The organism is Saccharopolyspora sp. NPDC000995, assembly GCF_053599315.1.
This window is the reverse complement of the sequence record NZ_JBSFLZ010000016.1, coordinates 1-55970: the sequence shown is the minus strand read 5'-3', so window position 1 is coordinate 55970 and position 55970 is coordinate 1. Positions and strand designations below refer to the sequence as shown.

Here is a 55970-nt window from a genome sequence, read left to right as displayed (position 1 = left end):
GGCCTTGCCAGCGTGGTCACCGGGCTACTGTTCTGCGGGACGCTGCTGTTCACGCCGCTGGCGGCGGTGGTGCCCGCGCAGGCCGCCGCGCCGGCGCTGGTGATCGTGGGTGCGCTGATGATGGCCCAGGTCCGGCACGTCCCCTGGGACGACCCCGACTTCGTCATCCCGGCGTTCCTGACCATCGCGGTGATCCCGTTCACCTACATGATCACCAACGGCATCGGAGCGGGCCTGGTCGCGTTCGCGGTCATCAAGGTGGCGCGCGGCAAGGCCCGCGAAATCGGCTGGCTGGTCGGCATCCTGGTGATCGTCTTCGGGCTCTACTTTGGAGTGGAAGGCATCGAAGCCCTGGTCGAGTAACCGCGCGAGGAGCTCCTCGGGTGCTCGGCTCCCCGAACAGCGCCACTCGATCGAGTGGGAGGTGAGGGGCACCCTTGAGCGGCCGCACCGCCCGCGGGTGCCCCTCACCTCGTCAAGATCTCGGATCGGTGAAGTGTGGAGTGGGTACCTTGCGGTGGTGGTAATTGCGGGAGTCGTGTTGGCCGCCGGTGCCGGTCGTCGGTTCGGGATGCCGAAGGCGCTGGTGGAATACCGAGGGACGTTGCTGGTCGACCGGGCCGCGCGGGTACTCGCCGCAGGCGGCTGCGCGCCGATCGTGGTGGTCATCGGCGCCGCCGCGGACGAGGTCCGCGAACGCGCTGAGCTGACGGGCGCGACGGTGGTGTTCAACCCGGACTGGGCCACCGGCATGGGCTCGTCGCTGCGCACCGCGCTCGACGCGCTCGCGCCGACCAATGCCGACGCCGCCCTCGTGCTACCGGTGGACATGCCCGGCATAGGCCCGGAAGCCGTGCGGCGCGTCGCGGCGCTCGCGAACCCGAGCGCCCTCGCCGCCGCCGCTCACGACGGCGTCCGCAGCCACCCAGTGCTGCTGGGGCGCGACCACTGGGCCGGGGCCAGCGCGGCGGCCACCGGGGACGCCGGTGCCCGCGGCTACCTCAAAGGCCGCGAAGTCGCGCTGGTGGCCTGCGACGACGTGTCGGAAGGGTTCGACATCGACCGTCCCGAAGACCTGGGCCAGGGCAACCCGTAGAGTCGACGGCCACGCGTGACCGGCCCGGAACGGCTGCGCAGCACCGACACCAATCGACGCCGCGTCACGCGAACGCCCGAGCACACCGGAGGCGGAGGCATTCATGGCGAGGGGACACATCACCGCCAACTACGTGCCGGACGGCGACGACTGGCTGGTCCCCGTCACGGCCGGAACCGATCGCAGCATGGCCGACCAGCTCATCGAGAAGTTAACGCCCGGCGCCGCAGGATGTGTCGTGATCCACCTTCTCGACGGCGACGGATTCGCATTCACCACCGCATACCTACAGGCCAGGCACGGCCTGTCCGACGAGGCGACCCGCAAGGCCGTGGCCGCCGCCGCGGGCCACGCCCGCAGCGGCCGGTGACCGCGCGCAATTCCGGGACTGCGTGCACAGTGGACGAATCCGACCAGCACCTTAGGATGTCGGTCGTGAAAGCGGCGAGCAGTGCACGCGAGGAGGAAGCAGCGTTGGCCAGCGTCGAATCGAATCAATCGGCCACCGGCCGGGGCCGCCCGCGGGATGCCACCCGCGACGCCGCGCTGCGCCAAGCCGCGATGGAGGTACTCGCCCAGGTCGGCTACCGGGCGTTGACCATGGACGCCGTCGCCACCCACGCGCGGGCGGGCAAGGCCACCATCTACCGCCGCTGGGACTCCAAGCTCGACCTGGTCATCGACACCTGCACCCAGCTGGTGCAACGCAGCGTTCCGGAATCCGACCAGGGCAGCATCGAGGCCGACCTCGGCGAGTTCCTCCGCGGGTTCGCCTCGTTCCTCACCGGCCCGGTCGGCAAGGCGGCCCAGGCGCTGGTCGGCGAACTCCCGCACGAACCCGAACTGGCCGCGGCGTTCCGCGAATCATTCCTGCTGCCGCAGCGGGACATGCTGCGCCGCATCATCGAACGCGGCGTGCAGCGAGGAGAGATCCGCGCCGACGCGCCGATCGACACGGTCGTCGAACTCGCCGGCGCCAGCTTGATCTACCGCCTGATGCTCACGGACGAGCCACTCGACACCGGTTTCGTCGACCGGCTCCTCCGCGAAGGCCTGCTGCCACTGCTGCACACCGCCACACCGTCGGCGTAGTCCGTCCGGAAAACCAGGCGCTAGGGTGGTGCCACGCCGTGGATGGAGGTCTGCGTGGCGCAGGGATCGGTGACGGAGCTAAGCCGCTGGCCGGTGAAGTCGCTGCGCGGTCAGCGCGTCGACGCGGCCCGCTTCGACGGCCGCGGAATGGCCGGTGACCGCTCATACGCGCTGCTCGACGAGCGCGCCACCCGAACCGGTAACGTGCTGACCGTCCGGCAGAACCCGATGATGCTCAGCTGGGCGGCGAGTTACGGCGACGTCGCCGACCCGACCGAACCGCCGGCGCTTCGCGGCCCGGACGGCGTGGACTGGGCCTGGACAGACCCGAAGCTCGCCGACGTCCTCGCCGACTCGCTTGACATCCCGCTCAGCCTGCGCGCTGCCGACGGGCAGCAAGACCGCGGCCCCACCGTGCTCGTCACCTTCGAAGCCTCCCGGGCCGGCCTGTCCGACGAGCTGGGCGCCGACGTCGACCTGCGCCGCTTCCGCACGAACCTGCACGTGACCGCCGACCTGCCGGCCTTCGCCGAGGAGCACTGGGAACCCGGCACCACGCTCACGGCGGGCGAAGTGGAGCTGGCGGTCACCGGGGACAACGCGGGGCCGTGCATCCGCTGCGCGGTACCAAGCTGGGACGCCGACGGCCGCGAGCGCTGGCGGGATCTGCAAACCCACCTGATCGGGCGCCACGACAACAAGTTCGGCGTGATCATGCGCGTGACCAAGCCCGGCGAAATCGTCCTCGGGGACGCGGTGCTGCAGCAGCCGTGAGCCTTTTGGGCTGCCGGGGCGACCCAAAAGACCCACGGGCATTCACCGGAAGAGCTTGCGCACCACCGCAACGGTGACGAGAGCACCGACACCGATGAGCACGTAGCGCACCCTCGGGTCGTTGAGCTTTTCCTGCAGGCTGGACTTGCCGTACTCGACGAAACGCTTCGGGTCCGCCTTGACGCTCAGTTGGTCCAGCGTGGCGGCCAGCGCTTCACGCGCCTGCTCGATGTCGCGCTCGATGGTGTCTGGATCACGGGCCACGTGTCCTCCTCACGTTCACCTGGCTGCTGACACCGTAGAGCACCGCCGGGCCCGCCACGCACCAGCGGTTCGCGTGTCGCGCCCGAACCCGGTCCGGGAACTCCCCTCCCGCCAAGATCACCTCACGCGCTAGGCTGTGCCAAGCGGGGCCGTAGCCCAATTGGCAGAGGCACTAGGTTTAGGTCCTAGCCAGTGAGAGTTCGAGTCTCTCCGGCCCCACCACGCTTTCCCCGACCCCCGACCCCCGACCCCCGACCCCCGACCCCCGACCCCCGACCCCCGACCCCCGACCCCCGACCCCGGACGGCGGTCGGGGTCCGTCCGCATCGCAGTGCAGGATCAGCGGACCTGCTCCCGGGTGACGGCTTCGATGCGGTGTCCCTCGCCCACTCTCCGAGCGTCGTCATCGCCGTGTTGCGCGGGTGGCGGCCTTCATCAGGTGCGCGAGAACGGTCCGGACTCGTCTCGAATTGGCGCGGATCAGCGTGGTGGCGTCAGGAATCCGTCGATGACGCGGCGGATTTTTCCCCCGGCTTCCCCATCGCCGAGGCGGAAGGCGGTGTTCGCCGCGATCAGCACCGCGTCGATCTGGAAAGCAGCGAGTTCCGCGTCGAGGTCGGTGATCTGGCCGGGGCCGGTGGCCTGCCGCAGTTCGGCGGCGATGACATCGCGCCAGTCCTGCTAGTGGCGGGACAGCACGTCACGCACGGGACCGGGCCGGCTGTCGAAATCGGGCAGGTTCGCCCAGAAGCAGCCACCCGGGAACAGCGGTTCCTCGGCGTACGCGATCCAACGCTCGGTCAGCGCCCCGCAGTCGAACGCGCGAACTCATGGCCTAGCAGGCATCCGGCTGAACGGAACCCGCCGATTCACTCCTGCGCGAGTGCCGCTTCGTAGGCGGCGCGCGGCGGCCGAAGACCGATTCGGAGCCTGCTGGTCGCGGAATGCCCAGGTGCTGCTCCCGCAGCTCGTCCTTGAATTCGTGCCACAGCTCGGAGGCACCTCGTTCGAGCAGTTCCGCGCGGATAGCCAGCTCGCGCGTCACCGGCAGGTGGCGGCGTCCCCAGGCACCGAGGTGGGTCAACCAATACCTCCGCGCCGGACTCGTCGACGAATTGCGCACCCACATCGCCCCGGTCACGCTCGGTGCCGGAGAGCGGCTGTTCGACGGCGTGCCCGCGCTGGGCCTGGGATTGGTCTCCGCGCGTCCCGCCTCCCTCGTCACCCACGTCACCGGGTCCGCCGCTGAACCGGCGGCCGGGAGCACGGAGCACGAATCCGCTCCACCGGGCAACCGCATCCGGTGACCGCGCGTCTACGCCGCAGAACGGGTTTCGGCTGTGATCGGAGGCGTGATGACTTGGAGAAGCGCGGTTTTCGTGGCGGCGAGCGCGCTAGCGCTGCTGGGGACGACGATGCCGGCGGCTGCCCAACCGGCGGCCGGGACCGTGCAAGGAATGCACTTCTTCGACCGCAACGTTGACGGTGCTTGGCAGCCCGGCGAACCTGACGGCGGCACCGCGGTCGGGCTGTACCACCTGGACGGCAGCTGGGTGGCGACGGTTGGGACGAATCCCGATGCCACGTACGAAATTCCCGACGTGCCGCCCGGCCAGTACCGGGTCGGCATCAACCCAATCGGCTACCAGATGACCACTCCCAGCGAGGTCGTCGTCGACGTGTACCCCGGAGGCACGGCCCGCGCCGACTTCGGCAAGCTCGGTAGCGACATCACCGGCGTCACCTGGCACGACGTGAACACCGACGGGCAACGCCAGGCGGACGAGCCGCTGCTGCCAAATATCCCCTTCTGGATCGGCAGGTGGGGCAGCGGTACCGACGGCACCGGGCACTACTCGATGCCGAACCAGGGAACCAGCACCTACGTCCTGCGCTTCGTCCCGCCCGAGGGCATGGGATTTTCGCCGCAGCACGTCGGCGCGCCGGAGACCGACTCCGACGCCGACCCGGTCGATGGGACGGCGACCGCCGTCGTCACGCTGACCGAAGACAGGATCAACCAGATCCCGAACCTCGACATCGGCCTGGTCACGAAGTAGGCCGACGACGGCGGTTGCCGTGCATGCTTGGCCGATCGCGTCCAATTAGGACTCCCGCGCGGGAAACCCCGAGCAAGCACCCGAATGGTTCCGGGCAGGTCCGCGTGAACCGATCCGCCTCGGCATCACATGAACCGATGCCAGCATGCTCATCTCGTCCGAGAAGGGCGTCGTGTTCATCGGCGCCGAAGGGCACGAAGACGCCGGAGGGAATCGGTGTCGGGTCGACCTTCGCCGAGTTCGAGGCCGCACACCCCGGCCTCGTCGACGGCAGCAACGGCAACCAGGCGGCTGCCGTACCCGGCAACTCCGACGCGGACAGGTTCGTAGCGACGAGCGGCTGCCCGCACAGCTGTTCGACCTGCTTGGAGAGGATTCTCGAAGCATTATGCGCACCACCACCGCTGCGTCCTGACCGGGCGCGGCGTCGGACAAGGTCTGTTCCCGCAGCGCGTGGGCCGGCGCTGTGGAGCGCATCGCCGTGCAACGGCAGCGTCGCACGGCGGTCGACACGGCTACCGGCTCCCCCCGGCAAGCGCTCGGCGCGGGAACGGACCACGGCCACCCGGCAGCCCCACCCGGCCAGCCGGGTCGGTGCCACCGCGGACGCCGGTCCAGGTGACGGCGCCACCGCGGATCCCTGGACTTCATCCCCCATTCTGTTCGGCGACCTGGCGACGGCGTTGGGCTACGGCCCGCAGCTGCTGAACATCACGGGCTTCATCGGCCTGCCGACCGCGATCATCGCGGTCGTGCTGTGCTGGCTGCCGGCGAACAACCACTACGCGAGGGCCCGCAAGCTGGCCGCCTGATCTGGAATCGGCAGCGTCGCACTGCGGGACGGCGCAGCGGAATTCCACAACGGCGGAGGCCCGACACCGAAGGGATTCGGTGCCGGGCCTCCGTCTTCTCGCGGACCCGGGAACGGGTGCTTCCTCAGGCCGACTTGAGTTGTTGGCGTTGGCGGCCGAGGCCGTCGATCTCCAGCTCAATCACGTCGTCGGCCGCGAGGTACGGGAACCGCCCGGACATCGCCACACCCTCCGGCGTCCCGGTATTGACCAGGTCGCCCGGCTCCAGCGTCAGGTACTGCGACAGGTGCCGGACGATCTCCGCGACGCCGGAGATCATGTCCGCGGTGTTGGAGTCCTGCCGCGCCTCGCCGTTGACGAAGGTGCGCAGCCGCAGCGCCTGCGGGTCGGCGATCTCGTCGGCCGGAACCAGCCACGGGCCGACCGGGTTGAACGTCTCGCAGCACTTGCCTTTGGACCACTGCCCGCCGGAGTGCTCCTTCTGGAACGCGCGCTCGGACACGTCGTTGGAAACCACGAATCCGGCGATGCAGCCCAGGGCCTGCTCGGCGCTTTCGAGGTAACGGGCCCGGCGGCCGATCACGACACCGAGCTCCACCTCCCAGTCGGTCCGCTCGGCGCCGCGCGGGATCAGCACCTCGTCGTACGGCCCGACGACCGTGTTCGGGTGCTTGAAGAACAGGATCGGCACCTCCGGCGGGGTCGAACCGGATTCGGCGGCGTGCGCGGCGTAGTTCTGGCCGATGCACAGCACCGCCATCGGCCGCGCGATCGGCGCGCCAACCCGCAGGCCGGTGCCGTCGCCGGCGTCGTCGACCGCGGGCAGCTCACCGGCGCCCAGCGCCGCGCGTGTCTGCCGGATGCCATCACCGGCGAGGAACTCGCCGTCGATGTCGTTGGTGATCGGGCTCAGATCGAAAACCCGGCCCTGGTCGTCTGCCACGTGCGGACGCTCAGCACCCACCGGACCCAACCTAAGAAACTTCATCTCGCTCCTTCTCGAACGTGCGTGGTCGGCTTGCCTAGCGGTGCGGGTAGCGGAACCTCGGACGCCAATGCGCCACGCTGGGTAGGTCCTGTCTGAGAACCCCGGCGGGGCGGGCACAGCCTGAGAGCCCGCGGCGGCGCAAGCTGCGCACGTGGCAGAAAGCGGCTGACGCCGCGTGCCTGATCGTCCCGTTTGCGCCGAACAACCCGCTCCTCCCGGCCCACAGACTTTCTTCGGCACTGCCGTCACGGCTGGTCGGCCGGGTGGGGTGCGGGTACACCCCGAGACCAGGTCGCAACGGCAACCCTGCGACCTTCCACGGAACCGGTCCGGAAGGCAATACCTCACGGCTGGGCCGGCCGGATGAGGATCTTGCTGGCCCGCACGGTCCCGGCGGCGAGGTCGCGGAACGCGTCGGGCCAGCCGACCCGGTGGTCGATCCGCGGGTCCAACCGACTCCCGGCCTCGGCGACCCAGGCCGCGGTGTCGGCGAATTCCGCGCGGTTGTAGCAGAAAGCGCCGATCAGTTCGCGTTCAGCGGTGTTGATCGCGAAGCGGGCAGCGGCACGCCGTGTTCGTTCATGCCGACCGGCACGATCCGGGCAGCACGCGCAGCCACCGCCAACGCCGACGTCAGGGTGGCCGAGCTACCGACGGCGTCGAGCACCAAGTCGGCTTGGCTCCGAGGAGCTTCTCGGTCTCGGTGGCAACCGCGCTCGGCGTGACCACCCGGGCACCGAGGGCGGCGGTCAGCGCCGCGCGCCCGGCATCGGGCTGGCTGACCACGATCAGCTCCGCCACCAGCCGCTGGGCGGCCAGCACGCAGGACTGCCCGATCGGCCCGCCGCCGAGCACCAGCACTGCATCGGCGGTGCTGCACCGGCCGCGCCGGGCCGCGTGGTAGCCGACCGCGAGCGGCTCCACGAGCGCACCGTGCTCCTCCTGAACCCAGGCTGGCAGCGACACGATGTTGCGGGTCGGGACGACCATGAGGTCGGCGAACGCCGAGCTGATCGTCGGGCCCACCCCGATCACCCGGCGGTCCGGGCAAGCCTGCGCCTTTCCTGCCGCGCAGGGCGGGCAGCGCTCGCAGCGGATAAAGGGGTTCACCGTGACGAGGTCGCCGACCGAAGCCCTGACCGCCGAGTCTCCGCCGCGCACCCGCGCGACGGTGCCGGGACCCGGCGAGAGGCTGCTGGAGATCGTCGCCACCGTATCCTGCGACTCCGATCTGCACGGCTACACCGGCGAGAACGGCTGGCGCCACCCGAGATCGGGGCGTTCCTCGACCGCGATCGACCCCGGACTGCGGAACACCAGTGCGCGCATCGGCTCCGATCTTTCACTTACATGAAGCAGGTTCGATCTCGCGCATTTGGATCAGGAGGCGCCCCGTCAAGCCCGGAGCGCGCGGGTCACCGCGCCGAGCCCTTCCGCGATGGCGCGCAACTGGTCGCGGTCGAGCACGTCGATAAGGTTCTCGCGGACCAGTTCCACGTGCCCGGGCGCGGTCGCGCGCAGCTTCTCCCGGCCCGCCCCGGTAAGCCCGGCGACAACGCCCCTGTCGTCGGTGTCGCAGGTCCGGCGGCGCACCAGCCCCGCCTTCTCCAGCTGGGTGACCTGGTAGGTGAGGCCGCTCTTCGAGGTCACCACCCGCTGGGCGAGTTCGGTCATGCGCATCTCGCCGTCTGGTTCGGCGGCGAGCCGGACCAGGATCTCGTACTGCGGGTGGGACAGCCCCGCCTGCTCGCGCAGCTGCTGCTCGATCCGCCGGGCGATCAGGTTGCTCGCCTCCACGAAGGCGTTCCAGGCGGCCATCTCCTCGGTGTCCAGCCAGCGCGGTTGCGTCATGCCACCACTCTAGCTTGTTCTAATTCGAACGACAGCGTAGCTTGTGCTTGTGGTTCGAATTCGAACTAGGAGGATCGCCATGACCGCACCGGCGGCAGACCGGATGCCCGCTGTCTACCTCAGCCACGGCGCGCCGCCGCTGGCCGACGACCCACAGTGGCCCGACCAGCTCGCGGCCTGGTCCCGCGACCTGCGAAAGCCGAAGGCAATCCTGATCATCTCGGCGCACTGGGAGGAGGCGCCGCTGGCGATCGGAGCCACCACCTCCGTGCCGCTGGTGTACGACTTCTGGGGTTTCCCCGAGCACTACTACTCGGTCCAGTACGCCGCGCCCGGCGCGCCGGAACTCGCCGCCCGGGTGCGCTCGCTGCTGCACAGCCCGGACACGCCGGTGCAGGACTTCCCGGAACGCGGCCTCGACCACGGCGCGTACGTGCCGTTGAAGGAGATGTACCCGGACGCCGACGTGCCGGTGCTGCAGATCTCCATGCCGACGCTGGAGCCGGAGCGGCTGATGCGCATAGGTCAGGCGCTGGAACCGCTGCGCGACGAAGGCGTGCTGATCGTCGGCAGCGGCTTCTTCACGCACAACCTCGCCGCACTACGCGCCGAGACCACGCCGAGCTGGTCGACGGAGTTCGACGACTGGGGCGCGCGGACCCTCGAAGCGCGCGACGTGGACGCGCTGCTCGACTTCCAGCACAAGGCCCCAGCGGGCCGCCTGGCACACCCCCGCACCGAGCACTTCGCACCGCTGTTCGTGGCGCTGGGCGCGGCGGGCAAGGACCTCGACCAGCAGAAGATCGCCATCGACGGCTTCTGGTGGGGCCTGGCCAAGCGTTCCATCCAGTTCGGTTCGTGAGTGCGAAAACCGGTTCTTCCCGGCTTTCGCGCTCACGAAGCTGATCAGCGGCGGAGCCGACGCTCGACGGAGGCGACCACATCGGACAGTGGGGCGCGGGTTTCATCGGTCCAGTTCGGCCCGCAGCGCGGCGTCGGCGCGGAGACCGACATCGCCGCCACGACCTCGCCCGAGTGGTCGCGGATCGGAATCGCGACGCAGCGGCAGCCGATGATGTATTCCTCGTCATCTACGGCGAAACCGCGTACCCGAGCCTGCTCGACCTCGGCGAGCAGCTCGGTCGGATCGGTCACCGTGTTCTCGGTGAAGCGCGCCAGCACCACGTCGCGGTAACGGCGCTCCAGTTCGTCGTCGGACAGGCCCGCCAGCAGCGCCTTGCCCAGCCCTACGGCGTGCGCGGGAAGCCGCATGCCGACCGCGGACACCAGCTTCATCGGCTGCGGCGACTCGGCGATGGCGATGTAGACGTTCTCGGTGCCGTCCAGCCGGGACAGCTGCACGGTCTCGCCGGTCTCCTGCGCGAGCCGCTCCATCAGCGGCAGCGCCAGGCCGACGATGTCGCGGTGCCCGGTGTAACCCTGTCCGACGGTCCAGGCCTTCAGCCCCAGCCCGTAGGTGCGGGTGGTCTGGTCGAACTCGGCGAAGCCGCGGTGCACCAGGGTGCCGAGCAGGCCGTGCACGCTGGACAGCGGCAGCCGGAGGGTTTCGGCGATGTCGCTGAGCCGGTGCCGGCCGCGGGAGAGCAGCTCGAGGATGACCAGCGCGCGGTCGGCGGATTTGACCACGTTCTGCCCGCTGCCCGCCTGCTCAGCGGTGGCCGGTTCCGCCTTCACGCCGAATTTCCTCCTGCCCCGTTTGCAGCCGCGCTCCCCCCGAACGACCTACTGAACAGTACAGCGGGCGAGCCTCGCCCGCGCAGCTCGTCCAGGAGACGCAGGCGGCGCTGCCAACAAGCCCGTCAGCACCCTTGCGGCCCGTAGAGGCTGTTTCCAGATTCGTCCCGCGTTGGCGGTGCGGGTAGCGGAATTCCAGCCGCCACCTGGAACCCGGGATCCCCGACTTGTGCACCGACCAATACGCGGGCATCGGGCCTGTCCTCCCCGGGTGACACCCGAGAACCCGCGGCGGTGCGAGCTGCGAGCGCGGGCCAAGCGGTTGCGCCGCTTCAAAAACGAAGAACAAGCCCGCGAGTACTGCCGGGGCGTACCCAATCTCACTCACGGGACCTTGACCTGCGAAAACTAACACCTAGTCGGCACGCTGCGATCGTCGCGAGCCAATCCGCTCGGACTCTACCCAGCCAGGGCGGTGGCTATTTCGGTGGCCAGGGCGATGTTGTTGCGGTACACCGCGATGTTGACCGCCAGGCTTCGGCCGCCCGTGGCGGTGCGGATCCGGTCGAGCAGGAACGGCGTGATGTCGTGGCCGCTGACGCCCTGGTCGCGGGCCTGCTCCCACGCCTCGGCCAGCGCCCGGTCGTGCAGCGTCGGGTCCAGCTGCTCGTCCGCAGGAACCGGATTGGCCACCAGCACCGCCGAACGCAGGCCCAGCTCGTCGCGGGCCGTCACCACCGCCGCGACGTCGGCCGGTGCGTCGGCGGAATGCTCGATCGCATGGCCGGAATCGGCGACGTAGAAACCCGGGAAGCACAGCGTCCGGTAGCCGAGCACCGGGATGTTCAGCGTCTCCAACCGCTCCAGCGTCGCGGCGACATCCAAAATGGATTTCGCCCCGGCGCTGACGACCACCAGGGGCGTCGCGGCCAGGGTCACCAGGTCGGCGGATTCGTCGAAGCTGGTCGCCGCACCGTGGTGCACCCCGCCGAGCCCGCCGGTGGCGAAGACCCGGATTCCCGCACGGTGCGCCAGAAACGACGTCGCCGCGACGGTGGTCCCGGCATTGCGCCCCTTGGCGGCGGCGATCGGCAGGTCCCGGACGCTCGCCTTCACCGCGGCGCCGTCGTCGGCCAGCCGGTCGAGCTGCGCGCCGGTCAGGCCGACCGTCGCGACCCCGTCGATGACGCCGATCGTCGCGGGCACCGCCCCGGCAGCCCGGACCTGCTGCTCGGCGGCCCGGGCGACCTCGCCGTTGTCCGGGCGCGGCAGCCCGTGGGTGATGATCGTCGACTCCAGGGCCACGACCGGGCGCCGCTGGGCGACGGCCTGCCGGACTTCCCCGGACACCACCGGCAACGACATTCGCACCTCCACCGCGGCGGCGCCGGACACAGCGTCGCGAAAAAATTCCTTCGGTCCGAACGCCCCGAAGGTGTGAGCATATAGGGATGAACCAGCCGGGTACGCCGTTTCGGCCAGTCGCACCCGCGATCGAACTGCCCGCGGTGGAGCGGCAGATCATCGAGTGGTGGCGCGCCCGCGAGGTGTTCGAGCGCAGCCTCGCCCAGTCGGCAGGCGGTCCGCGCTGGGTGTTCTACGAGGGCCCGCCGACGGCCAACGGGACCCCCGGCACGCACCACGTCGAGGCGCGGGCGTTCAAGGACGTCTTCCCGCGGTTCAAGACGATGAAGGGCTTCTCCGTCCCACGCCGCGCGGGCTGGGACTGCCACGGGCTGCCGGTGGAACTCGCCGTGGAAAAAGAACTCGGCATCAACGGCAAGCCGGACATCGAGCGCATCGGCGTCGCCGAGTTCAACGCCCGCTGCCGGGAGTCGGTGCAGCGCTATGTCGGCGAGTTCGAGGCCGTGACGAGGCGGATGGGTTACTGGATCGACCTGTCCGAGGCGTACTGGACGATGTCGCCGGGCTACGTGGACAGCGTGTGGTGGGCGCTGAAGCAGATCGTCACCGCCGGCCTGCTGGTCGAGGACTACCGGGTGGCCCCGTACTGCCCGCGGGACGAGACGACGCTGTCCGACCACGAGGTCGCGCAGGGCTACGAGAACGTGCACGACCCGTCGGCGTACGTGCGGTTCCCTGTCGACGGTCCGGTCGCCGGGCACCACAACGTCGAACTGCTGATCTGGACGACCACACCGTGGACGCTGGTGTCCAACACCGCGGTCGCGGTCCACCCGGCGGTCGACTACCAGGTGGTGCGCACCGTGCGCGGCACCTTCGTGGTGGCCGAACCGCTGGTCGAGGCGGTGCTGGGCGAGGACGGCGAGGTGCTCGCGACGCTGCCCGGCACCGAGCTGGCCGGGTTGCGGTACCGGCGGCCGTTCGATCTGATCGACATCCCGGACGCGCACCGCGTCGTGCTCGCCGAGTACGTGTCCACAGAGGACGGCACCGGTCTGGTCCACCAGGCACCAGCCTTCGGCGCCGACGACCTCGCCGTCTGCCGCGAGAACGACCTGCCGGTGATAAACCCGATCGGCGACAACGGCCGGTTCTCCGATGACGTCCCGCTGGTCGGCGGCATGTTCTTCAAGGACGCCGACGCGGTCCTGATCGAAGATCTCCAGCATCGCGATTTGCTGTTGCGCTACAGCACTTTCGAGCACCCCTACCCGCACTGCTGGCGCTGCCACACGCCGCTGATGTACTACGCGCAGCTGTCCTGGTACATCCGGACCACGGCTATTCGGGAAGCGCTGCAACGCGAGAACGAGCGCACGAACTGGTTCCCGGAGAACGTCAAGCACGGCCGCTACGGCAACTGGCTGGACAACAACGTCGACTGGGCGCTGTCGCGCAGCCGCTACTGGGGCACGCCGCTGCCGCTGTGGCGGTGCGCGGAGGGACACGTCACCGCGGTCGGTTCCCGCGCCGAGCTCGGCGAGCTGACCGGCCAGGACTTCACCGACTTGGACCCGCACCGGCCCTACCTCGACGAGATCACGTTCCCCTGCCCGACCTGCCGGCGTTCCGCCGCGCGGGTGCCCGAGGTCATCGACGCGTGGTTCGACTCGGGCTCGATGCCCTTCGCCCAGCTCGGCTACCCGCACGCCCCCGGCAGCACCGCGGAGCTGGCGAAGAGCTACCCGGCGCAGTACATCTGCGAGGCGATCGACCAGACCCGCGGCTGGTTCTACACGTTGATGGCGGTCGGGACGCTGCTGTTCGACCGCTCGGCGTACGAGAACGTGGTGTGCTTGGGGCACATCATGGCCGAGGACGGCCGGAAGATGAGCAAGCACCTCGGCAACGTGCTGGAGCCGCTGCCGCTGATGGAGGCCCACGGCGCCGATGCCCTGCGGTGGTTCATGCTCTGCACCGGTTCGCCCTGGTCGGCACGGCGGGTGGGGCACGGGCCGCTGCAGGAGATCGTCCGCAAGGTGCTCATGACGTACTGGAACACCGCGTCGTTCTTCACCCGTTACGCCTCGCTCGTCGACTGGATCCCGGTGGATGCCGATCCTCCCGCCAAGCGCCCGATCCTCGACCGCTGGGTGCTCGCCAAGGTCAACCGGCTCGCCGAGCAGGTCGACGTGCGGTTGGAGGCCTACGACACCGCGGGCGCCGGTAGGGCACTGGCGGAGTTCGTCGACGACCTGTCGAACTGGTACGTCCGCCGCTCGCGGCAGCGGTTCTGGGACGGCGACCTCAACGCCCTGAGCACGCTGTACGACTGCCTGGACGTGCTCACGAGGCTGCTCGCGCCGTTCGTGCCCTTCATCACCGAGCAGGTGTGGCAGGACGTCGTCCGCCCCGGGGCACCCGAAGCGCCGGAGTCGGTGCACCTGGCGGCCTGGCCGCTCCCGGACCTCGCGCTGGTCGACAGCGCTTTGCTGTCCCAAGTGGACACCGAGCGCCAGCTCGCCGAAGCCGGCCGCGCGGCGCGCAAGAGCAGCGGCATCAAGGTGCGCCAGCCGCTGGGCCGCGCGCTGGTCAGCGCCGCGTTGCCGCCGGAACTGCTCGCCGACCTCGCCGAGGAGCTGAACGTGCGGCGCATCGAGCCGCTCGACGCAGCGGGCGAAGTGCTGGATGTGTCGGTGAAGCCGAACTTCCGGGCCTTGGGAAAACGATTCGGCAACCGCACCCAGCAGGCCGCAGCGGCGGTCAACGCCGCGGATCCGCCCGCGCTGGCCCGGGAACTGCGCTCGACGGGGCGCGCCGCGATCGAAGTCGACGGCAAGACCGAGCCGCTCACCAGCGATGACGTGATCATCAGCGAGGTTCCGCGCACCGGTTGGGTGGTGGAGTCGCAGCGCGGGATGATCATCGCGCTGGACACCTCGATCAGCCCGGAACTAAAGCGCGCGGGGCTGGCCCGCGAAGCGATCCGCTTCTTGCAGGACTGCCGCAAGCAGGACGGGCTCGACATCGCGGACCGGATCGCGCTGCGGTGGCGGGCGACCGGCGGACTGCGCGAGGCGCTGCTGGCGCACGCCGAAGAGATCGCCGCCGCCGTCCTGGCCGTCGATGTTGCCGAGACCGGCAGTGCCCCAGAGGATTTCGTCGAGCACGCCGAACCAGAGCTGGCTCTGGTGGCCTGGTTGCGCAAAGCGCAGTGAAGGCTGTCAGCGGCGAACGGCCCACAGCCTTCAGCCGGTGCAAGTGGGTCAGGAACCGATCTGCGCCTGGATGTCCTCGTAGTACGCGCCGACGCGGGCGTACACACCGGGCTTGCCGGGGCGGGCGCAGCCTTCACCCCACGAGGTGACGCCGATCAGCTTGTTCTCCACGACCATCGGGCCGCCCGAGTCGCCCTGGCAGGTGTCCACGCCGCCTTCCGGCACCCCGGCGCACACCATGGCGTTAGGGTCGTATTCGCCGTACGCGCCCTTGCAGGTGTCGTCGGAGGTCACCGGCACGGTAGCCTTCTGCAGGTTGCCGGCCTGCTGGCCGCCCTCGGAGGTGTTGCCCCAGCCGAGGATGGTCGCCTGGCTGGCCGGCGCGTAGCCCAGGTCATCAGCCTTGGCCAGCTCGATCGGGGCCTGCTGCACCGGCGCTTCGAGGGTGAGTACCGAGACGTCGAAGCCCTGCGAGGCGTCCTGGTATTCGGGGTGCACCCAGACGTCGGTCACCTTCGAAACGGTGCCCTCTTCCGAGCTGATCACGGTGCGACCGCTGACCACGTTGATGTCAGCCGGCTGCGAGCCGACGGTGCAGTGCGCGGCGGTGAGCACTTTGTTCTGGGCCACCAACGAGCCACCGCAGAACTGCTGACCGCTCGGGGTCATCAATGCGACGGTGAACGGGTGGTCGGCGATGTTGGCGTCTTCGCCGCCGACGATGTACGGGATGACCTCCGACGGCTGCGCTTGCGCGACGGAGGCCGTGGTCAGCGCGGCGACGGCGATCGCGGTGACCCCGGCGAGCCGGGCCAGGCGACGTGGGGCATCGACCATCGTTGCTTCTCCTTGTCCCAAGGTCGCTGCGCATCAGGCCGGCGGCCTGCCTTCCCCCGAGTCCGTTACGCACAGCGAAGAGCTCGATCGAACGATATCGGCGCACGGACCTGCCGGGATAGCCTCCGATTTTGCCGTTTAACCAGTCCGCACAACCACTTTCCACAATTCGAAGTTCCGCGACGACCGCTTCTCGTTGCCCACGAGCAAATCCCGCACTGACAAGGCACACCCCGAAGTCCGATCGTCGCGCACGGCCCAGAGTTCGAAAACCGGCGAATACCCAGCGCACCCGACTCGGACCAAGCAATGCAGCCGCTTACCCTTTTGCCGCAAGAGAAAAAAGCCACCGCGACACGCGACAACCGCACGTAGTAGAAAGCCCCCGCAAGCACCGAAGACGCTTACGCTAAGCCCACCCTCGCCGCTTGCACCGCAGGTTCTCAGACCGTGCCCGCCGCGCCTGGGCTCTTGGCGAGGCCAGTTCCCCGGCGTGGCACATCGGACATGCATGAGCCGGGGATCCCGGACTCGAGAAGGTGCCTGAGGTTCCGCCACCTGCACCGCCTAGGGACGAGGCGGAATCACCGAGAACTTGTAGATGTCCCCGGTGCACCCCGATCTGCACCGGGGACACCTCAACCTCGGCCGGACCCCTCCGACCGTTGTTCGCCATCGATCCCCGAACCGATGGCTAGCACACTCCAAGGCCCCGACCGCCTTGATCGGAACGTGCTACGTCATGGTTTACACAATCTTCGGCGGAATATTCCAGAGCCAATCGGCGCAGCCCGCTCGGTTGAACGTTGAACCTCTCGGCCTAACCGCTGCCGGGACCAGGCGGACTACCTCGGCACCAGGCCCGCGTCGTAGGCGAGCAGCCCGGCCTGGAGCCGGTTCGCGCAGGACAGCTTCACCAGGATCCGCGACACGTAACTCTTCACCGTCGCCTCCGACAGGTAGAGGCGTTCGGCGATCTGCGCGTTGGACAGCCCCTGCCCCAGGCAGGTGAGCACCTCGATCTCGCGATCGGTGAGATCCCGCACCAGTTCCACCGCCCGCTGACGGGTGTTCTGCTCGTCGGCGGACGCCGCGAGCAGCCGCTTCTTCGCCTCCTGGGAGAGCACCGTGTGCCCGTCGGCGGCGACCCGCACCAGCCCGATCAGGTCCTCCGGTGGCGTCGACTTGACCAGGAATCCGGCAGCCCCGGCCCGCAGCGCGCGCAGCACGTACTTGTCGGCGTCGAAGGTCGTCAGCACGACCACGGCCGGCGGGTCCGGCAGCTTGCAGATGCGTTCGATACCGGTCAGCCCGTCCACGCCAGGCATCCGCAGGTCCATCAGCACCACGTTCGGCCGGTGCCGCACCACGCATTCGACGGCCGCCGCGCCGTCCTGCGCGTCGTCGACCACCTCGATGTCGTCCGCGGAGCCGAGGATGGTGCGCAGGTGCGCGCAGACCATCGGCTCGTCGTCCACTACGACGACCCGGATCGGATCACTCAACGCCGACCGCCTCCCCAGTGGGCACGTACGCGGGAAGCACCACGTCCAGCTCGAAGCCGCCGTCGTCACCGCGCCCGGCGTGGAACGTACCGCCGACCAGTTCCACCCGCTGGTGCAGCCCCAGCAGTCCGGACCCCGATCCGCTGCCCGCCAGATCCGCGGCGACGCAGCCCGGCGGCGCGGTGTTGCGGATGACCAACCGCAACCGGTCGTCGCTGTAGATCACGTGCACGCTCACCCTGGCCCCGAACGCGTGCTTGTGGACGTTCGTCAGCGCCTCCTGCACGACGCGGTAGGCGGTCCGCCCGACCGCCGCCGAGACCATCGCCGGATCACCGTCCACAGTGAACTCCACTGGCACGCCGACGGCCTCGGACTGACCGATCAGCTCCGTCAGGTCGGGCACCTCGGTCGGCGGGGTCACGTCCGGCAGGCCGTCCTCGTCCGCCGCGCCACGCCGCAGCACGCCGACGAGGTCCCGCAACTCCTCCAACGCCGCGCAGCCGCTGGTGCGCAGCTCCTCCGCCGCCCGCCTGGTCTCCGGGTCGTTCGCCGCGATCCCCAGCGCCCCCGCCTGCAGCACCATGAGGCTGACCCGGTGCGTGACGACGTCGTGCATCTCGGTCGCCAGCCGGGTCCGCTCGTCTGCCCGGGCCTGCTCGGTGAGCAGTTCCTGTTCGTACTCGGCCCGCTCGACGCGTTCCCGCAACGCCTGAACCAGGCGGCGCCGCGCGCCGCTGTAGAGCCCCAGGACGGCCGGGAGGATCGTCCAGACGACCCCTACGACGATGACGTCGCCGTTCAACTGCTCCCAGGGCCGGACCGCGAGCACGGTGGTGATGGCCACCATGCCCCAGGCGCAGAACTGCCTGAAGGGCCCCCGCGCGTAGGCCGCGACGGCGTAGATGACCCACGGCGTGAGGCCCGGGATCCACGGATCGCTGTTCTGGTTGATCGCGAGCAGCGGCCCCGGCCCGAGCTCGATCAGCAGCACCTGCGCGATCGACAGCGCCGTGTTGAATGCCATGATCGACACCGGGAAGCGCCGCCTGACCAGCAACGCCAGCACCAACCCTGTCATCAGCAAGTCGTTGAGCCAAAGCCCGCCAACCCAGTCGTACGCCTCGAGCGGAGTGTCCGAGGGGAAGAGGGCTTCGAGGACGCGGCCGAGCAGGTGCAATCCGATCACGAGGCCGACGTCGAACGCGGCCTCCCGCTTGGAGTTCCACAGCAGCCGCCACAACGGGCGCTTCACTTGGACCACCGTAGTCAACCGCGTGTAGGGAATCGGCGAACAACCCACTTGCGGCCACGGGGCCTATACGAAAGTTGCGCCTGCCGCCGGGCGGAACAACTTTCGGCCCGTGGCACCGGTACCAAGCGCGGTGTCGCCGAGATGATCAACCCGGTTTCAATGGATGCACACTCCAAACCGAGACCTGGGGGAACGATGCGCGCCGAGCTGCTAAGCCCGCAGCCAGCACCGCCTGCCGAACCCGCACTGCCGCCGCTCGCGAAGTGGCCGGTGTTCACCATCGCCGGCCTCGTCGCGGCCGCCCAGCTGGCGTTCAGCCCGTTCGGCGGCTTCTGGATCGACGAGGCGTACATGCTTGCGGCCGGGAAGCACCACCTGGACTGGGGCTACGTCGACCAGCCGCCGCTGGCACCGCTGATCGCCGCGTCGATGGACTGGATCGCACCGGGGTCGATGCTCGTGCTCCGGCTACCCGCAGTGCTCGCGACCGCCGCGTTGGTCATGCTGACTGCGTTGCTCGCCCGCGAATTCGGCGGCGACCGGCGGGCCCAGTCGCTGGCCGCCGGGGCCGGCGCCACCGGCCTTTGGACCGCGCTGGTCGGGCACTGGATCACGCCCTACACGTTCGAGCCGCTGCTGTGGCTACTACTCACGTGGACGCTGGTGCGCTGGATTCGGCTGCGCGATCGGGGCCAAACCGATGATCGACTCCTGCTGCTGTTCGGAGTGCTGCTCGGCATCAACATGCAGTTGAAGTTCCAGGTAGCGATCCTGTGCGTAGCGCTGCTGAGCAGCGTTGTCCTGGTCGGCCCGCGGGAGGTCCTGCGCCGGCCGAAGTTCTGGGGCGGCGTCGGCATCGCGGCGTTGATCGCCGTACCGACGGTGCTCTGGCAGGCGCTGCACGGTTGGCCGCAGCTGCAGATGGGCGCGGTCGTCGCGCAAGAGTCGCCGATGCTATCCGGGGGCCGCAGCGGAACCGCCGTGACCATGGTGCTCTACGCCGGAGTCGCAGGTGCAGCGCTGTTCCTCTTCGGGCTGTGGCGGCTCGTGCGCAACCCCGAGCTGCGCTCGTACCGGTTTCTCGCCATCACGACCTTGCTGCTGTATGCCTTCTTCGTCGCGACCGCCGCGCGGCCGTACTACCTGATCGGCCTCTACGGCGTGTCGATCGCCGCCGGGGCTGTGGGGTTCCAGCGGCGCCGGGAGTCGCGGCGAACCCGGTTCGGCTGGACGGCTTGGCCGGTGTACGCGCTTTCGGCGGCGGCAGCCGGATACATGCTGTCGGTGTCCGCGATGATGACGTCGATGTTCGGGGTGCCGACGGCCGATTCGCTGGCCCGCGACGCCTCAGCCGCCTACGCTGCGCTGCCACCGCAACAGCGGTCGCACACCGCGGTCATGGGCGAGGGCTACGTCATCGCCTCGATGCTCGAAGTCGGTGGGGCGCAACACGAGTTGCCGGAGGTCTTCAGCCCGCACCGCGGTTACGGCTACTTCCCGCCGCCGACCGAGCGGATCGAGTCCGTGCTCGTCGTCGGCGACTCGACGGCGCTGCGGCAGCAGTTCGCCGAGGTCCGGCAGGTGGGCAACGGCGAGGTCCCGATCTGGTTCTGCACCGGAAAACGCGGAACCTGGGCGGAGATATGGCCACAGCTCAAGTCCCTTTGAGCCGCGCCTGCAGATTCGCGGGGGCGGTTGCATCAGGTGCGCGAGTCGCCCAAGCCGGCCCCGGGATCGGGACGCGCGCTGCGACAATGGCTTGGGCAATGCGAAACAGGAAGGGGCCGACAGTGGCCACCCCGACGAATCCGAACTTCCCCGGGCTGCGGCTGCGTCCACCGCGCAACCGGGTTGAGCGCCGTGCCATCGGCTGGTGGACGGTGCAAGCCCTGGTCCTCGTCGTCCCGCTGCTGGGCGCGCTGGCGGTCACAGCGGTGTTCATCCCACCCGCGCGGTTATGGCTCGTGCTCGCGCTGGTCGTGGTCGCCGCGCTGGGGGTGCCCTACACGCTGCTGATGCCGCAGTGGCGGTACCGCGTGCACCGCTGGGAAACCACCGAGGACGCCGTCTACACCGCAGCGGGCTGGCTGCGCCAGGAATGGCGCATCGCGCCGATGTCGCGGATCCAGACGGTGGACACCGTGCGGGGCCCGCTCCAGCAGCTGTTCAACCTGTCCAGCGTCACGGTCACCACCGCGTCCGCCGCCGGCCCGCTGACGATCGACGGCCTGGACCGGGAGGTCGCGGCGGCGCTCGTCGAGCAGTTGACGGCCACCACGCAGTCGACCCCGGGAGATGCCACATGAGCAGCGTCATCGACGGACAGTGGCGGCGCCTGGACCCGAAGACCATCGCGGCGGCCGCAACCCTGGTGCTGGCGCCGCTGGTGCCGACCGCGGCGGTCATGCTCCTCTCCGACGCCAAACCCGCGACCTTGCTGATCACCGCGCTGATCTGGGTCGGCATCGCGGTGCTGATCGCCGGGTACACCGCCGCCGAGTGGTGGGTCACCTGGTACCGGATCACCGAGGTCCGCTTCGAGCTGCGCCACGGCGTGCTGACCCGCAACCACCGCTGGATCCCGCGCGAGCGGATCCGCAGCGTGGACCTCACGGCGGATCCGGGCCACCGGCTGTTCCGGGTCACCACCGTCAAGATCGGCACCGGCGGGCAGGCGAGCGAGGGCAACGATCTCAAGCTCGACGCGATCTCCCACCACCACGCCGAATCCCTGCGCCAGGAACTGCTGTTCGGCAGATCGTCCACTTCGGACATCGCGCCGCACGGCGATCCGGTCGCCGTGCGATACGTCACGGCGGGCACCGCTGCGGCGAGCGCCGAGCCGGGCGAGGCCGTGCTCGCCCGCCTGCACCCCTCGTGGTTCCGCTACTCCGCGCTGACCTTTTCGTTCGTGCTGATCGTCTGGGGTGCGATCGGCTCGGCCGTGGGATCGTTCAGCGAACTGCTGAAGGCCTTCGGTTTCTTCGACTCCATCGCGCACGCCGTGCTGGTGTCGTCGCTGTGGCTGGTCATCGCGGCCGGGCTGGTCATCGTCTTGGTGGTGGGCGTGCTCGGCGCCATCGCGTTGTCCGTGGAGATGTGGTGGGGTTTCCGGCTGACCCGGGAGCGGGGCGACACGCTGCGGGTGAAGCGCGGCCTGCTCACCACCCGGTCGGTCTCGCTGGAGGAACGCCGCCTACGCGGCGTCGAGCTCGCGGAACCGCTGTTGCTGCGGTGGGCCCGCGGGGCGCGGCTGCACGCCGTGGCCACCGGGCTGAACCAGAAGCAGGAAGAGCACCAGCCGGACAACAAGACGCTGCTACCGCCGGCTCCCTGCGCTGAAGCTCAACGGGTGGCTGCCGAGGTCCTGCGAGAGGGAAGGCCGCCCACCGAAGGCGAATTGCGAAGGCATCCGCGGGCCGCGCTGCGGCGGCGCATCGCCTGGGCTCTCGTGGCGGCGATGCCGTTCATCGCGGCGGCAGTGGTGGCCGCGATGACCGGATGGGTGCCGGCAGCCGTGCCCGCGGCAGTGGGGGTGGTCGCGGTCGCGGCGGCGCTCGGTTTCGCGGTGGACGCCTACCGGAACCTCGGCCACCGGGTCGACGATCGCTACCTGATCGCGCGGTCCGGCACCGGAATCCGCCGCACGGTCGCCCTGCAGCGCGACGGGATCATCGGCTGGCGCATCACCCGGACCGTTTTCCAACGGCGCTCGAACCTGATGAGCATCGGGGCGACGACGGCCGCCGGGAACAGCATCTACGAGGTGCACGACGTCAGCACCGGAGCGGGCCTGGCGATGGCGGAGGAGGCAGTGCCGGGACTGCTGGCGCCGTTCCTCCAGCGGGGCTGACCCGTCAGCGGTTCCGGCTTTTGGTGGCTCCGCTCCGGCAGTGAGCGGAGCCACTGCCGGTCAGGAGTCGAAGCTACCGTGCTTCAGGTCGCGGACGAACTCGTACCAGCGTTGCACTGCAACGGTTATCTGGCCGGCGGCTCGGTTCTTGGTGTCGCGAACCCCGACGCAGTCAGCCCCGAAGCCGACCTCGACGCACTGGCCCTGGCCCTGGGTCCGGGTGCTGGTGCGCCAGTCGGTGATTTTTGCCATCTACAGTTCTCCTATGCGTTGTTGGATGAGTTGAACGGAACCTTCCGGATCTACCGCATGCGCCCGCAAATGGTCCATCATGATGACGTAGTTCGACAGCTCGATCTCCCTTTCAAGGTAAAGCCCGCCCACATGGGTTTCCAGATAAACCACATCGGGATCGATGTGATTCGAGTAGCGGAGTATGACGAACGGTCCGGCCTGAGCCGGATGGGCGCCCGCGTCCAGCGGCATCACCTGCACCGTCACGTGCGGCATTTCTACCAGCTTGAGCACGTGCTCCAGCTGCCGGCGCAGCACCCCGTCGCCCCCAACGCAGCGCCGCAAGGCCGATTCCCCCACGACCGCCCACAACTCCAGCGGGTTCGGGCCGACGACCCGCTGCTGGCGCTGAATCCGCAGATCGACCCTCCGGGTAATTTCGGAATCGTCCGCTCGAATGAGCGTCGCCTTGGTCAACGCATACGCATATTCGCGTGTTTGCAACAATCCCGGAATGGCCTCGGACTCGTACGTATGAATTGAAGACGCTTCGGCTTCCAACCCGACGTAGGTCTCGTACCACTCCGGCAGGACGTCGCTGTAGGAATGCCACCAGCCCCGCTTCCTGGCGTCCCGCACCAGGTTGATCAGCTGGTCCCGCTCGGCACCGTCCACCCCGTAAAAATCCAGCAAAGCGGAGACGTCGCCGACCGATGGGGACCGCTTCGCGGTTTCGAATCGTCCGATTTTCGCTTGCGTGCAGCCGAGGTGGGTGGCGGCCTGCTGCTGGGTGACCTCGGCCTGCGCCCGCAGGCGGCGCAACTCGGCGGCAAGGCGACGACGACGCACCGTGGGACTGACTGTCATGATCTCCATCCTCCACGGCTCTCCACGTTGCGTCACCACCCCATCACCCGTACAGAAATCGACCACCCAACTATTCCGGTGAATACGGCGAATGGCTGAACGCACACCGCAGAACGCGGTAACCGGCTGAACGGGTTGCCGCGAGCTCGTTGCGCGCCGCAGTGGACGGTGCTCGCGTTGTGTTGGCGGGCAGGCGAAACCTCGCGCGACGACGGCGTTTCACGGGCATTGGCCAGTCGGCGCACCCCGTCGAGGCGCCGTCCGGCCGCGAACGTCGGCTTACGGCCGCGGGACGTTGCGCAGGTTGCTGCGCGCGAGCTGCACCATCTTGCCCACGCCGCCGGAGAGCACCGTGCGGCTGACCGCGAGCGCGAAGCCCTTAACCTGGTCACCTGTGATCCGCGGCGGGATCGACAGCGCATTGGGGTCGGTCACCACGTCCACGAGTGCCGGTCCCGGGCTGTCCAACGCGTCGGCCAGGGCATCGCGCACCTCGCCGGGCTTGTCCACCCGCACCGAGTGCATCCCGGCGGCGGCCGCGAGCGCGGCGAAGTCGACGTGGTCGTGGTCGGTGCCGAAGTCGGGCAGCCCGTCGACCAGCATCTCCAGCTTCACCATGCCCAGCGACGAGTTGTTGAACACCACGACCTTCACCGGCAGCCGATGGGTGCGCAGCGTCAGCAGGTCACCGAGCAGCATCGACAGCCCGCCGTCCCCGGACATCGAGATCACCTGGCGCCCCGGCTCGGCGATCTGCGCCCCGATGGCCTGCGGCATCGCGTTGGCCATCGAACCGTGCACGAAGGAGCCGAGCACCCGCCGCCGCCCGTTCGGCGTGATGTAGCGGGCCGCCCACACGTTGCACATCCCGGTGTCCACTGTGAACACCGCGTCGTCCGCGGCGATGTCGTCGAGCACGTCCGCGACGTACTCCGGGTGGATCGGCACCTGCGTCTCGACGTTGCGCGTGTAGGCGTCCACGACGCGCTCCAACGCTCCGGCGTGCTCGCGCAGCATCCGGTCCAGGAAGGACCGGTCCGACTTCTGCGGAACGCGCGGCAGGACGGCACGGATGGTCTCCCGGACATCACCGTGCACGGCCAGGTCCAGCACCGTGCGCCGCCCGAGATGGGCGGGCTCGATGTCGACCTGCACGGTGTTGGCCTGCGGCAGGAAGTTGTCGTAGGGGAAGTCGGTGCCCAGCAGCACGACCAGGTCCGCGCGGTGCATCGCGTCGTAGCAGGCGCCGTAGCCGAGCAGGCCGCTCATCCCGACGTCGAAGGGGTTGTCGTACTGGATCCACTCCTTTCCGCGCAGCGCGTGCCCGACCGGAGCGTTCAACCGCCCGGCGAGTTCCATGACTTCCCGGTGCGCCCCGCGGGTTCCCGCGCCGCAGAAAAACATCGGCCGCTGCGCCCCGTTCAGCTTGTTGGCGAACGCGGCCACCTGGTCCTGGGAGGGCACCACCACCGGTGGTTCGCACTCGACGATCCCGTGGCCGGTGGGACGGACCGCGGACTTCTGCGCGACGTCACCGGGCAGCACCAGCACGGAAACGCCGCGCCGACCGGCGGCGGTCTGGATCGCGGTGCGCAGCAGGCGCGGCATCTGCTCGGGCTGCGACAGCAGCTCGCAAAAGTGACTGCATTCGTTGAACAGCTCCTCGGGGTGGGTTTCCTGGAAAAACCCGGTCCCGATCTGCTCGGACGGGATGTGCGAAGCGAGCGCCAGCACTCCAGCCCCGCTGCGGTGCGCGTCGAACAAGCCGTTGATCAGGTGCAGGTTGCCCGGTCCGCAACTGCCCGCGCACACCCCGAGCCGCCCGGTGATCTGCGCTTCCGCTCCGGCGGCGAACGCCGCGGCCTCCTCGTGGCGCACGTGGACCCACTCGATGCCCTCGCTGCGGCGGACCGCATCGACGACCGGGTTGAGGCTGTCCCCGACGATGCCGTAGATCCGCCGGACCCCGGCTTGCACGAGCACTTCGATGAACTGGTCGGCGACGGTGGGCATGGTGATCCTCCGGCGGTCGGTGGGGGCACGGCCACTCCTCGTCTACGCGGGGTGGTCACGGCCCGCAACTCGAACCCAAGATCACCCTTTCGGGGGACTCTGGTAACGAACCGGGTGAAAAAGTCGATCATGTCCATGTCAGCTTCGAATCGCCGGAATTCTAGCCACCTGAAGGGAATCGCGGTGTCCATCCGCCTATACACCACCTGCGCGCTGGCAGTGACCGCCTCGGCGGTCGCCGGACTGCTCGTCGGCGGATTCATCGCGACTGCGGATCAAGCTCCCGTCCAACCGCGGATCACCCAAGTCTCCCAGCTGATCCCCGCCAGCGGCGAGCTCCAGTCGGAGTGATCGTCGCTCACCCCCAACGAACGGGTCGGGAGCATCGGCTAGCGTCGGGAGAATGAGCGAAACGAACCGACTCTCGGCAGGCGATAAGGCACCCGAGTTCTCCCTGCAGGACGCCGACGGCAACACGGTGTCGCTGAGCGACTACCGTGGCCGGTCCGTGGTGGTCTACTTCTACCCGGCGGCGAGCACGCCCGGCTGCACCAAGCAGGCCTGCGACTTCCGCGACAGCCTGGCGGTGCTGGGCGACGCGGGCTTCGACGTCCTCGGCATCTCCCCGGACAAGCCGGCCAAGCTGGCGAGCTTCCGCGACGCTGAGGGCCTGACGTTCCCGCTGCTGGCCGACGAGGACAAGTCCGCCATGACGGCGTGGGGCGCGTTCGGCGAGAAGCAGAACTACGGCAAGACCGTGCAGGGCGTGATCCGGTCCACCTTCGTGGTGGACCCGGAAGGAAAGATCGCCAAGGCGCTGTACAACGTCAAGGCCACCGGCCACGTGGACCGGCTCCGCAAGGACCTCGGAGTCTGACCGAACGGGCACCGACCCGGCCGGTGCCCTTCCAAAACCGGACTTCCGCTGCGCTAGTCGAGCGCCATGTAGATCGCCACCCCGGCGGCGATCACGACGACCAGGTAGCGCAGCAGATTCGACGGCAGCTTCTGGGCGAGCTTGCCGCCGACGAAACCACCCAGCACCGTGGTCGGCACCAGCATCAGGACGGCAATCCAGTCGACCGGCGCGATCAGCGCGTAGACGACCAGCGTGACGGCGCTGCCGATCATGCCCAGCCAGCTCTTCAGCGCGTTCAACCGGCGCATGCTGTCGGTGGCGGCGAGCACCAGGATCGCGATCAGGATGACGCTGCGCGCGCCGCCGAAGTAGCCGCCGTAGATCGAGGCGAGGAAGATCCCGACGGTCAGCAGCACGGTACGGTCCGGGGCGTCCTCGCCCGGCGTGCCCAGCCATTTGCGGATGGTGTTCTGGAACGCCATCAGCACGGCGGACAACCCCACCAGCACGGGCACGACGGCGTCGAAGACCTTGCCCGGCAGGACCATCAGCAGCACGCAGCCCAGCGCCGATCCGACAGCCGCGGCCACCGTGGTCAACCACACCCGCCGCGGCGCTGCGGTGAGGTCCTTGCGCTGGCTGATCGCGGCCCCGACGAATCCGGGACCCTGCGCCACCGAGTTGGTCACGTTGGCTACCAGCGGCGACATCCCGGTCGCCAGCAGCGCGGGGAAGACCAGCAGCGAGCCGCCCCCGGCCACGGCGTTGATCGCACCGGACAGGAAGCCGACGACGACTAGCAGCGCCAGTTCGAGCCAATCTGTGAACACGAACTCTGAAGCTAGCTTCTGAAACTACTCAAGTTCACTCCGGGGCGAGCGGCATCACACCGCGCTAGTGCGGCGATGAGATCCGAAAGGACGATTGCCCTCGTTCAGTAACGTCGTTATCTTTCTATAACGCCGTTATCAAACCTCGCAGGAGGGTGTTCGCCATGAGCAACCCGTTCACGCAGGGCAATTACGCGCCGGTCCGGCAGGAGCACACCTGCACGGATCTCGTCGTCGTCGGCGAGATCCCCGACCACCTAGACGGCCGGTACCTGCGCAACGGCCCCAACCCGATCTCCGAGATCGACCCGGACACCTACAACTGGTTCATGGGCGACGGGATGGTGCACGGCATCCGCCTTCGCAACGGGAAGGCCGAGTGGTACCGGAACCGCTGGGTGCGCTCCCCCGGCGCCGCGACGGCGCTCGGCGAGCCGCCGCGCCCGCGAAACCCCCGTGCCGGCCTCGACGCCCTCGGCGCGAACACCAACGTCATCGGCCACGCCGGCCGCACCCTCGCCCTGGTCGAGGGCGGCGCGACGAACTACGAGCTGACCGACGAGCTGGACACGGTCGGCCCATGCGACTTCAACGGCACGCTCCCCGGCGGCTACACCGCACATCCCAAGCGCGATCCCGAAACCGGCGAACTGCACGCGGTGTCCTACTTCTTCGGCCGCGGCAACACGGTGCAGTACTCGGTGATCGGGGTGGACGGGCGCGCCCGGCGCACCGTCGACGTGACCGTGACTGGCAGCCCGATGATGCACGACTTCTCGCTGACCGAGAACCACGTGGTGTTCTACGACCTGCCGGTGACCTTCGACGCGCGCCAAGCGGTCCAGGGCACCGTTGCGGCGTGGCTGCGCCGCCCAGCCCAGCTGGTGATGTCCGCGCTGATCGGCCGCATCCGGGTTCCAGACCCGATCACCGCGCGGATGAACGGCCTGATCCCGGCGAACCGGGGGCTCCCGTACCGGTGGAACCCGCGCTATCCGGCGCGGATCGGGGTGATGCCGCGCAACGGCGGCTCGCGCGACGTCCGCTGGTTCGAGGTCGGGGCGTGCTACGTCTTCCACCCGCTGAACGCCTACGAGACCGAGGACGGCATCGTGCTGGAAGTCATCCGGCACCCGAAGGTCTTCGACGCCGACCTGCACGGCCCCACCGAAGGAAGCCCGACGCTGGATCGCTGGACGGTGGACATGAAGCGCGGCCGGGTGCGTGAAGAACGCCTCGACGACCGCCCGCAGGAGTTCCCCCGAGTGGACGAGCGACTGGTCGGCAAGCGCCACCGCTACGGCTACTCGGTCGGCGGCGACACCCTGTTCAAGCACGACATGACGACCGGCAAGGCGGAAACCCGGAGCTTCGGAGAAGGAAACCAGGTCGGCGAGTTCGTCTTCGAACCGCGAACTCCGGACGCCCGGGAAGACGACGGAATCCTGATGGGCCTGCGCTTCACGGCGGCGGAACAGCGCAGCGACCTGCTCCTGCTCGACGCGGAAACCCTCGAAACGGTGGCGGAAGTCCAACTCCCGGACCGAGTCCCCAACGGCTTCCACGGCAACTGGGTCCCTGCGGAGAACTGACTGCGGTTCCCCGGCAGTTCGCCGACCGCCTGGGGCTCCAGGATTCGCTTCGCAGCCCAATAGGAGGGCGCTAGTGGAGGGCGCTAGTGGAGGGCGCTAGTGGAGGGCACTACCGGCCTTCCACTTGTCCCAGGGCAGCGACCAGTCGCCGTAGGTGTCCCACACCGGCAACGCCGGACCACCGGAGTTGGTGACCTCGACGACGTCGCCGAGTCCGAAGTGGTCGAAGAACCACTGCGCGTTGGCCTGGTCGAGGTTGATGCAACCGTGCGAGACGTTGGAACTGCCCTGCTGGGCAACGCTGGCCGGGTTCTCGTGGACGAACTCACCGTCGTTGGAGATGCGTTCGGCGAAGAACTCGTCGGACCGGTACGCGTTCGGATCGGGCGGGCACACCCCGTAGGTGCAGGAGTCCATCGTGTACTTCTGCTGCTTGTCCGAGATCACGTGCGCACCGACGTGCGTCGGAGTGACGTCCTTGCCCATGCTGATGGGCATCGTCTTGACGAGCTGACCGTTGTGGAAGATCTGCATCTGCTCGGTGTTGCCGTCGGCCTTCGCGATCCAGGATTCGTGCACCGCGAAGTCGATGCTGCGGTCGGTCTGCCCGTACACCCCGCCGCCCAGGTCGACGCCGTAGAGGTTGATCTTCAGTGAGACCTTCGTGCCCGGCTGCCAATAGTTCTGCGGCCGGTAGTGCACTTCCTTGTCGGAAAGCCAGTACCAGCCCCCGGGTTGGTTGGGGGTGCTGCTGATCTGCAGCGCCTTCTCGGCGGCGGCGCGATCCTTGATGGAGTGGTCGAACCGGACGACGATGGGTTGACCGACACCCACGTCGTGGGTCGACGGCGCCGGGATCACGCTCGGGTACGCCTGCGCCGCTGGGGCGAGCGTGTGGATTGTCTTGTGCTCCGTGCTGGTCTTCCCGTCGCCGTCGACGACAGTCGCGGTCACGTCGTAGACCTTGTCGTAGGCGAGCACCTCGGTGTTGCGCCAGCTCGCCTGACCGTCCGCCATCTGCCCGGCGACCTGCTTGCCGTCGGGATTGGTCACGGTCACGGACGTGAGCTTGCCGTTGTGGACCGACACGTCGATCGGCGTAGTCGGGTTCACCTGGTCGCCCCCGGCAGCCGTGATGTCGACGACCGGCGCGGGCTTGGGAGGCGACTCGGCGCCCTGCCCGCCGCCTCCGGTCGGAGAGCACCCGGCCACCCCGATCAACGTCCCGAGAACAACACCTGCAACACAAACACGAAAACGGACGAATTGCCGCATATTGACTCGTCTCATTTGCTCACCCCGCCTACAAGCGTAGTTTCACCCGCCACGAACGGATTACGGGGTGCGACAAGACAAGAACGGTGGGATAGCGCATGGGTGCGATAAATCCGAATTGAATGGAATTGCCCCGTATTGGATTACGGAGAGTTTTTCGATCACGACAGTTCGTAACGTCCCGCGCTCAACGCAACGACGGCCACGCCCTACATCCGGGTCCGCAGCCCAGCTCCGAAGGGCCGCTTCGGAGATGGGGGACTTCGCTTCCAGCGGCTGGCGATACGGATTAACCGATGCCGCCAACGTCCGCAGTCAGGTGCGAACGGTGGCGCGGATGGTGGACGCACCTGAGCACAACATCTACCGGCCTGGCCCGGTCGTTTGGCACTACTGGGGCGGCATCGTCGACGCGCTGACCGCGCTGCGACACCTCCCGCAGGCGGGCCATCCAGGCACTCCAGCCGGCTGTACGAACCGCCCTGTGAGCTGCGCGGCGGTTGGGGAGGAGCAAGGGCGCGGCGTTGTGGATCGCTGCCGATGAAGCCGAGACCGTCCGCATCCGCCTGGCTCGTCACAAGTTCTGACCCGATCGGTCAGGAAAACCTCACGTAGAAAGAGGGAATGCCGGTGGAAACTGTGGTGCGCGCGGAACAAGCGCGGAACATCTTGCCCTCCCCCAGCGGAGAAGTTCCGTCGCGTGCACCTAAAAATGAAGGGTGTCGTTGACTGACTACGGGCTATGCCGGTCAACGACAGCCTTCATTCGTAACAGTCCGAGTTCTGGTCAGCCCGCGAGTTCGCGGAGGGCTGGGAGCAGCAGCCGCAGCGCTCGGCCCCGGTGGGAGTCGGCGTCCTTCTCCTCCGGGGAGAGCTCTGCGCTGGTTCGGGTTTCGCCTTCCGGGACGAAGATCGGGTCGTAGCCGAAGCCGTTGGCTCCGCGCTCCTCCCGGATCACCGTTCCTCGCCATTCGCCGCGCACCACGGTTTCCGTGCCGTCCGGCAGCACCAGCGCCGACGCCGAAACGAATGCCGCGCCGCGGCGCTCGTCGGGGACATCCGCGAGCTGGCCCAGCAAGAGGTCCAGGTTCGCCTGGTCGTCGCCGTGCTTGCCGGACCAGCGGGCGGACAGGACGCCCGGCATGCCGTTTAGCGCGTCTACCGCGATGCCCGAGTCGTCGGCGACCGCGGGCAAGCCGGTGGCCTTCGCCGCGTCGGCGGCTTTCGCCACCGCGTTATCCTCGAACGTCACGCCCGTTTCCGGAGCTTCGGGGAACTCTGGGACGTCGGCCAGGCCGACGACCTCCACGCCCGTCACGCCCTCGGCTTCCAGGATTCGGCGGAGTTCCACCAGCTTCTTCTGGTTGCGGGTGGCCAGCAGGACGCGGGTCATGCTGCGCTCCCCGGGAGCTCGCCCGGGTAGGGCTCGGCCAGCGCCGCGGCCTGGAGCTGGGCGAGCTTGGCGCAGCCGTCAAGCGCGAAGTCGATCATCTTGTCCATCGTGGACCGTGTGTAGGTGGCGCCCTCGCCGGTGCCCTGCACTTCCACCAGGGTGCCGTGGTCGGTGGCCACCACGTTCATGTCCACCTCCGCGCGGGAGTCCTCCTCGTAGGGCAGGTCCAGCCGCACCCGGCCGTCCACCACTCCTACGCTGACCGCGGCGACCGAGCAGGACAGCGGCTTCGGATCGGTCAGCCGACCGGCCGCGCCCAGCCACGTCACCGCGTCCGCAAGCGCTACGTAGGCGCCGGTGATCGCGGCGGTGCGGGTGCCGCCGTCGGCCTGGATCACGTCGCAGTCCAGCGTGATGGTGTTCTCCCCCAGCGCCGCCATGTCGATGCAGGCCCGCAGCGAACGGCCGATGAGCCGGCTGATCTCGTGGGTGCGACCGCCGATGCGGCCCTTCACCGACTCGCGGGCGCTGCGGGTGTTCGTCGAGGACGGCAGCATCGCGTACTCGGCGGTCACCCAGCCCAGCCCGGAACCGGTCCGCCAGCGCGGGACGCCGTCCTGGACGCTGGCCGCGCACAACACCCGGGTCTTGCCGAATTCCACCAGCACCGACCCGGCAGGCCAGTCCTGGTATCCGCGCGTGATCCGCACCTCTCGGAGCTCGTCGTCGCTCCGTCCGTCAGTTCGTGCCACACCTCAACCCTAAGCCCGCCCGGCCCCCGCCCCGCCGACCACCCCTGGCACCCGGCCGGACGATCCGGGCACGCCGCGTCGGCGCGGGACGGCGATTTCGCGCATTCGGCATTCGCCCCAGGTCGGAACGCTATTCCGCGGCCAGCTTTACTGTCGCCAGGCGCACCGGATGTCCGGCTCGCGTTCCTCGTTTCGCCGCCCGTCGGTCCTTCGACCTCGACGAAGCCGTGCCGCTCGTAGAACCGCTGCGCCGAGGCGTTGACCTGAACGCACAGGCCCAGTCCCCCGGGTCGGCGCCGCTGCGGCACGACTACCTGCGTGAACCCGCTCCGCACCTCGTCATCGCCGTGCGCGCGGCGCACGGTCGGCAGCGCTGCGGCGAAGGAAGGCAGCAGCACGTCGGCCATGTCGAGCGCATCGGTGTGACCGGCACGCCGGAGCCGAGGGGACCGTCCACGACGGCCGACTTCGCAGGGCAGGCGCCGCGACGAAGCCGAATATCCTTCAGATGTCGTACGTTCCGTCGGCGACGACGAGCTCGGCGGGGCCTTCGAAGGCGGCCTTCGTCTCGGCGAGGATCGCGTCGCGATCCGCCCACGGCACGATGTGCGTGAGCAGCAGGCGGCGGGCCCGGGCCGTCTTCGCCACCTCCGCCGCTTGACGCCCGGACAGGTGAACGCCGTCCGGCGCATCCGGGAAGTCCGCCCAGGACGCCTCCGACAGCAGCGCGTCGGCGTCCGCGGCGAGTTCGGTCAGCTGCGGGCACGGCCCGGTATCCCCGGTGTAGGCCAGCACCTTGCCCCCGGCCGCCACGCGGAAACCCCACGCCGGGCACAGGTGCGCCATCGGCACCGCCTGCACCTCGAAAGACCCGATACGCACCGACTCCGCGGAAATCGGGATGAACTCGAACACATCCGACAGATCGGTCTCGGCGAGTTCGGCGGCGTTCGGCGCGTAGAGGGCGGCGAGCCGCTCCGGCGCGTTCTCGGGAGCGATCACCGGCAACGGGCGCTCAGTCGCGTCGTACGGGGGCTTCGGGTGGTAACGGCGCAGCACCGCAAGCGCACCGAAGTCCGCGCAGTGATCGGGGTGCAGGTGGCTGAGGAAAACCGCATCGAGCTGGAAGGGGTCGATGAACCGCTGCATCGCACCGAGCGTGCCGTTGCCGAGATCGAGCGCGATTCGCGTGCCGCCGGACTCCAGCAGGTACCCGGACGACGGCGAATCAGGGCCGGGAAAGCTGCCGGAACAACCGAGGATCGTCAGCTTCATGCGATCGAGCTTGACACGGTCAGCGGCCCAACGGCATCGGCCACCAGTGCCGGGCCGAGGAACCGGGCCGCCATCCGGGCAAACCCCTCCGGTGCTCCGGTAGCGCGGAACTCGTGCTCGGGCACCGCTTCCGGGGCTGCGAGCAGGTCGTTCTCGGTGAGCACCCGCAGCACGTCCTTGGCCGTCTCCTCCGCGCTGGAGACAAGCGTCACCTGATCACCCATCGCGAGCTGCAGCACCCCGGTGAGCATCGGGTAGTGCGTGCAGCCGAGAACCAGGGTGTCGACGTCTGCCTGCTGCAGCGGGTCCAGGTAGCTCTGAGCCAGGCCCAGGATCTGGCGTCCGCTGGTGATGCCGCGCTCGACGAAGTCCACGAAGCGCGGGCATGCCACCGTGGTGACCGTGATGCCCAGGGCGACGTTGAAAGCGTCGTCGTAGGCGCGGGACATGATGGTGGCCTTGGTGCCGATCACGCCGATCCGCCCGTTGCGGGTGGTCGCCACCGCTCGCCGCGCCGCGGGCAGGACCACTTCGACCACCGGGATCTGGTAGCGCTCCCGGGCGTCGCGCAGGCACGCCGCCGACGCGGTGTTGCAGGCGAGCACCAGCATCTTCACGCCCTCGCCCACCAGCGAGTCGGTGATCGCGAGGGTTCGGGCGCGGATCTCCGCCAGCGGCATCGGACCGTAGGGCGCGTTGGCCGTGTCGCCGACGTAGTGCAGCGTTTCAGCAGGCAGTTGGTCCATGATCGCGCGGGTCACGGTCAGCCCGCCGACGCCGGAGTCGAAGATCCCGATCGGTGCGTCAGTCACCCGGCCAGTTTGCCAGGCTCGGATCCCGCGGCCTGCCCGCGCGTGCCGCGCGCCACCAGCCAGGCCGCGAGCACCCCGCCCAGCGCACCGAACAGGTGCCCCTCCCAGGAGATCCCGACCTGGCCTGGCAGCACTCCCCACAACATGCCGCCCCAGTAGAAGAACAGCGCGACCGCGACCAGGATCTGCGCGAAGCTGCGCTGGAAGAAGCCGCGCAGCAGCAGGAAAACCATCCAGCCGAAGATCACCCCGGACGCGCCGACGTGCACGCCGGGCGCCCCGATCAGCCAGGTGCCGACGCCGCCAACGATCCAGACCGTTGCGGTCACCGCGATGAACTGCCGCAGCCCACCGGCTAACACCAACCAGCCGAGCACCAGCAGCGGCAGCGTGTTGGCCCACAAGTGCCCCCAGCCGGCGTGCAGCAGCGGTGCCCACAGGATGCCGTCCAGGCCGCTGACTTCGCGTGGCACGATGCCGTTGGCGTCGAGATCCGCTGCGGGGTCGGCGACGTCGAAGAACTCGATGCCATAGAGCACCGCGACGGCGATGAGCATGCCCACCGCGGCGCGCAGCGGGTTCTGGGGCAGCACTCGCGCCTGGCGGCGGTCAGGCAGTCGGTTCACACCAATGAGGCTACGCGGCGGAGACCTCCCTGGTCTCCGGGATGACCCTGACCTTCGCCTCCTACCGCACCTCACCCCGACAGATCAAGATCAACAGGGCGTACCCCGGTAAGGTTCCCGATCGTTGTGCTTCTTACCCGGAAAGGTGACTTGTGCAGGTCGACATCGCGGTACCGGCGGAGGCACGGTCCGGACAGGCACCGACCTGGGACGCCGGCACGGACACGCTGCTCTGGGCCGATGCGCCCGCCCATACCGCGCACCGCTACGTCCCCGGGCACACCGATCACGTGATGGGGCTGCCGCAGCAGGTCGGCGCCGCCAAACCGCGCAGCCGCGGCGGGCTGGTGCTGCACCTGGCCGAAGGCATTGCCCTGTTCGACGCCGGAGGTGAGCAGCGCACCTGGCTGGTCTACTGGGCCCGCGACGGCGTCCGGGCCGGAGCGACCATGATCGACCGCAAGGGCCGGTTGTGGGCGACGACGGTGGGCGAAGGCGGCTGGCTAGCCCGCGTGACGGCGGACGGGGCGGCGAACATCGCGGTGCCGGGCCTGGTCGCCGGGTACGGCATCGGTTGGAGCCCGGACGACACCCGGATGTACCTGTCGGACGGCGCGGCGCGGCGCATCGACGTGCTGGACTTCGACCTCGTCGCCGGTGCGGCCAGCAACCTCCGGGCGCTCGTCGACGTCGACGGCGAACCGGGCGGCCTGTGCCTCGACGACGCGGGCCGGATCTGGGTCGCGGTGCGCGACCGGGGCGAAATCCGCTGCTACACCGCGGAAGGCGAGCTGGCGCAGACGATCCCACTGCCGGCCCGGCGCCCGACGGACTGCTGCTTCGGCGGCCCGGACCTGACGGACCTGTACGTCACCACGGCCCGCGACGGCCTCCTGGACCCGACCGAAGCGGACGGAGCCCTGCTGGTCGCCCCGAACATCGGCACCGGAAACCGCCCCTACTCCTTCACCGGCTGACGCTCCCGCCGACCTCGTTCGCCGCAATTTCAATTGGAAATCGAAGGTCTGATTTCCATTGAAATTGCGGACCGGGAGACGGGTCAGGCCCAGAGTTGGCCTTCGAGGCGTTGGGCCGCTTCGTCGATGGTGCCGCTGTAGGCACCCGTCGACAGGTACTTCCAACCCGCGTCCGCCACGATGAACGCGATGTCGGCCGACTCACGGTCCGCCGCCGCCTTCTCCGCGATGTTCAGCGCCGCGTGCAGCACACCGCCGGTGGAGATGCCAGCGAAGATGCCTTCGCTCTCCAGCAGCTGGCGGGTCCGGCGCAACGCATCGTAGGAGCCGACGGAGAACCGGCGGGTCAGCACGTCGGGGTCGTAAAGCTCCGGCACGAACCCCTCGTCGAGGTTGCGCAGGCCGTAGACCAGCTCGCCATAGCGCGGTTCGGCCGCCACCACCTGCACGTCCGGCTTCTGCTGGCGCAGATAGCGGCCCACCCCGACCAGGGTGCCGGTGGTGCCCAGCCCGGCCACGAAGTGCGTGACGGTCGGCAGGTCCCGCAGGATCTCCGGGCCGGTCGTGCGGAAGTGCGCGTCGGCGTTGGCCGGGTTGCCGTACTGGTAGAGCATCACCCAATCCGGGTTCTGCTGGGCCAGTTCCTTGGCCACCACGACCGCCTGGTTGGACCCGCCGGCCGCGGGTGAGGAGATGATCCGCGCCCCGTAGGCCTGCAGCAGCTGCCGGCGCTCCTCCGAGGTGTTCTCCGGCATCACGCAGACCAGGCCGTAGCCCTTGAGCTTGGCGGCCATGGCCAGCGAGATCCCGGTGTTGCCGGAGGTCGGCTCCAGGATCGTGCAGCCGTGGGTGAGCCGGCCTTCCTTCTCGGCCGCCTCGATCATGGCCAGCGCAGCCCGGTCCTTGATCGAACCGGTCGGGTTGCGGTCCTCCAGCTTGGCCCACAGCCGGACGTCCGGTGCCGGTGACAGGTGCGGCAACCCCACCAGCGGGGTGTCACCGAGCGCGTCCAGCAACGAGTCGTAACGAGCCACGGTGCGCCTCCTCCTTGCCCTCTACCTGCAGAGGATGTCTCGCTCTACCTGCAGAGGATGTCTTCTGCTTTCAAGCGGCGCAGCCGCTTGGCCTGCCCACCTCGCGATCGGCACCGCCGCGCGTTCCCAGACGTCTCCTTGCGAGGGCAGACCCAGCGCCGCGTATTCGCATGCACGAGTCGGGGGTCCCGGAATCGAGAAGGAGTCTGGGTTCGGCTTCCGGACCCTCTTCGCGAAGCGGGTCCGAGGAAGGCGCTTAGCGCATGCCGCCGGCGACGGCGGGCAGGATGGTGACGCTGTCGCCGTCGGCGACCTTGGCTTCCAGACCGCCGGCGAAGCGGACGTCCTCGTCGTTGACGTAGACGTTGACGAAGCGGTGCAGGTTGCCTTCCTTGACCAGGCGGTCCTTCAGGCCGTTGAAGTTGCTGTCGAGGTCGTTGATCACCTCGGCCACGGTGTTGCCCGAGGCCTCGACGGACTTCTGGCCGCCGGTGTGGGTGCGCAGGATGGTCGGGATCGAAACGTTGACTGCCATGGGGAATCTCCTGTCCACGAAGGACTTTCGTTGGGAACGGGACGCGAACACGGGTGGGCGAGCCGCGGCTCAGTCGAGGTCTGGAACCTCGTCGACACCGGTGTGGGCGAACATGTACGACTCCACGACCTCCACCGGCTCTTCGGTCACCTCGCCGTCGAGGATCCGGTAGGAACGCAGCTCATGGGTCTTCGGGTCCCGGGTGGACACGAGCACGTAGTGCGCGTTGGGCTCCGAGGCGTAGGAGACGTCGGTGCGCGATGGGTAGGCCTCGGTCGAGGTGTGCGAGTGGTAGATGACCACCGGCTCCTCGCCGCCTGCGTCCATCTCGCGCCACACCTTCAGCTGTTCACCGGAGTCGAACCGGTAGAAGGTGGGCGAGCGCTCGGCGTTGATCATCTCGATCAGGCGCGTTGGGCGGTCCGACCCTTCCGGGCCGGCAATCACGCCGCACGCCTCGTCCGGGTGGTCCCGTCGGGCATGCGCGACCATCGCATCGACCAGGTCGCGTCGGATCACCAGCACAGCAACCATCCTAGTAGGTGAAGCACCGGCCTCCCACGATGTGGAAAATCCTTGCACCGGTGCGGCTTCGTCGGGCGAAACGCAGGTACACGATGATTCATTCCCGCGCCGAGGGGTAGAGCCGCGTGTAGGAAGTCACCTCATCGACCGGTTCCGCGGCCAGCACTCCGCGCACGATCGCCCGCGCCACGACGTCCGCGGCGACCGCGCACACCGCGTCCAGCCGCGCCGCCCAGTCATGCTCCCCCGGCGCGGGCAGGGCAGCTCCGGTGCCGGTGGCCAGCGCGAACATCGTGTCGCCGTCGACCAGCAGGTGCGCGGGCCGGACCGCGCGGGCCAGCCCGTCCTGCGCGGCGACCGCCAACCGCCGGCACTCGGCCTTGGACAGCTCCAGGTCGGTGGCGACCACGCCGATCGTGGTGTTGAGCGGCCGGTCGATCGGGCCGTGCCGGCCCGGGCGCTTGCCCAACAGCTGTCGAGCCGCCTCGACCTCGGCGGGATCGGGCGCGCGGAGCCCGGCCGTCGGGATCCACGGCAGCCCGGTGTCCGGGTCGATCGCTGACCCCGCGGCGTTGACCGCCACCAGGGCGCCGACGGTGGTGCCGTCGTCAAGCACTGCGCTGGCGGTGCCGATGCCGCCCTTGACGGTCCCGACCACGGCGCCGGTGCCCGCGCCGATGTTTCCCTCCCGGGTCTCGGTGCGGCTCGCGTTCTCACAAGCCCGGTGGCCGAAGCCGGGGTCGGGCCGGTTGCCCCAGTCGCCCATCGGAACGTCGAAGATCACCGCTGCCGGCACCACCGGGACCACGTGCTTCGGGTCGGGACCGACCCGCACGCCGTGCCCCTGATCGCCGAGCCAGCGCATCACCCCGTCGGCCGCAGCGAGGCCGTAGGCGCTGCCGCCGGTGAGGACGATGCCGTGCACCTTCTGCACCAGGTGGCTCGGTTCGAGCACGTCCGTTTCCCTGGTTCCCGGGCCGCCGCCGCGGACGTCCACCGCCGCCGTCGCCCCCTCCGGCACCAGGACCACGCTGGTGCCAGTCGCCCAATGCGCGTCGAGCCGCTGCTCGTGCCCGACCCGCACACCGTCGACGTCGACGATCGCATCGAGCGCTCCTGACCGGGTCATCCGGCAGGTTCCTTTCTTCCGGGTCGTGAGTGCCTCGGGCCGCTGCGGTGGTTCAAAGCACTCACAAGCCACGCACCAACCGCACATCCTGATCGCCCTGGCATCACGTTAACCAGACGTAAAGGAATCGCCGCGGTTCTTGTTGTCGCCCCGCCGCCTCCGCACTGTGAGTCCGTTCACTACGAGGAGGATGGATGTCAACTGAGGTGCACAGCCGCGACGATGCGGCTCGCTCCGGTGGCGAGCGCAGGGTGGTCGCCAACGTCATTCGCGGCTCGATCGGCAACTTGATCGAGTGGTACGACTGGTACGCCTACACCGCGTTCAGCGTTTACTTCGCGGCGGCGTTCTTCCCGAAGGGCGACCTGACCGCCCAGCTGCTCAACACCGCCGGCGTGTTCGCCATCGGCTTCCTGATGCGCCCCCTCGGCGGCTGGCTACTCGGCCGCTACGCGGACCGCTTCGGCCGCCGCGCCGCGCTGACCTTCTCGGTGACGCTGATGGCCTGCGGCTCGCTGGTGATCGCGCTGACGCCGAGCTACAGCACGATCGGTCTCGGCGCCCCGCTGCTGCTGGTGTTCGCCCGGCTGGTGCAAGGCCTCTCGGTCGGCGGCGAGTACTCGACGTCGGCGACTTACCTGTCCGAGGTCGCCACCGCGGGCAAGCGCGGCTTCTACTCCAGCTTCCAGTACGTGACGCTGGTCGCCGGGCAGCTCACGGCGCTGGGCGTGCAGATCGTGCTGCTCCTGGTGCTCAGCAACGAGCAGATGGAGTCGTGGGGCTGGCGGATCGCGTTCGTGATCGGCGCGATCGGCGCGTTGATCGTGATGTGGCTGCGCCGCGGCATGGACGAGACCGAGAGCTACAAGAAGACCTCGGAGGGCAACCAGTCGCGCGGCACCGTGAAGGCGCTGCTGCAGCACCCCAAGGAGTGCCTGCTCGTCGTCGGCCTGACCCTCGGCGGCACCGTCGCCTTCTACACCTACACCACGTACCTGCAGAAATACATGGTGGCGACCTCGGGCATCGACAAGGGAGCGGTCGCCTGGATCAACTTCCTGGCGCTGCTGGTGTTCCTGTGCCTGCAACCGCTGGCGGGCGCCTTGTCCGACCGCATCGGACGCCGCTGGCTGCTGCTGGCCTTCGGGGTCTGCGGCACCGTTTTGACCGTGCCGATCATGACGCTGCTCGGCTCGACGCAGAACCCGGTGGCGGCGTTCGCGCTGATGCTGGGCGGCCTGGTGATCGTCACCGGCTACACCTCGATCAACGCGATCGTGAAGGCCGAGCTGTTCCCGACCAACATCCGCGCGCTCGGCGTCGGCTTGCCGTACGCGCTGACGGTGGCGATCTTCGGCGGCACCTCGGAATACGTGGCGCTTTGGCTCAAGCAGGCGGGCATGGAGCAGGTGTACTTCTGGTACGTCTCGGGCTGCGTGCTGATCTCGCTTCTGGTGTACCTGCGGATGCGCGAGACCTCGAAGGACTCCCACCTCGACCGGTGACCCGACGCGTGGCCGTACTCTGAGCGGGGCTCTCGGAGGTGGCCGGTGCGCGTGCTTCTCGTCGAGGACGACGACGGTGTGGCCAACGCGCTCGTCGAAGTCCTCGCCGCGCACGGCCACCGGCCCACCTGGGTGTCCCGGGGTGCCGACGCGCTGACCCGTCACCGGGAGCACGACTTGGTGCTGCTCGACCTCGGCCTGCCGGACGCCGACGGCCTCGACGTGCTCCGGAAGCTCCGCCGGATCGGGCCGATCCCGGTGGTGGTTCTGACCGCCCGCGGCGAGGAGCGCATGATCGTGCGCGGCCTGCGCTCCGGCGCGGACGACTACCTGGTCAAGCCGGTGCGGATGGCGGAGCTGCTGGCCCGGATCGAGGCGGTGGCCCGGCGCGGTCGCCTGCCGGGCGCGGTCGCCGACGAGGTCGAGGTCGGCGACGTGCACGTCAATCTGCGGACCCGCCGGGTGCGGGTCGACGGCGGCGATGTGGAGCTGACGCCGAAGGAGTTCGACGTGCTCGCGGTGCTGGCGGGCGAGGCCGGCAACGCGGTCAGCAGGCAGCGCCTGATGGATGAGATCTGGGGTGACGCCTACCTGGCGGTCTCCCGATCCCTGGACGTGCACATCGCGCAGCTGCGCGCCAAACTCGGCCGCCCCGAACTGCTGGTGACGATCCGCGGATTCGGCTACCGGTTCGGGAACTGAATCCGCTGCTCGCGGGGCGTGAGACCGTTGGGCAGCCATGGATGGCGACCCAACTCACTCACGGCCCCGGGCCAGCGGAAACCGCCGCTCGGTCCAGTCAGCTCGGAAAGTACGGTTGAGCAGGTGGAATCTCCTGGACGGCGTGGCGGCTGATGCGCAAACGACTGTTGTTGGTGCTGCTCTCATTCTCTGTCCTCGCCGTCGCCGGGTTCGCCGCACCGCTGTTGCGCGCCACCGCGGCGGAACGGACGCAGCAGCTGGTGCTGGCTCGCACCGCCGACCTGGACCGGTTCGCCGCGCTCGCCGACCACGCCTTCAGCAGCGGCGACACCACCCAGCTGATCGCTGAGGTCGGCCGCTACACCGAGCTATATGGCGAGCCGCTCGTGGTGGTCGACGCGAACCGCGCGCCAGTGGTGGAAACCGGCGGGATGCGCGCCGCCGAAGTGGCCGAGTCGATCGACAAAGCGCTGCGCAACGAGCTGGCGGGGCCGGTGCCGTGGCTCCAGCCGTGGTCCGGGGGAGAGCTGGTGCGGTACCGGCCGGTCGGCGACGGCATGGGTGTGACCGGTGCGATCGTCCTGCGCGCCTCGGTGCAGCACGCGACGCGGGACATCGCTGGGCGGTGGGCGCTGATCGCGGCGGGCGCGCTGAGCGCGCTGGCGGTGTGCGGGCTGCTGGCGCTGGTGCTGGCCCGGTGGATCCTGCGGCCATTGGCGGAGCTGCGGGGCGGGGTACGGGCGGTGGGCGCCGGTTCGCGCCGCTCGCGGGTGCCGGAGGACGCCGGCCCGCCGGAGCTGCGGGAATTGGCGGTGTCGTTCAACCGGATGTCGGAGGCGGTCGCGGACGCCGAGGAGCAGCAGCGGCGGCTCGTCGCGGACGCGTCCCACCAGCTGCGCAACCCGATGGCCGCGCTGCGCCTGCGCGTCGACGCGCTGGAACGACGGATCACGCCGGAAGGTGCGCGGAACTACCGGTCGACGCTGGAGGAGGTGGACCGCTTGGAGTCGCTGTTGGACCGGCTGCTGGACCTGGCCACCGCCGATCGCCAACCCGCGGAGTCCCCAGCGGAGCCCTGCGAGGTGGACGTCGTGGTGGCCGACCGGATCGAGGCGTGGCGATCCGCGGCCGAGGCGGCCGGGATCCGGTTCGCAGAAGCCCGGCTGGACCCAGCCGAGGCGGACCTCCCGGCGGACGACCTTGCGCAAGTCCTCGACATCCTGCTGGACAACGCCATCAAGTACGCCGGACAGGGGGCGTCTGTGTCGGTGACCTGCGAAGCCGGCCCCGGCAGCTGCACGCTCACCGTCAGCGACACCGGCCCGGGGCTGTCCAGCAAGGAGATATCCCTCGCCGCGCAGCGCTTCTGGCGCGCCGGGCGGCATCGCGGTAGTCGCGGTTGCGGCCTCGGGCTGGCGATCGCCGACAGCCTGATGACAGCTCGCGGTGGCTCGCTGCAAATCGAGCCCGCCCAGCCGCACGGCATGTCGGTTCGGCTGGAACTGCCGTCTCGGGAGGACGCGTGATGCGCCGCCGAACCCTGCTCGCGCTCGCCTGCACCGGGCTGCTCAGCGCCTGCACCGGGCAGACGCCCGAGCGAACGCTCCGCATCGCCGCCGGCGAGCCCGGCGGGTTCTACACCGCCTTCGCCAGGCAGCTGGCCGCCGAGGTGTCGGCAACCGTGCCGGGCCTGCGGATGGCGGTGTCAAGCAGCCAGGGCAGCGTCGCGAACGTCGAATTGCTGCGCGACGGGCAGGCCGATCTCGGCATGGTGCTCGCCCACACCGCCGCAGCGGCGCAGAACGGCGACCTCGGCCCGCGGATTCCGCTACGCGCCATAGGCCGGGTTTACGAGAACTACACGCAACTGGTCGTGCTGGCCGACAGCCCCGTGCACAGCATCGATGAGCTGGCAGGACGCAGGGTTTCGATCGGCGCCCCGAAGTCCGGTACCGCGATGCTCGGGGCCCACCTGCTCGCGAAGCACCGCGGGGTGCACAGCGAAGCGCTGCCGCTTGAAGACGCGATCGCGGCGTTGGAGCGCCGACGGATCGACGCGCTGTTGTGGTCCGGTGGACTGCCGACGCCGGTGCTCAAGACGCTCGACGACCGGGTCGGCATACGCTTGCTACCGCTGGACACGACGGCGGCCGGCTGCGGTCCGATGTGCGACCCGGTCGTGGTCCCGCCCCGCGCTTACTGGCACACCGGTGGAGTCCCCACGGTGGGGGTGCCCAACATCCTGGCCTGCACCCCGGAACTTCCCGTGGACCTGGCCGAAGCGGTCGTCCGGATCCTGGTGCTCCGCGCGCCGTTTTTGGTCCCGCAGGAGACGGTGGGCACCCAGTTCCTGGACGTACGCAACCTGATCGGCACCGGCGCGGTACCGCTGCACCCCGGCGCCGAACGCGCCTACCGCGACCTCCACGGCTGAAACCGCAGGGACAACCTCCAGGCAGGTCGATGCCCGCGAGTACTTCCAACAACCGTCACAACATCTGACCAGCCGAAACAACGGCCCGGTAGTTGCTTTGCCTTTTGTCTTGAAGCGGCGCAGCCGCTTAGCACTGGCTAAGCCGCCCCTCGCGGGGGTGGCTCGCCTACCAAACCGTGCACCTTGCGCCGGTTCTCAACAGTGCCGTGCGGTGCCTTGTGGGGACACCTCGCACCACGAGCCTTTCTCGCGAGGACAGCAGCCCCGCCACGACGGGTCGCAGGTGTGCCGGGGATCCCGGAGCTTAGAAGGCCTCTAAAGGTTCGTCACCCCGACCGATACGCAGAACGAGCGAAACAGACCGTCAGGACCCTGCTGGCACATCGGATGAACGCCAGCGAACGGACCGCTCGTGTCGTCTACCGAAGCGAACAGGCCGTCCACCGCACACCGGTTGGTGACCCTCGCGGAATTAGCCAGCAGGGTCCGTCAGGCAGTCAAAGCGCCGACGAGGCTGTCCTGGACCCAGGTGAGCCACTGGTACACGCCCAGGTGCTCGCGGCGCATGTCGTCGTCGGGCAGGTCGTCCGGCATGTCCTCCGCCACGTCCAGCGCCGTGCCCAGCGCCAACCGCACGTCATTGAGCGCCTTCAGCCAGCCGTCGGCCTGCTCGCCGGTCAGCTTGATCCGGCCGCCCTGCGGCGGGCAGGTCTCCAGCACCAGCGCGGCCACCCCGGATTTGGCCTCCAGCAGGCCCGGCTCGTGCAGCGACCGCATCGCCCCGGCCGCGTCCGACTCTTCCTCGTCGGTCTCACCGGTGATCGGGTCGCGCCGGTAGAAGTCCGGCAGCAGCCGCGCCAGCACGCGGTCCTCGGGCGGCGTCGTCGGCCCGGTGCGGATACCGGTCAGCTCTGTCAGCTCGTCCTTGGGCGCCTCGTCGGACCGGGCGGCGAGCATGTCCTTGATCTGCCCCACCAGACCCCGGATGACCGCGGCTTCCTGCTGCGACAGCTCGGCCTGCACGTGACCGTTCTTGCGGATCCAGCCTTCCACTCAGGAATCCTTCTGCATCGTGGCCCACAGGCCGGCGGCGTGCAGCTTCGTCACGTCGCCCTCGACCTTCTCCTTGGAGCCCGAGGACACCACCGCCTTGCCCTTGTGGTGCACGTCCAGCATCAACTTCGTCGCGTGATCCCGGGTGTAGCCGAAGATCTTCTGGAGCACGTAGGTCACGTAGGACATCAGGTTGACCGGGTCGTTCCACACCACGGTCACCCACGGCTTGTCCTCGGTACCGAGTGCGTCCGGTTCGAGTTGCGCGCGCTCGATTTCAGCGGGCGAGGTCATGCCTCCATCGTCGCACGCTGCCGTCACAGCCGTGTCGACCGCACAGGCAAACCCGGCACACGCACTGGATTTGCGCTACTTCCGCCACATGGCGCCCGTGCGTCCGGCGAGCGGCGTCCGACCACGCGCGACTCCGGTGACCCCGAATCCGGTGTTCCGCCAGGTGACCACCCAAGCGCACCCCGGCCCCCACTATTTAGTCTCAGCGGCATGAGCTCCCCGACGGGCAGCACCGCGCTGCTGACGGACCAGTACGAGCTGACGATGCTCGCCAGTGCGCTGCGGGACGGCACCGCGCTGCGCCCGTGCACCTTCGAGGTGTTCACCCGGCGCCTGCCGGACGGCCGACGCTACGGGGTAACCGGCGGCACCGGCCGGATGCTGGACGCGATCGAGAACTTCCGGTTCGGCGAGCCGGAACTCGAACAACTCGCCGCCACCCGCGTCGTGGACGACGCGACCCTGGAGTGGCTGCGCGGCTACCAGTTCCAGGGGCAGATCGACGGCTACCCCGAAGGCGAGCTGTTCTTCCCCGGCTCGCCGCTGCTGACCGTGCGCGGCACGTTCGCCGAAGCCGTGGTGCTGGAGACGCTAATCCTGTCGATCCTCAACCACGACAGCGCGATCGCGGCCGCGGCGGCGCGGATGGTGTCGGCGGCCAATGGTCGCCGGATGATCGAGATGGGCTCGCGGCGCACCCACGAGGAGTCGGCCGTGGCGGCGGCGCGGATCGCCTACCTCGCCGGCTTCACCGCCACTTCGAACCTGGAGGCGGGACGCCGCTACGGCATTCCGACCGCGGGCACCGTGGCGCACGCGTTCACCTTGCTGCATGACTCCGAGCGCACCGCATTCGAATCCCAGATCGCCTCGCTCGGCACCGACACGACGCTGCTGGTCGACACCTACGACATCACCCGCGGCATCGAGCTGGCGGTGGAGGTCGCCGGGACCGGCCTCGGCGCGGTCCGGATCGACTCCGGCGACGTCGGCGTGCTCGCCCGGCAGGCCCGCGACCAGCTCGACCGGCTCGGCGCGACAGGTACCCGGATCGTCGTCTCCGGCGACCTCGACGAGTACGCCATCGCCTCGCTGCGCGCCGAACCGGTCGACGGCTACGGGGTGGGCACCGCGCTGGTCACCGGCTCCGGCGCGCCGACCGCCGAGATGGTCTACAAACTGGTTGAGGTCGAGGGCCGCCCGGTCGCGAAGCGGAGCTCGCACAAGACGTCGCGCGGCGGCCGCAAGGCGGCGGTGCGGCGGCACAAGGAAACCGGCACCGCGGTGGAGGAGGTCATCTTCCAGATCGCACCGGGCGCCGCCGAGCCGGTGCTCGGGCCGCACGACCGCTTCCTGCAGATCCCGCTGATCCGCGACGGGAAGCGGGTCGACGACGTGCCAACGCTGGGGGACGACCGGCAGCGGCTGCGGCATGCGCTGGTGACCTTGCCGTGGGAGGGGCTCAAGCTCTCGCACGGCGAACCGGCCATTCCGACGGTCTTCCACGAGGCCTGAGCCCGGCGCTTCCCGTGGGGCCGGGTGGCGATTCACAATTGCGGTGACGGCGGCGAGGGGGTGTGATGACCAAGGCTTTGATCATCGTGGACGTGCAGAACGACTTCTGCGAGGGCGGATCGCTCGCCGTGGTCGGCGGCGCGGGGGTAGCGACGGAGATTTCGCGGTACCTCGCGGGGTTCGACCACGACCACGTGGTGGCAACCCGCGACTACCACATCGATCCCGGTGCCCACTTCAGCGACGAGCCGGACTTCGTTCGCTCCTGGCCACGGCACTGCGTGGCGGGCACCCCCGGCGCGGCGTTCCACCCCGAGCTGGACGTGGGCCCGGTGGAGGCGGTGTTCTCGAAGGGCCAGTACAGCGACGGCTACTCCGGATTCGAAGGCATCGACTTCCGGGACCGGCCGCTGCGCGACTGGCTCGCCGACCACGGCGTCCGCCGGGTCGACGTCGTGGGCATCGCCACCGACCACTGCGTCCGCGCCACGGCGCTCGACGCGGTCCGATCCGGCCTGGAGACCACGGTGCTGCTGGAGCTGACGGCAGGTGTGTCCCGCGAAACGGTCGACGCGGCGCTGTCGGAGCTGGACTCCGAGGGCGTGAACCTCATCGGCGAACCGGTGGTCCGGTAGCCGTATCTCCGCTGGCCAGGACCCACAGCGCCATCGGGGAGACCGAGCGAGGGCATCGCCGCGGACCTGGCCGAGCACGAGCAGCGCTACCTCGGCGTGCAGGGGGAGCGGCGGAGTTGACCGGCCGTCGAGTTCCTCGAGGACGAGGTGGGTCGGGTGGTGCAGGCCCTGCGGCGAAACCCGGGGGGTGTTCGAAAAAGCTCGCGCGACGCTCCGACCTCCGCGGGAACGCCTCGCCACGATGCTGCAGCGCTTCCCGGACCACGACTGCCCTCCGCGTCCGGTTCTAGCGGCGCGTGCAGCGGCGCGCGGTTCGCCGGGGCATTGGGGCTCGTAGACAGGGGTGCGCGGTAGTTTCTTCTCGTGCCCACCTCTGTCCCGCGATGGTCCGACCCGGTTGCATTCGAGCCCGACGAAGACGACGAGCTGCCACCGGAGATCGCCGCCGACCTCGCCAAGGTGGGCAAGCGGGACGTGCCGGAACTCGCGCTGACCGCCAAGCCCAAGCCGGACATCCCGGACCTCACAACCCTGATGGAGATCGCGATCGGGGCGGTCGGCGGCGTGCCTCGTGAGGGCCAGGCCCAGATGGCCCAAGCCGTCGAGAACTCCATCGGCTCCGGCGAACACCTGGCCGTGCAGGCCGGGACCGGCACCGGAAAATCGCTGGCGTACCTGGTACCGGCGATCCGGCACGCCGTCGCCGAAGGCACCACCGTGGTCGTCTCAACGGCGACCATCGCCCTGCAGCGCCAGCTCGTCGACCGGGATCTCCCCCGGCTGTCCGCCGCGCTCGCCGACGCGATCGGGCGACGGCCGACGTTCGCGATCCTCAAGGGCCGCCGCAACTACCTTTGCCTGAATCGCGTGCACGGCAACGCTCCCGAAGAGCCCGACGACGGTGCGTTGTTCGACGCCTTCGCCGCGTCCGCGCTGGAGCGGCAGGTCAAGCGGGTCCAGGAGTGGGCCACCGAAACCGAGACCGGCGACCGCGACGAGCTCGTGCCCGGCGTCACCGACCAGGCCTGGCGGCAGATGTCGGTCACCGCCAAGGAATGCCTCGGCGTGCACCGCTGCCCGGTGGGCGTCGACTGCTTCGCCGAACGCGCCAGGGCCGAGGCCGGGCGCGCGGACATCGTCGTGACGAACCATGCGCTGCTGGCCATCGACGCCCTGGACGACCGGCCAGTGCTTCCCGAGCATGATGTCGTCCTGGTCGACGAGGCGCACGACCTGGTGGACCGGGTGACCTCGGCGGCCACCAGCGAGCTGACGGCGGGCGCGGTGCGGACCGCCGCCCGGCGCTGCGGGCGGGCCATCGACGAGGAGGTCGCCGACCGGCTCAACGAGGCCGCCGAGGGGCTCGACCTGGTGCTGCAGTCGGCGAATCCCGGTCGGCTGGAAGAACTCCCGCAGGACCTGGGCGGCGCCCTGACTGTGACCCGCGACGCCGCGTGGGCCTGCATCAACGCCCTCGGCCCGGAACGCAAGGAAGACGCCGAGGGCAGCACGGCGCGCAAGCTCGCGCACGCGGTCACCGAAGAGGTCCACGACACCGCGGTCCGGCTGCTGGAGGCCTTCGACGACGAGAAGCAGTTCGACGTCGTGTGGGTGTCCGCCGAGCCGAATCGCCCACCGACCGTACGGGTCGCGCCGCTGGGGGTCGGTGCGCTGCTGCGGGAACGGCTCTTCGGAGCGCGCACCACGGTCCTGACGTCGGCGACGCTCGCGCTCGGCGGCTCGTTCGACACGCTGGCCCAGCAGTGGGGCCTGCCGCCGCAACAGCAGTCTCGCCCTGTCTCCGGGATGGCAACCGCGAAGGAGGCGCCCTCCGACACCAGCGGTCCCAAGTGGACCGGGCTGGACGTGGGTTCTCCGTTCGAACACCAGCGCAGCGGCATCCTCTACATCGCCAAGCACCTGCCGGCGCCGGGCCGCGACGGGCTGCCACCGCAGTACCTGGAGGAGCTGACCGAGCTGGTGCAGGCAGCCGGCGGGCGCACGCTCGGACTGTTCTCGTCGATGCGCGCGGCCAAGCAGGCGTCGGAGGAGCTGCGCGAACGACTCGGCACGCCGGTGCTGTGCCAGGGGGAGGACTCGACCGCGCTCTTGGTCCGTAGGTTCGCCGAAGACCCGGAGACCTCGCTGTTCGGCACCCTGTCGCTGTGGCAGGGCGTGGACGTGCCCGGCGACTCGCTGCAGCTGGTAGTGATGGACCGGATCCCGTTCCCGCGCCCTGACGATCCGCTCGCCTCGGCCCGGCAGAAAGCGGTGTCCGAACGCGGCGGGAACGGGTTTATCACGGTTGCGGGCACGCACGCCGCCCTGCTGCTGGCGCAGGGCGCTGGCCGGCTGCTGCGCGCACCGAACGATCGCGGCGTGATCGCGGTGCTGGACCCGAGGCTGGCCACCGCCCGCTACGGCGGTTTTCTGCGCGCCTCGCTGCCGCCGTTCTGGACCACCCACGACCCGGAGGTCGTCCGCGGGGCCCTGCGGCGGCTATCGTCCGCGGCCGCAGAGGCCTAGCGGTGGCGCCGTGATCTCGTTCGAAGACTTCCTACGCCGCCTGCCGAAGGCGGAGCTGCACTGCCACCTGGTGGGCGCCATCCCAGCCGAAACGACCTGGGAGATCGCCGTCCGTAACGGAGTCTGCCCGCGTCCGGCCCGGAGTCACTCCGCGACTTCGGCCAGTTCCACGAGTTCATCGAGCGGTACATGCAGGTCACGGAGGCCATGCGGCCCCAAGGCCTGGACGTGGACGGCGCGTTCGACATCTGCCTCGCGGCGGTCGACTCGCAGTGGCTCGCCGACACCTATCGCCCCAACCGAGCTCCGCCGCTCCTTCTAACAGCGGATCGCCGACCCCGCACCCAGCTCTGACGACCGGTTTCCGCTGCTCGCGTGGTCGCGAGTGCTTCGGCGGTGCAGTGGAGGCCGTTTTGGGGAGGTGCTGGGTGAAGCGAACGGAGCATCCGCTCACCTCACCTACCTAGGCGAACAGGCCGTTGGCTGCACACCGGTTTGCAAGGCAGAACCAGACAACGGCCTCCGCAGCACGAACTGCGCTCACGGGCTCCCACTGAAACGCCGGGCGCCTGGGCAGCCGGGATCGAGGTGGCTGGTTTGTAGGCGATCGACAACTCGGCGCTGGGCTTTCTGTTTCGGCGGGGTTGGCGGGTAGGTTGAGCTCGCCGCGCCGAACGGGTCGCGCCGAGGCCGCCCGATTCGACGAGAACCGCTGGTCGGGGAGGATTTCCGGCAGGCCGGAAGCGGTATCGTCGGGCGCGGCACGGTTCACCCGTCCGGCAATGCCACCGCCCGACCACGTTGTCGATCTACCGCTAGGGAGACGCTGTGTCCGCACCACGCCAAGCTGCGCCCGCCGCGAACCTGGCCAGGACTGTGGTCTTCGCCGCATTCATCGCCGTACTCGGGATTTTTCCCGGTTTCTACCTCGGCGGCGCGGCGGTGCCGGTCGTGCTGCAGAACGCCGGACCGTTGCTGGCCGGCAGCATCCTGGGCGCCCGCAGAGGCGGTGCGGCCACGCTCCTGTTCCTCGTCCTGGTCGCGATCGGCCTCCCCCTGCTGTCCGGAGGCCGCGGCGGCATTGCGCCGTTCATCGGGCCCAGCGGTGGATTCCTGGTCGGCTGGGTGGTGGCGGCTGTCGTCGTAGGTCTGATCGTGCAACGCAGCCTGCCCAAGCCGGGGCTGTTCGTGCTGCTCGCGGCCAACGCCGCCGGTGTCGCCGTGGACTACCTGATCGGCATCCCGTACTGGGGCCTGGTCATCGGCGACCTGCGCGCTGCCGCGCTGCAGTCGCTGGTGTTCCTCCCCGGCGACGCCGTGAAGCTCGTCGCCGTCTCGCTCGTCGCCGTCGCGGTGCACCGCGCCGTCCCGGCAACCCTGACCGGCTCGGCGCGCCGCGCCACCGCCGAGGGCTGAGCGTGCTGCCGATCCTCGGCCGCTCCCCCGCTTCGCGGCTCGCGCACGCCGCAACCGCGCTGGACCCCCGGGAGCTGCTCGCGCGGGCCACCCGCGCTGCGCAGCTCCTACCGCCCGGCTCCCGGGTCGCCTTCGACGGCGGCAACGCGCTAACGCGCTTGATCCACTTCTTGGGCGCGGACCTCGCGGGCTGCGCGACCCTGCTCCTCGAACCCGCCTGGACCGACGGCGACCGCGCGGCGGTCCTCGCCGACGCCCGCCCAGACCTGGTGCTGAGCTTGGACGAGTGGTCCGGACACGCCGCCGGCGAAGGCGAACGGACCGTTCGCGCCACCTCCCGGCGCGAACAGGCCGTTCACCCCACAACCGAAAGCGAACGGACCGTTCGCGCCGCATGCTCAATGCCCGCCGGCAGCGAGCTCACGCACTTCTACCTGCCCACCACCTCCGGGAGCAGCGGCTCTCCGAAGGTGCTGATCCGGTCGCGGCGGTCGTGGCTTCGCAGCTTCGCCGCGCTCGACCTGCCGCTGGCCGCTCGGGATCGCGTTTTGATCCCTGGGCCGCTGAGTTCGTCGTTGTTCCTCTTCGGTGCGCTGCACGCGCTGCATTCGGGTGCCGAGGTGGAGCTGTTGGACAAGTGGTCCGCAGCCGACGCCGCCGACGCTTCGCGGCGGGCCACCGCCGTCCACCTCGTGCCGGCGATGCTTTCGGCACTTCTGTCTACTTTGGATCGCGATCCGGCCTTGCGGGCCGAATGTGGTTTGCGCACAGTGGTTTGCGGCGGAGCGAAGGTCGACGAAGAGTTGGAGGGACGGCTCGCCGAGGTCCTTCCCGGGTGCGAACTCGTCGAGTACTACGGGTCGGCGGAGCATTCGCTGATCGCCGTCCGGCGGGGTGGCCCGCTGCGGCCTGTGGTCGACGTGGAAGTGCGCGATCCCGTTGATGGCGTCGGGGAACTGTGGGTGCGTTCCGAGCTGGTCTTCGACGGCTACCTCCGCGGCGGCGAGATCGTGCCAGCGGCGACGGAGGACGGCTGGTCGACGGTCTGCGACCGCGCGGCCCTGCACTGCGACGGTTCGCTGGAGGTTCTCGGTCGCGCCGGGTCGGCGATCAACACCGGTGCCCGGATCGTCGGCGCGGAAGAGGTCGAGTCGGTGCTGCGCGGCGCTGAAGGCGTGCTTGACGTGCTGGTTTGCGCAACCCCGCATCCGAGGTTCGGCGAGCTAGTCACGGCGGTCGTCGAGATCGACCCGCTTGTCCCGCCGTCCCTGCGCGAGCTGCGGGCGAGGGTCCGAGGGGAGCTGGACCCGGCGAAGCGCCCCCGGCGCTGGCTGGCAGTGCGGGAGCTGCCCCGAACGGCGTCCGGCAAACCAGCGCGCGCCGTGATCGTGGAGCGCCTGCGCGCTGGAACGCTTCGCACGGAGGCGTTGTGAACCGAACTCCTGTCGTGATCGCGGCGCGTCGCACTCCGATCGGCGAGGCTGGTGGGCTGCTGCGCCATGTGCCCGTCGACCGGCTCGCCGCACCCGTGTTGCGTGCTGTTCTCGACGATGCCGGTGTGGACACAGTGGACGATGTGCTGCTCGGCAACGTCCTCGGCCCCGGTGGGAATCCGGCTCGGGTGGCGGCGTTGCGCGCCGGGTTGGGCGACGCCACACCGGGTATGACGATCGATCGGCAGTGCGCGAGCGGGCTGACCGCGATCACCACCGCTGCGGCGATGATCCGCGGCGGAGCCGGGGACTGGTTCATCGCCGGCGGCGTCGAGAGCCCGTCGACCGCGCCGTGGCGGGCATGGCGACCACGCTCGGCGACCGAACCGCCCCGCTTCTACAGCCGTGCGCCGTTCGCACCGGCCGAGATCGGCGACCCGGACATGGGCCCGGCGGCGGACGTCGTGGCGGCCGAAGCCGGGATTTCGCGGCGCCGCCAAGATGTTTTCGCCGCCCGCAGCCACGAACGCGCCATCGCCGCGCAACGAGCAGGGCGCTTCGGCGCTGAGCTGGTGCAGATCGGGAGCGCCGCAGCGGATGAGCGGCCCCGCGAGGGTTTCACGGCCGAACGGCTGGCCCGGTTCCGGCCCGCGTTCACCCCGGGTGGGACCGCGACCGCGGCGAACTCGTGCGGGATCAACGACGCGGCCGCCGCCGTGCTGATCACCACCGAACAACAGCGCCGCCGACTCGGCGTTCCGGGGCTGCGGCTGCTGGACTGGGTCACCTCGGGAGTTGATCCGAACCGCCTCGGCCTGGGTGCGGTGCCCGCCATGCAGGAGCTGCTCAAACGGCACACCCCGGAAGTCGTCGAGTTCAACGAGGCCTTCGCCGGGCAGACACTTGCCTGCCTGGACGCCGCGGGCATCGACGAGCACCTGGTCAGCCCCGACGGCGGCGCGATCGCGCTCGGCCACCCTTGGGGCGCCTCCGGCGCGGTGCTCGTGGTGCGGTTGTTCAGCCGGATGGTGCGGGCGGACGGGCCGCGCATCGGCCTGGCGGCGCTGTCCTCGGGCGGCGGGCTGGGCGTGGCCACGATGTGGGAGCGAGTGGGTTGATCGAGTTCGAGGAAGTCGGGCACAGCTACGACGAACGCACCGTGCTGGACGGGGTGGACCTACGGCTGGCCGAGCGGCGCGTCGCGTTCGTAGGGGCGAACGGCTCGGGCAAGTCCACCCTGGCCCGGATGATCAACGGCCTGGTGCGCCCCAGCCGAGGCCGGGTGCTGGTCGACGGGGTGGATCCGGTGCGCGACGGCCGGGCGGTGCGACGACGCGTGGGGTTCATCTTCACCAACCCGGACAGCCAGATCGTGATGCCCACCGCGGGCGAAGACGTCGCGTTCTCGCTGCGCAGGCAGGGCCTTTCCAAGGCGGAGCGGCAGCGTCGGGCCGCGGAGGTGCTGGCGCGGCACGGGCTGGAGGGCTACGCCGACCACCCGGCGCACCAGCTTTCGGGTGGGCAGAAGCAACTGCTGGCGCTGTGCTCGATGCTGGTGCTGGAGCCGGACGTGCTGGTCTGCGACGAGCCGACGACGCTGCTCGACCTGCGCAACAAGCGGCACTTCGTCGACGTCCTCGACGGGCTGCGGCAGCAGGTCGTGCTGGTCACCCACGACCTGGACCTGCTGGACGCCTTCGACCGGGTGGTGGTGCTCGACGCGGGCAAGGTCGTCGCCGACGATGAACCGGCCGCGGCCATCCCGTACTACCGGGAGCTGATCAAGTGAGCCCGCTCGGCCTGTACGAACCCGGCAGCAGTCTCCTGCACCGGCTCGGGGCCGGCTGGAAGTTCTTGGCCCTGCTTGCGTTCGCCGTGGCGACGTTCGTGCTGCACTCGCCGCTCGCGCTGGCCGGGTGTGTGTTCGGCGTCGCGGTCACGTACCTGGTCGGCCGGGTACCACTGCGCCGCTGCTGGCAAGCGATGCGGTTGCTGATCCCGCTGCTGGTGGTGGTTTTCCTGCTGCAGTGGTGGATGCTCGGCCTCGACAGCGCCGCGGTGGTGTGCCTGCGGCTGCTCGGCGCGCTCGCCGCCGCGAACCTCTTCACCCTGACAACCAGGGTCGACGACCTGGTCACCGCCGTGGAGCGCGGGTTGGGCCCGCTGCGGCGCTTCGGCGTCCGGCCGGAACGGATCGGGCTGCTGGTGGGCCTGACGCTCCAAGCGGTGGCGGCGCTCTCGACGATGGCGACGCAGGTGCGCGAAGCGCAACGAGCCCGAAACGCGGAGCGCTCCTTTTCTGCCTTCGCGGTGCCGTTTCTGGTCCGCACCCTGCGCCACTCCGACGAACTCGGCGAAGCCCTCGCGGCCCGCGGCGTCGGCGACGACTGACTTCGTCCGGCTACCCGTTTTGTCAGCTGCCGGGACTTTAGGCCCTGGTGTCGACCCCGCCGCAGTGGCCCAATCAGGAGTTACCGGGGAAACCCGGCGACCGGCCCGAGGATGCAGTGGCCTTGACGACCAATCAGGCCGCCAGAGACCTAGCAATCGAAAGATTGCAAAACATTCTCGGGCTCGGCCTATGTTTGGGCGGCCGCCGCGTGCGCCCATATCGGCGCGATGGTGGCACTTGAGCTGCTCGAAGGCGTCTGGCTGGCGGCCTCCCACATCGAAGGTCATTACGATCAGGAAAGCGGGATCCGCATCGAGGGCGGCCATATCAAGCGACCGCAAGGTCCTGGCCTGGGCATCGTGCCCGATGAAAGCCTTTCCGGCACCCCAGTGGCTTCCTTCTGAAGAAACCCGAGCCGTATCAGCTATCGCCGCGGCCTCAACGGCACGTTCAAGGCCGAGTTGATCGAACACAAGGTCCCTGGCGCCGCTACCACGGGAAGTCCGTCCGGATGGCAGCTGAGATCGGTTCGAGGTCGGCGACGAGACGGTCAAGCTCGCTGGGGCCCAGGGCGTTGTACGGCGCCTCCGCGAGCCGGTCGGTCAACGCCTCGACTCGTTCCTTCGTGGCCCGGCCGGCGGCGGTTAGCCAGCCGTCGGTCCCGACAAGACC

At 69.4% G+C, this 55970-nt stretch carries 59 protein-coding genes, 1 tRNA gene and 1 pseudogene (1 of these 61 running past the window's edge); 33 read left to right on the top strand and 28 right to left on the bottom strand.

Going from position 1 to position 55970, the window contains the following annotated elements:
* The 5 genes from ACWDKQ_RS08605 to ACWDKQ_RS08585 all read left to right on the top strand — a co-directional run.
* Positions 1 to 363: the final stretch of an NCS2 family permease gene (locus tag ACWDKQ_RS08605; RefSeq protein ID WP_450138127.1), read on the top strand. The gene continues 1083 nt to the left of window position 1, outside the view; the window shows 363 of its 1446 coding nt (coding positions 1084-1446); its start codon lies beyond the left edge, outside the window; it ends in the stop codon at positions 361 to 363.
* A gap of 133 nt (positions 364 to 496) precedes the next feature.
* A complete protein-coding gene (locus ACWDKQ_RS08600) occupies positions 497 to 1096 on the top strand; it encodes a nucleotidyltransferase family protein (RefSeq protein ID WP_450138126.1) in 600 nt (199 codons plus the stop codon).
* Positions 1097 to 1199: 103 nt separating this feature from the next.
* Positions 1200 to 1466 carry a hypothetical protein gene (locus ACWDKQ_RS08595; protein ID WP_450138125.1) on the top strand — a complete coding sequence of 89 codons (267 nt, stop codon included), beginning with the start codon at positions 1200 to 1202 and terminating at the stop codon, positions 1464 to 1466.
* Between the two features lie 56 nt (positions 1467 to 1522).
* Complete coding sequence (locus ACWDKQ_RS08590) at positions 1523 to 2188, top strand: TetR/AcrR family transcriptional regulator (protein WP_450138124.1); 666 nt, start codon at positions 1523 to 1525, stop codon at positions 2186 to 2188.
* A 54-nt stretch (positions 2189 to 2242) separates the two neighbouring features.
* On the top strand, positions 2243 to 2962 hold the full coding sequence (locus ACWDKQ_RS08585) for an MOSC domain-containing protein (protein ID WP_450138123.1): 720 nt from the start codon (positions 2243 to 2245) through the stop codon (positions 2960 to 2962).
* A 42-nt stretch (positions 2963 to 3004) separates the two neighbouring features.
* Here ACWDKQ_RS08585 and ACWDKQ_RS08580 read toward each other — a convergent pair whose 3' ends face one another.
* Positions 3005 to 3226: a DUF3618 domain-containing protein gene (locus ACWDKQ_RS08580; protein WP_450138122.1), complete on the bottom strand. Its 222-nt coding sequence runs from the start codon at positions 3224 to 3226 to the stop codon at positions 3005 to 3007.
* 145 nt (positions 3227 to 3371) lie between these two features.
* Between ACWDKQ_RS08580 and ACWDKQ_RS08575 the strand changes: the two genes are divergently transcribed.
* Positions 3372 to 3448 (top strand) — tRNA-Leu (locus tag ACWDKQ_RS08575).
* A 258-nt stretch (positions 3449 to 3706) separates the two neighbouring features.
* Here the strand turns inward: ACWDKQ_RS08575 and ACWDKQ_RS08570 are convergent.
* Both ACWDKQ_RS08570 and ACWDKQ_RS08565 read right to left on the bottom strand, forming a co-directional pair.
* Positions 3707 to 4030 (bottom strand): annotated as a pseudogene (locus ACWDKQ_RS08570) (TetR family transcriptional regulator C-terminal domain-containing protein).
* 31 nt (positions 4031 to 4061) lie between these two features.
* Positions 4062 to 4310 (bottom strand): hypothetical protein, encoded by a 249-nt coding sequence (locus ACWDKQ_RS08565; protein WP_450138121.1) that lies wholly within the window; start codon positions 4308 to 4310, stop codon positions 4062 to 4064.
* A 31-nt stretch (positions 4311 to 4341) separates the two neighbouring features.
* Between ACWDKQ_RS08565 and ACWDKQ_RS08560 the strand changes: the two genes are divergently transcribed.
* The 3 genes from ACWDKQ_RS08560 (at position 4342) to ACWDKQ_RS08550 (ending at position 6098) form a co-directional block, all read left to right on the top strand.
* Positions 4342 to 4533, top strand: a complete 192-nt coding sequence (locus tag ACWDKQ_RS08560; RefSeq protein WP_450138120.1) for a hypothetical protein — start codon at positions 4342 to 4344, stop codon at positions 4531 to 4533.
* Positions 4534 to 4581: 48 nt separating this feature from the next.
* Positions 4582 to 5286, top strand: a complete 705-nt coding sequence (locus ACWDKQ_RS08555; protein WP_450138119.1) for an SdrD B-like domain-containing protein — start codon at positions 4582 to 4584, stop codon at positions 5284 to 5286.
* Between the two features lie 137 nt (positions 5287 to 5423).
* Positions 5424 to 6098, top strand: a complete 675-nt coding sequence (locus tag ACWDKQ_RS08550) for a hypothetical protein (RefSeq protein WP_450138118.1) — start codon at positions 5424 to 5426, stop codon at positions 6096 to 6098.
* Positions 6099 to 6222: 124 nt separating this feature from the next.
* Here the strand turns inward: ACWDKQ_RS08550 and ACWDKQ_RS08545 are convergent, their stop codons facing one another.
* Positions 6223 to 7086, bottom strand: coding sequence for a fumarylacetoacetate hydrolase family protein (locus tag ACWDKQ_RS08545; protein WP_450138117.1), 864 nt, complete (start codon positions 7084 to 7086; stop codon positions 6223 to 6225).
* Positions 7087 to 7719: 633 nt separating this feature from the next.
* Positions 7720 to 8247, bottom strand: coding sequence for an alcohol dehydrogenase catalytic domain-containing protein (locus ACWDKQ_RS08540; protein WP_450138146.1), 528 nt, complete (start codon positions 8245 to 8247; stop codon positions 7720 to 7722).
* On the opposite strand from ACWDKQ_RS08540, the gene ACWDKQ_RS08535 reads away from it, so the two are divergent.
* Positions 8198 to 8440: a hypothetical protein gene (locus ACWDKQ_RS08535; protein WP_450138147.1), complete on the top strand. Its 243-nt coding sequence runs from the start codon at positions 8198 to 8200 to the stop codon at positions 8438 to 8440. The two genes, ACWDKQ_RS08540 and ACWDKQ_RS08535, sit on opposite strands and share 50 nt — an antisense overlap.
* 41 nt (positions 8441 to 8481) lie before the next feature.
* On the opposite strand, the gene ACWDKQ_RS08530 is transcribed toward ACWDKQ_RS08535, so the two are convergent.
* Positions 8482 to 8937 carry a MarR family winged helix-turn-helix transcriptional regulator gene (locus ACWDKQ_RS08530; RefSeq protein ID WP_450138116.1) on the bottom strand — a complete coding sequence of 152 codons (456 nt, stop codon included), beginning with the start codon at positions 8935 to 8937 and terminating at the stop codon, positions 8482 to 8484.
* A 79-nt stretch (positions 8938 to 9016) separates the two neighbouring features.
* On the opposite strand from ACWDKQ_RS08530, the gene ACWDKQ_RS08525 reads away from it, so the two are divergent.
* A complete protein-coding gene (locus ACWDKQ_RS08525) occupies positions 9017 to 9799 on the top strand; it encodes a dioxygenase family protein (protein ID WP_450138115.1) in 783 nt (260 codons plus the stop codon).
* Positions 9800 to 9843: 44 nt separating this feature from the next.
* Here the strand turns inward: ACWDKQ_RS08525 and ACWDKQ_RS08520 are convergent, their stop codons facing one another.
* Together ACWDKQ_RS08520 and ACWDKQ_RS08515 are read right to left on the bottom strand one after the other, a co-directional pair.
* Entirely contained in the window at positions 9844 to 10632 is a 789-nt protein-coding gene (locus ACWDKQ_RS08520; protein ID WP_450138114.1) for an IclR family transcriptional regulator, read from the bottom strand.
* A 459-nt stretch (positions 10633 to 11091) separates the two neighbouring features.
* Positions 11092 to 12003, bottom strand: coding sequence for a pseudouridine-5'-phosphate glycosidase (locus ACWDKQ_RS08515; RefSeq protein ID WP_450138145.1), 912 nt, complete (start codon positions 12001 to 12003; stop codon positions 11092 to 11094).
* Positions 12004 to 12083: 80 nt separating this feature from the next.
* Here ACWDKQ_RS08515 and ileS point away from each other — a divergent pair, with 80 nt between their 5' ends.
* The gene (gene ileS, locus ACWDKQ_RS08510) at positions 12084 to 15215 is read left to right on the top strand and encodes an isoleucine--tRNA ligase (protein WP_450138113.1); all 3132 of its coding nucleotides are present in this window, start codon (positions 12084 to 12086) and stop codon (positions 15213 to 15215) included.
* A gap of 48 nt (positions 15216 to 15263) precedes the next feature.
* On the opposite strand, the gene ACWDKQ_RS08505 is transcribed toward ileS, so the two are convergent.
* The 3 genes from ACWDKQ_RS08505 to ACWDKQ_RS08495 form a co-directional block, all read right to left on the bottom strand.
* Complete coding sequence (locus tag ACWDKQ_RS08505; protein ID WP_450138112.1) at positions 15264 to 16052, bottom strand: S1 family peptidase; 789 nt, start codon at positions 16050 to 16052, stop codon at positions 15264 to 15266.
* Positions 16053 to 16897: 845 nt separating this feature from the next.
* Positions 16898 to 17515, bottom strand: coding sequence for a response regulator (locus ACWDKQ_RS08500; RefSeq protein WP_450138144.1), 618 nt, complete (start codon positions 17513 to 17515; stop codon positions 16898 to 16900).
* A gap of 34 nt (positions 17516 to 17549) precedes the next feature.
* Complete coding sequence (locus tag ACWDKQ_RS08495; RefSeq protein ID WP_450138111.1) at positions 17550 to 18812, bottom strand: sensor histidine kinase; 1263 nt, start codon at positions 18810 to 18812, stop codon at positions 17550 to 17552.
* A gap of 195 nt (positions 18813 to 19007) precedes the next feature.
* Here ACWDKQ_RS08495 and ACWDKQ_RS08490 point away from each other — a divergent pair, with 195 nt between their 5' ends.
* From ACWDKQ_RS08490 to ACWDKQ_RS08480, 3 genes are all read left to right on the top strand, one after another.
* Positions 19008 to 20480 (top strand): ArnT family glycosyltransferase, encoded by a 1473-nt coding sequence (locus ACWDKQ_RS08490; RefSeq protein ID WP_450138110.1) that lies wholly within the window; start codon positions 19008 to 19010, stop codon positions 20478 to 20480.
* A 98-nt stretch (positions 20481 to 20578) separates the two neighbouring features.
* On the top strand, positions 20579 to 21118 hold the full coding sequence (locus ACWDKQ_RS08485) for a PH domain-containing protein (protein WP_450138109.1): 540 nt from the start codon (positions 20579 to 20581) through the stop codon (positions 21116 to 21118).
* Positions 21115 to 22665, top strand: a complete 1551-nt coding sequence (locus ACWDKQ_RS08480; protein WP_450138108.1) for a PH domain-containing protein — start codon at positions 21115 to 21117, stop codon at positions 22663 to 22665. The genes ACWDKQ_RS08485 and ACWDKQ_RS08480 overlap by 4 nt, the downstream gene beginning before the upstream one ends.
* Before the next feature lie 60 nt (positions 22666 to 22725).
* On the opposite strand, the gene ACWDKQ_RS08475 is transcribed toward ACWDKQ_RS08480, so the two are convergent.
* From ACWDKQ_RS08475 to ACWDKQ_RS08465, 3 genes are all read right to left on the bottom strand, one after another.
* Positions 22726 to 22917, bottom strand: coding sequence for a DUF397 domain-containing protein (locus ACWDKQ_RS08475; RefSeq protein WP_450138107.1), 192 nt, complete (start codon positions 22915 to 22917; stop codon positions 22726 to 22728).
* Positions 22918 to 23766 carry a helix-turn-helix domain-containing protein gene (locus ACWDKQ_RS08470; RefSeq protein ID WP_450138106.1) on the bottom strand — a complete coding sequence of 283 codons (849 nt, stop codon included), beginning with the start codon at positions 23764 to 23766 and terminating at the stop codon, positions 22918 to 22920.
* A gap of 279 nt (positions 23767 to 24045) precedes the next feature.
* Positions 24046 to 25779, bottom strand: a complete 1734-nt coding sequence (locus tag ACWDKQ_RS08465; protein ID WP_450138105.1) for a pyruvate dehydrogenase — start codon at positions 25777 to 25779, stop codon at positions 24046 to 24048.
* A gap of 183 nt (positions 25780 to 25962) precedes the next feature.
* On the opposite strand from ACWDKQ_RS08465, the gene ACWDKQ_RS08460 reads away from it, so the two are divergent.
* Positions 25963 to 26130: a hypothetical protein gene (locus ACWDKQ_RS08460; RefSeq protein ID WP_450138104.1), complete on the top strand. Its 168-nt coding sequence runs from the start codon at positions 25963 to 25965 to the stop codon at positions 26128 to 26130.
* 52 nt (positions 26131 to 26182) lie between these two features.
* A complete protein-coding gene (gene bcp, locus ACWDKQ_RS08455; protein ID WP_450138103.1) occupies positions 26183 to 26656 on the top strand; it encodes a thioredoxin-dependent thiol peroxidase in 474 nt (157 codons plus the stop codon).
* A gap of 53 nt (positions 26657 to 26709) precedes the next feature.
* Here the strand turns inward: bcp and ACWDKQ_RS08450 are convergent, their stop codons facing one another.
* A complete protein-coding gene (locus ACWDKQ_RS08450) occupies positions 26710 to 27468 on the bottom strand; it encodes a sulfite exporter TauE/SafE family protein (protein WP_450138102.1) in 759 nt (252 codons plus the stop codon).
* Positions 27469 to 27632: 164 nt separating this feature from the next.
* Here ACWDKQ_RS08450 and ACWDKQ_RS08445 point away from each other — a divergent pair, with 164 nt between their 5' ends.
* A complete protein-coding gene (locus tag ACWDKQ_RS08445; RefSeq protein ID WP_450138101.1) occupies positions 27633 to 29060 on the top strand; it encodes a carotenoid oxygenase family protein in 1428 nt (475 codons plus the stop codon).
* A gap of 96 nt (positions 29061 to 29156) precedes the next feature.
* Here the strand turns inward: ACWDKQ_RS08445 and ACWDKQ_RS08440 are convergent, their stop codons facing one another.
* The 6 genes from ACWDKQ_RS08440 to ACWDKQ_RS08415 form a co-directional block, all read right to left on the bottom strand.
* Positions 29157 to 30272, bottom strand: coding sequence for a L,D-transpeptidase (locus tag ACWDKQ_RS08440; RefSeq protein ID WP_450138100.1), 1116 nt, complete (start codon positions 30270 to 30272; stop codon positions 29157 to 29159).
* 850 nt (positions 30273 to 31122) lie between these two features.
* The gene (rdgB, locus tag ACWDKQ_RS08435) at positions 31123 to 31728 is read right to left on the bottom strand and encodes an RdgB/HAM1 family non-canonical purine NTP pyrophosphatase (protein WP_450138099.1); all 606 of its coding nucleotides are present in this window, start codon (positions 31726 to 31728) and stop codon (positions 31123 to 31125) included.
* Positions 31725 to 32480 (bottom strand): ribonuclease PH, encoded by a 756-nt coding sequence (gene rph / locus ACWDKQ_RS08430; RefSeq protein WP_450138098.1) that lies wholly within the window; start codon positions 32478 to 32480, stop codon positions 31725 to 31727. Before rph ends, rdgB begins: the two co-directional genes overlap by 4 nt.
* A gap of 504 nt (positions 32481 to 32984) precedes the next feature.
* Entirely contained in the window at positions 32985 to 33755 is a 771-nt protein-coding gene (locus ACWDKQ_RS08425; protein WP_450138097.1) for an MBL fold metallo-hydrolase, read from the bottom strand.
* Positions 33752 to 34567 (bottom strand): glutamate racemase, encoded by an 816-nt coding sequence (murI, locus tag ACWDKQ_RS08420; protein ID WP_450138096.1) that lies wholly within the window; start codon positions 34565 to 34567, stop codon positions 33752 to 33754. Before murI ends, ACWDKQ_RS08425 begins: the two co-directional genes overlap by 4 nt.
* Positions 34564 to 35160, bottom strand: a complete 597-nt coding sequence (locus ACWDKQ_RS08415; protein ID WP_450138143.1) for a rhomboid family intramembrane serine protease — start codon at positions 35158 to 35160, stop codon at positions 34564 to 34566. The genes murI and ACWDKQ_RS08415 overlap by 4 nt, the downstream gene beginning before the upstream one ends.
* Before the next feature lie 185 nt (positions 35161 to 35345).
* Between ACWDKQ_RS08415 and ACWDKQ_RS08410 the strand changes: the two genes are divergently transcribed.
* The gene (locus ACWDKQ_RS08410) at positions 35346 to 36170 is read left to right on the top strand and encodes an SMP-30/gluconolactonase/LRE family protein (RefSeq protein ID WP_450138095.1); all 825 of its coding nucleotides are present in this window, start codon (positions 35346 to 35348) and stop codon (positions 36168 to 36170) included.
* Positions 36171 to 36253: 83 nt separating this feature from the next.
* On the opposite strand, the gene ACWDKQ_RS08405 is transcribed toward ACWDKQ_RS08410, so the two are convergent.
* The 4 genes from ACWDKQ_RS08405 to ACWDKQ_RS08390 all read right to left on the bottom strand — a co-directional run bounded on the left by ACWDKQ_RS08405 (position 36254) and on the right by ACWDKQ_RS08390 (position 39393).
* Positions 36254 to 37204 (bottom strand): PLP-dependent cysteine synthase family protein, encoded by a 951-nt coding sequence (locus ACWDKQ_RS08405; RefSeq protein ID WP_450138094.1) that lies wholly within the window; start codon positions 37202 to 37204, stop codon positions 36254 to 36256.
* A gap of 256 nt (positions 37205 to 37460) precedes the next feature.
* On the bottom strand, positions 37461 to 37739 hold the full coding sequence (locus ACWDKQ_RS08400) for a MoaD/ThiS family protein (RefSeq protein WP_450138093.1): 279 nt from the start codon (positions 37737 to 37739) through the stop codon (positions 37461 to 37463).
* A gap of 69 nt (positions 37740 to 37808) precedes the next feature.
* Positions 37809 to 38264, bottom strand: coding sequence for a Mov34/MPN/PAD-1 family protein (locus tag ACWDKQ_RS08395; RefSeq protein WP_450138092.1), 456 nt, complete (start codon positions 38262 to 38264; stop codon positions 37809 to 37811).
* Between the two features lie 97 nt (positions 38265 to 38361).
* Complete coding sequence (locus ACWDKQ_RS08390; RefSeq protein ID WP_450138091.1) at positions 38362 to 39393, bottom strand: P1 family peptidase; 1032 nt, start codon at positions 39391 to 39393, stop codon at positions 38362 to 38364.
* Positions 39394 to 39587: 194 nt separating this feature from the next.
* Between ACWDKQ_RS08390 and ACWDKQ_RS08385 the strand changes: the two genes are divergently transcribed.
* From ACWDKQ_RS08385 to ACWDKQ_RS08370, 4 genes are all read left to right on the top strand, one after another.
* On the top strand, positions 39588 to 40898 hold the full coding sequence (locus tag ACWDKQ_RS08385) for an MFS transporter (protein WP_450138090.1): 1311 nt from the start codon (positions 39588 to 39590) through the stop codon (positions 40896 to 40898).
* A 45-nt stretch (positions 40899 to 40943) separates the two neighbouring features.
* Positions 40944 to 41600 carry a response regulator transcription factor gene (locus ACWDKQ_RS08380; RefSeq protein ID WP_450138089.1) on the top strand — a complete coding sequence of 219 codons (657 nt, stop codon included), beginning with the start codon at positions 40944 to 40946 and terminating at the stop codon, positions 41598 to 41600.
* Positions 41601 to 41752: 152 nt separating this feature from the next.
* Positions 41753 to 43126, top strand: coding sequence for an ATP-binding protein (locus tag ACWDKQ_RS08375; protein ID WP_450138088.1), 1374 nt, complete (start codon positions 41753 to 41755; stop codon positions 43124 to 43126).
* The gene (locus ACWDKQ_RS08370; RefSeq protein WP_450138087.1) at positions 43126 to 44034 is read left to right on the top strand and encodes a TAXI family TRAP transporter solute-binding subunit; all 909 of its coding nucleotides are present in this window, start codon (positions 43126 to 43128) and stop codon (positions 44032 to 44034) included. Before ACWDKQ_RS08375 ends, ACWDKQ_RS08370 begins: the two co-directional genes overlap by 1 nt.
* Before the next feature lie 489 nt (positions 44035 to 44523).
* On the opposite strand, the gene ACWDKQ_RS08365 is transcribed toward ACWDKQ_RS08370, so the two are convergent.
* Complete coding sequence (locus ACWDKQ_RS08365) at positions 44524 to 45087, bottom strand: DUF2017 domain-containing protein (RefSeq protein ID WP_450138086.1); 564 nt, start codon at positions 45085 to 45087, stop codon at positions 44524 to 44526.
* Positions 45088 to 45381, bottom strand: a complete 294-nt coding sequence (clpS, locus tag ACWDKQ_RS08360; protein ID WP_450138085.1) for an ATP-dependent Clp protease adapter ClpS — start codon at positions 45379 to 45381, stop codon at positions 45088 to 45090.
* Between the two features lie 210 nt (positions 45382 to 45591).
* Here clpS and ACWDKQ_RS08355 point away from each other — a divergent pair, with 210 nt between their 5' ends.
* The 10 genes from ACWDKQ_RS08355 to ACWDKQ_RS08310 all read left to right on the top strand — a co-directional run bounded on the left by ACWDKQ_RS08355 (position 45592) and on the right by ACWDKQ_RS08310 (position 55702).
* Positions 45592 to 46896: a nicotinate phosphoribosyltransferase gene (locus ACWDKQ_RS08355; RefSeq protein WP_450138084.1), complete on the top strand. Its 1305-nt coding sequence runs from the start codon at positions 45592 to 45594 to the stop codon at positions 46894 to 46896.
* Positions 46897 to 46961: 65 nt separating this feature from the next.
* Positions 46962 to 47531 (top strand): nicotinamidase, encoded by a 570-nt coding sequence (locus tag ACWDKQ_RS08350; protein ID WP_450138083.1) that lies wholly within the window; start codon positions 46962 to 46964, stop codon positions 47529 to 47531.
* Positions 47532 to 47894: 363 nt separating this feature from the next.
* Entirely contained in the window at positions 47895 to 50057 is a 2163-nt protein-coding gene (locus ACWDKQ_RS08345; protein ID WP_450138082.1) for an ATP-dependent DNA helicase, read from the top strand.
* Positions 50058 to 50246: 189 nt separating this feature from the next.
* A complete protein-coding gene (locus ACWDKQ_RS08340) occupies positions 50247 to 50411 on the top strand; it encodes a hypothetical protein (protein WP_450138081.1) in 165 nt (54 codons plus the stop codon).
* A 474-nt stretch (positions 50412 to 50885) separates the two neighbouring features.
* Complete coding sequence (locus ACWDKQ_RS08335; protein ID WP_450138080.1) at positions 50886 to 51473, top strand: biotin transporter BioY; 588 nt, start codon at positions 50886 to 50888, stop codon at positions 51471 to 51473.
* Between the two features lie 2 nt (positions 51474 to 51475).
* Positions 51476 to 52906 carry an AMP-binding protein gene (locus ACWDKQ_RS08330; protein ID WP_450138079.1) on the top strand — a complete coding sequence of 477 codons (1431 nt, stop codon included), beginning with the start codon at positions 51476 to 51478 and terminating at the stop codon, positions 52904 to 52906.
* Positions 52903 to 54024, top strand: coding sequence for a thiolase family protein (locus ACWDKQ_RS08325; RefSeq protein ID WP_450138078.1), 1122 nt, complete (start codon positions 52903 to 52905; stop codon positions 54022 to 54024). Before ACWDKQ_RS08330 ends, ACWDKQ_RS08325 begins: the two co-directional genes overlap by 4 nt.
* On the top strand, positions 54021 to 54695 hold the full coding sequence (locus ACWDKQ_RS08320; RefSeq protein WP_450138077.1) for an energy-coupling factor ABC transporter ATP-binding protein: 675 nt from the start codon (positions 54021 to 54023) through the stop codon (positions 54693 to 54695). Before ACWDKQ_RS08325 ends, ACWDKQ_RS08320 begins: the two co-directional genes overlap by 4 nt.
* Positions 54692 to 55297, top strand: a complete 606-nt coding sequence (locus tag ACWDKQ_RS08315) for an energy-coupling factor transporter transmembrane component T family protein (protein WP_450138076.1) — start codon at positions 54692 to 54694, stop codon at positions 55295 to 55297. The genes ACWDKQ_RS08320 and ACWDKQ_RS08315 overlap by 4 nt, the downstream gene beginning before the upstream one ends.
* A 231-nt stretch (positions 55298 to 55528) precedes the next feature.
* Positions 55529 to 55702 carry a hypothetical protein gene (locus tag ACWDKQ_RS08310; protein WP_450138075.1) on the top strand — a complete coding sequence of 58 codons (174 nt, stop codon included), beginning with the start codon at positions 55529 to 55531 and terminating at the stop codon, positions 55700 to 55702.
* An 85-nt stretch (positions 55703 to 55787) separates the two neighbouring features.
* Here the strand turns inward: ACWDKQ_RS08310 and ACWDKQ_RS08305 are convergent.
* The coding region (locus tag ACWDKQ_RS08305) for a helix-turn-helix domain-containing protein (RefSeq protein ID WP_450138074.1) at positions 55788 to 55970 on the bottom strand (183 nt) is incomplete at its 5' end.

Bases quoted from the DNA above. Each gene is read 5' to 3' on its own strand.
- ACWDKQ_RS08385 (WP_450138090.1), top strand. From the start codon at position 39,588: ATGTCAACTGAGGTGCACAGCCGCGACGATGCGGCTCGCTCCGGTGGC.
- ACWDKQ_RS08390 (WP_450138091.1), bottom strand. From the start codon at position 39,393: ATGACCCGGTCAGGAGCGCTCGATGCGATCGTCGACGTCGACGGTGTG.
- ACWDKQ_RS08340 (WP_450138081.1), top strand. From the start codon at position 50,247: ATGCAGGTCACGGAGGCCATGCGGCCCCAAGGCCTGGACGTGGACGGC.
- ACWDKQ_RS08470 (WP_450138106.1), bottom strand. From the start codon at position 23,766: ATGACAGTCAGTCCCACGGTGCGTCGTCGTCGCCTTGCCGCCGAGTTG.
- ACWDKQ_RS08490 (WP_450138110.1), top strand. From the start codon at position 19,008: ATGCGCGCCGAGCTGCTAAGCCCGCAGCCAGCACCGCCTGCCGAACCC.
- ACWDKQ_RS08375 (WP_450138088.1), top strand. From the start codon at position 41,753: ATGCGCAAACGACTGTTGTTGGTGCTGCTCTCATTCTCTGTCCTCGCC.
- ACWDKQ_RS08425 (WP_450138097.1), bottom strand. From the start codon at position 33,755: ATGAAGCTGACGATCCTCGGTTGTTCCGGCAGCTTTCCCGGCCCTGAT.
- ACWDKQ_RS08505 (WP_450138112.1), bottom strand. From the start codon at position 16,052: ATGGTCGATGCCCCACGTCGCCTGGCCCGGCTCGCCGGGGTCACCGCG.
- bcp (WP_450138103.1), top strand. From the start codon at position 26,183: ATGAGCGAAACGAACCGACTCTCGGCAGGCGATAAGGCACCCGAGTTC.
- ileS (WP_450138113.1), top strand. From the start codon at position 12,084: ATGAACCAGCCGGGTACGCCGTTTCGGCCAGTCGCACCCGCGATCGAA.
- ACWDKQ_RS08550 (WP_450138118.1), top strand. From the start codon at position 5,424: ATGCCAGCATGCTCATCTCGTCCGAGAAGGGCGTCGTGTTCATCGGCG.
- ACWDKQ_RS08545 (WP_450138117.1), bottom strand. From the start codon at position 7,086: ATGAAGTTTCTTAGGTTGGGTCCGGTGGGTGCTGAGCGTCCGCACGTG.
- ACWDKQ_RS08465 (WP_450138105.1), bottom strand. From the start codon at position 25,779: ATGCCCACCGTCGCCGACCAGTTCATCGAAGTGCTCGTGCAAGCCGGG.
- rdgB (WP_450138099.1), bottom strand. From the start codon at position 31,728: ATGACCCGCGTCCTGCTGGCCACCCGCAACCAGAAGAAGCTGGTGGAA.
- ACWDKQ_RS08530 (WP_450138116.1), bottom strand. From the start codon at position 8,937: ATGACGCAACCGCGCTGGCTGGACACCGAGGAGATGGCCGCCTGGAAC.
- ACWDKQ_RS08480 (WP_450138108.1), top strand. From the start codon at position 21,115: ATGAGCAGCGTCATCGACGGACAGTGGCGGCGCCTGGACCCGAAGACC.
- clpS (WP_450138085.1), bottom strand. From the start codon at position 45,381: ATGACCTCGCCCGCTGAAATCGAGCGCGCGCAACTCGAACCGGACGCA.
- ACWDKQ_RS08370 (WP_450138087.1), top strand. From the start codon at position 43,126: ATGCGCCGCCGAACCCTGCTCGCGCTCGCCTGCACCGGGCTGCTCAGC.
- ACWDKQ_RS08475 (WP_450138107.1), bottom strand. From the start codon at position 22,917: ATGGCAAAAATCACCGACTGGCGCACCAGCACCCGGACCCAGGGCCAG.
- ACWDKQ_RS08555 (WP_450138119.1), top strand. From the start codon at position 4,582: ATGACTTGGAGAAGCGCGGTTTTCGTGGCGGCGAGCGCGCTAGCGCTG.
- ACWDKQ_RS08590 (WP_450138124.1), top strand. From the start codon at position 1,523: ATGTCGGTCGTGAAAGCGGCGAGCAGTGCACGCGAGGAGGAAGCAGCG.
- ACWDKQ_RS08400 (WP_450138093.1), bottom strand. From the start codon at position 37,739: ATGGCAGTCAACGTTTCGATCCCGACCATCCTGCGCACCCACACCGGC.
- ACWDKQ_RS08350 (WP_450138083.1), top strand. From the start codon at position 46,962: ATGACCAAGGCTTTGATCATCGTGGACGTGCAGAACGACTTCTGCGAG.
- ACWDKQ_RS08485 (WP_450138109.1), top strand. From the start codon at position 20,579: ATGCGAAACAGGAAGGGGCCGACAGTGGCCACCCCGACGAATCCGAAC.
- ACWDKQ_RS08355 (WP_450138084.1), top strand. From the start codon at position 45,592: ATGAGCTCCCCGACGGGCAGCACCGCGCTGCTGACGGACCAGTACGAG.
- ACWDKQ_RS08595 (WP_450138125.1), top strand. From the start codon at position 1,200: ATGGCGAGGGGACACATCACCGCCAACTACGTGCCGGACGGCGACGAC.
- ACWDKQ_RS08445 (WP_450138101.1), top strand. From the start codon at position 27,633: ATGAGCAACCCGTTCACGCAGGGCAATTACGCGCCGGTCCGGCAGGAG.
- ACWDKQ_RS08500 (WP_450138144.1), bottom strand. From the start codon at position 17,515: ATGGTCTGCGCGCACCTGCGCACCATCCTCGGCTCCGCGGACGACATC.
- ACWDKQ_RS08525 (WP_450138115.1), top strand. From the start codon at position 9,017: ATGACCGCACCGGCGGCAGACCGGATGCCCGCTGTCTACCTCAGCCAC.